The sequence below is a fragment of the Breznakiella homolactica genome, from assembly GCF_016616095.2.
Lineage (GTDB): Bacteria > Spirochaetota > Spirochaetia > Treponematales > Breznakiellaceae > Breznakiella > Breznakiella homolactica.
Window position 1 is genome coordinate 3,454,336 of record NZ_CP067089.2, and the last position, 57,671, is coordinate 3,512,006.

Consider the following 57,671-nt stretch of genomic DNA (forward strand, 5'->3'; position numbering starts at 1 on the left):
TCCATATCGGTCTGGCCCGAGGCATGGATAACCGCAATCCTCGCGGGCTCACCCCAGTACGGTTCGGGGGTTTCCCTCGCGTCGTATCTGTAGCTGGTATAACTATCCGCCATGAGGCTGGTCTTTGGGTTTCCATGAACCGCGTAGGAGTATATGGGCCGCCCTTCGAGTTCCCGGATGGTACTGCCCACTATTTCTTCCCGGCCGGTGCCGTCAACAAGCCCCCGTGCCCGGGCTGAACGGGAGGAATATAAATATTCCTCGTTGATGATGGCGTTGAATTCTTCTTCCGAAAGCGACCGGGCCCGCATGAGCACCGTTTTGGTATAGCCGAAAATATCGTCCAGGTACGCGTTGTACTGCTCCCGGTCCGCCCCGGACAGATCGGTCCGGGTGTAGGATTCCGCCGCGGATTTGTAGGTGAGGTACCGCAGTTCCGTCACGCCGATGCCCAGTTTATCCAGGGTATTCTTGAAGTACCCCCGGCCCACGGCGTATCCGAACATGGTGAGGGTGCCCCCGGAATCCATGATAATCCTGTCCGCCACGGAGGCGAAGTAATAGATGTCAAAATCCGCTTCGTCAATAAACGCAACAATATGTTTTCCCGTGGATTTGAAATTTTCCAATGCCCGCCGCAGTTCCCAGAGGGATTCCCGGTCGGCGGAAAAACCCGAGGTATTAAGCACAATACCCCGGATATCCGGGTCGTTCTCCGCTTTTTTTATGACCCTGAGGGTTTCTACCAGGAAAGTTCCGCCGGAAAAATACGAAGGTTTGGTCCGGAGAGTACCCTTGAGATTCAGCTCAAGGTACCGGCTGCCCGTCACGGGAATGGGGAGCGAGGGGGTGGCCACATAGTCGCCGAGTCCGATTCCGTAAACCATATTCGTGACGGATGAAAAATTTCTGGGAGTAACCGAGGATCCTGATATGGAAAGCCCCTCCCAGCTCACACTGAGCCCCAGGCTTATTCGTTCATCCTTTGAATACGCCCCTCTGACGGCAATACCGGGGATGGGTTTTACGTCCAGACCGACGGACCAGAAATCTTCGTGATCCGAATCATGGAAGGTCCGGGAGTAGGTCCCGAAAAGCGTCAGCAAATTGCTGCCCAGGGGCCGTACTCCCACTTCGCCGCCCATATCAAACCAGTCGCCGTTGTAGGTCCCTCCCATGCTGAATCCGAGTGAAAGGAACCGCATGGGTCTCGATAATGCGCCCAGCCGGTAATTGCCGAAAAACCTGCCGTCCGACGGGGTAATGACACTGCCGTTGGAAAGGCCGAAGGAAATAGCCCGGCTGCCGAAGGAAAGGCCAATGTTGAAATTCAGCTGATCCTCTGCGTCGGGAAGGGATGAATACAAAAGCCCCAGGGACAGCCTTCGGGTGTTGTAGAACATGCCCAGATGCTGCATCGCGTCGAGGGCGTATCCGTCGGTGGCGTAAAGCAGTTCCACATCTGAATATCCCGGAACCTGCAGGCCGTTATATGACGGATTCGCAAAAGCCGAGACAGCGCTTTCTCTGACCCCGGGAGTAGGTCCCCAGAGCTGGCTCATCTCCTGGGGTGAAAAATAGTGGAAATCATACGAAAACACGGAAAGGGCGGCAAAGAAAAACAGGACCGCCGCGTACCGGAATTTTGTTTTTTTCATGGGATATCCTTATCCCATAAGTATACATCAAATCGCTTCGCCCGGAAATGCATTGGCATTGCAGGTGCTGTCCGCTGAGTCTAGGAAATATCCCCGCTGAGGTAATTCAGCAATTCATCCAGGCGGTACCGGGAATTTTCTTCGGCTTCCTTGAAGCGTCCGGAAAGTTTCGCCAGGGAGGTTATCCGTGTGTTCCATTCCTGCTTGTCAAAGTCCCGGGAAACGGGCTTGTCCGCTTTTTCTGTTTTCTTCCGGGGAGCGCTTTTTTTCGTTTCCTTTTTTGCCGTACTCCGGACCGGAGGCATTTCCTCCAGGGCTTCGGGGGATTCCAGTATCAAGAACAGGGAAGCGAAGAACAGGGCGTCATCAAAAGCTTCGCGGTTGAACCACAGGACACCGTCAAAAAGATTTATCCCCAGGAGTTCCCGGAGATCGTCTTCTTCAAAAGCCTCCGCCAGCACCGCCAGTTCCGCGGGTTGATCCGTATCCTTCCAGTCCGCGGCAGGCCGGGTACGCCGCAGCAGGGCCTTGATCGCCTGCACCGCCCGGGAGGATTCATCCCCGTTTATGCCGAGGCCGCGGAAGATCTCCAGCAGTTTCCGGTCCAGGCACCAGTGGTCAAGCAGCGCGGCGGCATCAGCGCCCCCGGTATCCGGTCCGATAATGGGGCGCAGCAGGGCCAGCACTCCGTAGCCCATTACAAAGGCGGTGCGGTACGGTTTCGCGTTTACGGTTTCAGCAAGTTCACCGATAAATGATTTTCCCTTTTTACCCAAAGCCGCCGGCGCTTTGGCGGCATATTCCGAAATCAGAATAAAACGGCGGATAAAAGCGGACAGATCTTCCCAGATATGTTCCGGGTCAGGGGAACAGGTGTTCTCACCGCACGGGTACGGTTCGTACCGCCCCCCGGCGCCGCTGAGATATTTCCGGGCGGTGGTGATGAACGCCATAGCCTGCTGTTTGAGGTCCCGGATAAAGGTTTCGGTATCCGCCGTTCCCGTCCATTCGCTGTTCCAGGATGATTCTTTGCCGGTTTCCGGCCCTGAGCCGGTAAAGACCGGGACGATCCCCGACGGTCCTGACGCCTTCCCCGCGCCGGCGGAGGCGAAATTCATGTACAGAGTTTCCAGAATTCCCGGGGAGAAAAGCGCCGTAAAGGGGGCGTACAGTTCCCCGAGGAAAATATCCTGCATGGCGGAATTGAGATTTTCAACGCCCCGGCCGTTTAGTTCGTGGTGCAGCCGCGCCCAGCGGCCGTTCCCGGTATCGTCGATTTCATGGATGTCCAGGAAGACCTGGGCTTCGTATCCGTTCAGGGAAACAAAGAGGCCGTGTTCAGCCAGTTCCTTGCTGGACCTGATATACCACAGCCCTGATCGCTGTTCCCATAAAACAACGAAACATTGTTCCCCGCCGCTGAATCCCAGGGCTTCCGAAAGTGTCGGGCGGCGGCTTCCGCCGTCCCGCTGGGGCACGGCTACGGCGCTGGTCTGTATCCAGCCGGTAGCCTGATAGAAACAATTGTTGAACAGCACCAGGGCTTTATCATCCCCGGACCGGTTGGTATACGCGAAAATGTTTTCATTCACCGATCCGTCGGCGCTGAAGAGATCGAACAGGAAGAAGTGAATACTTTCGGCGAAAAGTCCCCGGCGCTTCATCAGGGGGAATATTTCCTTTTCGTGCCGGCTTATCATGTACTGGTCCGGTTCTTCATCCCGGTAGGACCGCTGATATTCCATGCCGTATTTTTCCTCAAAGCCCTCAATCTGGCCGTGGCCGAACATGGGGAGCCCCGGCATGGTGACCAGGAGCGTGCAGATGCCGAAGTACTTGTCATCCCTGCCGAACTGGGCCACCGCGGTTTCCTCGTCGGGGTTGTTCATAAAGTTGACGAACCGTTTGAGAATTTCCGGATCGAATTCCAGGGTGTTTTTAATGGTCGCCCGGTATTTGGCGTTTTCTTCATTTTTAAGCATATTCATAAATGCTGAATTGTAGACCCGGTGCATCCCCAGGGTGCGGACGAAGTATCCCTCCAGCATCCAGAAGGCTTCCGCCAGGAGCAGTGTGTCCGGGGCTTCCGCGGCGCAGCGGTCCACCACTTCCCGCCAGAATTCTTCGGGCATCCTCCGGTTGAATTCTTCCGTAGAAATGGCGTGTTCCGCCCGGCTGGCTATGTCGCCGCCGTGGCCGGGCTCGGGATACCACAGCCGCTGGATATGGCGTTTCGCCAGGGTCATGGCCGCGTCAAACCGGACAATGGAAAACTGTTTGCATACCCCGATAATGGTCCGGATCACCGCTTCCCGGGCTTCGGGATTGAGAAAGTCTATCTGGGCGGTATCGTTCCAGGGCATGGAGGTGCCGTCATTGCCGTGGTAGATGTACCGGGTATCCCCGGTATTAAAGTCAACCCGCTTAAAGACCACCGCCGCGTCGGTTCTGTTGTAGTAATGGTCTTCTATATATACGCCAACTCCGTCGCGGTTCGAAAGGTTTCCGCCGTTATAGGTATACGTCGGGAAGGGCGGGTAGGGGAGCTGGAGGAACCGGTCCGGGTGTTCCATGACCCACCGGGAATCGATCCCCGTATGGTTCGGAACCATATCCGACGCCAGCCGGATACCCCGCCAGGCGCACCGTTCCCTGAGGTTCGTCAGGGCGCCCCAGCCGCCGAGTTCCGCGGCAATATCGTAATCAAACAGGCTGTACGCGCTGGCCGCCGCCTCGGGATTGCCGGTCCACTGTTTGATGGTTTTCGACGCGCTGCTCCGTTCCCAAAGCCCGATGAGCCACAGGCCGGTAAAGCCCCGCCGGGCCAGTTCGTCCAGTTCCTCATCGGGGATCTGGTCGAGCCGGGTTATTTCTTTTTTATACTTCCGTGAAAGCTGAAAAAGCCACACCAGGGTACTCTTTGCCATGAGCACGGTCCTGGGCATCCAGTCGCGGTCCTGGCTGAACCGTTCGTATTCATGTTCCAGCCCTTCGTAGGCGTAGGCCTGAGTCGGTCCGGGCCCGAAGAACACGGGTTTTTCCTCTTCCTTGATTACATCCATGCCCGTCAGCAGCCGGGCGAGGTACCGCTGGATAATCAATCCCCATTTCTTCCGGATAAAATCGAGCTGTCCGCTTAAGGAGTCCGGGGATGCCAGGGCGGGAGCCCGGAGCAGATCCCAGAGACTCTGGCTGTCGGGCCCGAAGGGCGGGAGCTCCGCGAAATGGGCCTGGAGTTCGCCGATGGCTTTGGTATACGCGGTCTTTTCCGCTAAATCCGTATCGTCAAAAAGGAATTTGAAGGGATCGAAGGCGGTATTGAGATTGGCCAGGGCCAGGAGCATGAGCTCCTCCAGGGCCAGAGCGCGGTTGGTTTCGTCACCGCTTTTGACCGCCAGATACTCATCCACGGAGAGCTTCCCGGTGTACACCTCCCGGGGAGGGAATTGGGTACAGAATGCCCGGAAGAGTTTCGCGGTCTTTTCTTTGCCGAGATTTTTTTCGAACCGGGCAAGGGCTGTCTCAAAGGCATCGGGCTGGACCTGCTCCCGGTACAGGGCCGCCACGTAATGGAGTATTTCGTCAATGAGCCCCATGGCGTTAAGCTGGCCCGCTTTGATGATCCGTTCAGGATGAATCTCGGGGTTTATTTTTTCATTCAGTTTTTGCGCCAGTTCCCGGACCTGCCGGAAATCAGCGAGGACTACGTTACCCTGGAGGGAAAAAAGCGCCGACTCAAGGCCGTATGTATCCCGGATATCCCGGGCAATATGGAATTCCATTATACCCTGCCTGCGGTCCGCTGACGGACCGGGAACAGAGGATTTCTGACGGTTCCGGAGTTTTGTCAAATTCAGGGTTATGTGCGTCATAGGTCTTTCCTTTGTTCAGGTTCCGCGGAACTGAGTTCCCTGAGGGCCGCCATGAGGTCCGTATCTCCGCGTATTTCCGACATGGCCGCCGGCAGGCGGTAGGTCCAGTTGAAGTCGTTGGTGGTGCCGGGAACATTGATCCGTTCCGCGGCGGGATTCGGGGCGTACCACCGGGAGGAGAGGTGAAGCAGGTCCTGGATCTGGAAGACCCTGAACCGTGACCGCGCTCCGGCCACCTTCCCGAGAATTACTGCCGCGGCCCCGGGGTCGTATGTATCGGGCAGGGAAGGGGCGTTGATGAAGGTCCGGAGCACATCCCGGTCGGCTTCCCGTTCCCACCATTCCCGGACGGTGGAACTGTCATGGACCGCCGGGGTCGCCACCGAAAGTTCCGGGTAGCCGTAAAACGGAATATAGGGCTGCCCTTCCAGATCCCAGTCCCGGTACCACCGGAGTACCCTGAGCCCGAGAATTTTGAGCTGGGTAAGGACCTTGGGCACACAGGCCGGGACGGCGCCGAGATCCTCGGCGCAGGGCAGCATCTCCGAAGACGCCGAAAGCACCGACAGGAGCCGCCGGCCCTGTTCTTCCCAGATGGACTCGGAATTGACCCGCCGTTTTTCCAGCAGTTCCTCCAGCCGCTGCCGTTCCTCCCCGGAAAGGCTTTGGTAGGCCCGGCTTTCCCGGAAATACCACACCGGAAAATAACTGTCCTTCTCGTATTCCAGGAACAGGCGGTTTGCCCAGGCTTTGTACAGATACGCTTCGGCGGCGGGATGCAGTTCCAGGGCGGTTATATCCTTTTCGCCCCGGATAGAAGGGTTAAAAAGCCACAGATCCTCATCGCCGATTCTGGTGAGAGCTTTGGTAAAAACACTCTCCGCCTCAGCGGCGATGCGGAATTCGTCCTTTTGCCCGCCGCTGTCCGTAATCCCCGAAAGGGCTTCGTACACTTCGGCGGTGGGAACGTGAGGTTCGGAAAGCCACCGCACCCGTTCGGCGGTAAATCCCAGGTCGTCAAAATCATTGGGGTTGATGGGTATATAGGGAATATACCGCCCCAGGGCGGCGGATTTATCTTTGTCGCTGCTTGCCCAGATCCGGAAAAATCCGAGCACATGGTCGATCCGGTAGGCCCCGTAATATTTCCCGGCCTGTTTGAGGCGGCGCTTCCACCAGCCGTAGTTGTCCTTGGATTGGGCGTACCAGTCGTAGATCGGAAAACCCCAGTTCTGGCCTTCCGGGCTGTACATATCCGGCGGCGCCCCGGCGGAAAGACCTTTCTGGAAAAATTTCCCCTGGGCCCAGACATCGGCGGAGTCGTCGTTCATCAGAATCGGGAGGTCCCCCTTGAGCAGTATCCCCATCTCCGAAAGCTCTCCGGCGGCTTTCCGGAACTGGCTGTCCGCCGCTTCCTGGATCCATATCCAGAAGAGATGATCCTCCCGGAGTTTGGGATTATTCCACAGAGTCTGGACGGTATCCGCCGTGACTTCCGAATATTCATCCCATTCCTTCCAGCTTTTTTCCTGGTTATGCTCCTTGAGGCGCCGGTACACGGCGTATTCAGTGACCCAGGGATTTGCGTCAATCCACGCATCCAGGGCGCCGCCTTTTTTTGACTGGGCTTTTATTTCTTCTATATTGAGGGAATAAATTTTCCGGAGCAGAGCCAGTTTGTCCCGGAGAATTTCCCGGTAGGGGAACCGGGCTTCTTGTTCATATTTTTTCCCCAGCGCAGCAAGTTCCTTGCGGAATTCCTTTGCCCCGGGAATGTCACTGATCCTGATATACAGAGGGTGAAGCGCGAACGCGGTAAGAGCGCTGTAGGGAGAACTTTCGTACCCCGTATCATTGACAGGCAGCAGCTGTATCAGCCGGATTCCCGCGGAAACACACAGCGAACCCAGTTCCGCAAGATCCGGATATTCACCCACGCCGATACTGTCCTCGCTGCGCAGGGCACCGACCGGAACAGCCACACCGCATAACCGCTGCTGAGCCAGAGTAACCGACATGTTATCCTCCAAGGGAATGGGGTCTAATTAAGTATAGTACGTAGACCAACCGGGGTAAACTTAAAAATTGGAATTATTATATGACATTTTCAATTATCTTTCTGAAAAATGTACTTTTTTCATATATATTGGAGTTTACAGCGGACCAGGGAAATAAAGCAGTACAAACCGTACCGCCGCCCGTGATTTGACCGTTTTGCCGCGGTGCCCGAAAATATCGGTAAAATCTGGATAATAGACAATATCGGCAAAATCTTTAAACAGTGATTCTTGGCATAAAAATGTAATTAATTGAGATTCTCTATTTTCTGTGGTAAAATACTGTATTATTTTGCCTGGAAAAGAAATGACAGCAAACCGAAACGAATACAGCATAGCTGCCGCATGTACTCTTCTTTTCTTGTCATGTTTTTTATCCGGCTGCGATCTGTTCAACCTGTCGGCGCCGGATTATATAGATAAATATACCACATCGGTGGTCGCGGAAGACCCTTCCCTCCACTCAGACCATTTTACTGAAGCTCCGGCGGACCCAAAGAATATCAAGACCATCGAACCTATAAATCCCGGGGACGATCCCGCCGTGGTACGGGTGCGGCTGATGAACGCCGCCATGCATTCACTGAACCTTACCCTGTACCATACGGCGGGCGACGGTTCCCGGACCGCTATCGATCCCTCGGTGGCTGCTCCGGTCATAGCGGATTATAAAACCGTATATATTGAAATCCGGCAGGCGCAGCTGCGGGATTCATTCCGTTTTTACCTTGATGTGGAAGCGGCGGATGAAACCAAACGAAAATTCGACGCGGTTACCGCTTTTCCCCTCATCGTCTGCAATATCCCGCCGGAACCGGCGGCGGAGCTGCGGGTGGACACGGCTGTCCCGGCGGGCGGCCCCGCGGTGGCGAACTGGGAGATGTACGTTACCGGGGATCACGATGATGTGGAAGAGGTGGTGCTGCAGTTCCAGAAGGGGACTCCCCAGGGGCCAGAAAAAACCAAAGAGTATGTGTACCGGTACGATACGAATACCGGCCGGTGGCGGTGTTCCGACGGGAACCTGGAATTGTCCTCCTTCGGGGCCGGTACGTATCCCAATTATGTTGTCTATTCCCGGAACTTCCCCATGAACATGGGATCGGACCCGCTGGAGCTATTTGACTTCTGTATAACCCTGCGCAATACCTACGGATTTGAGAAGATCACCGCTACACCGGGATTCGATCTGGACCAGTCTCCGCCGGTAACGGTCTCCCGGCTGGCTGCCCAGAACGATGAATACCTCGACCGTATTCCCATTGTCCTTTCTGCGGAAAAGAACGGAGTTACCGCCGACCGGATCCGGTACCGGGTAAACGGCGGTTCCCCGCAGTATTACGCCGGTCAGTTCTGGGCGTATTCCGGTGACAGCCTCATCGCCTGGTCCGAAACCACGGGCCACATCGATTCCAGCTTCACCATGGAAACCATTACGCTTAACAATTACATATACGTATCCCCCTCCGAAGGCGCCGCGGGCAACGACGGCTGGTCCCGGAAATCCCCGGTGGCGAGTTTCAGCGACGCTAAAACGAAATGGGAGGGCGTCAACGGGACGGCCCGGTACCGGTATATGCTGCTGGAGAACATTACCCAGGCGAACGCCTCGGAAGTGACGGACGGTTCAAATTTATTCAACCTGAATAATCTGGGAATTGCCTCGGGAGAACTTGTCCTGGTGGGTGACCCCCTGGCCGTTTCGCCCATAACGATCAATGCCGGCAGCGGAACACGCCGGGTAATGGCCCTCAGCGGCGCCGGGCTTACGGTTTCCCTCCGGGACCTCGTTCTCACGGGCGGGAATACCACGGGCAACGGCGGCGGGATACTGGTAAGCGCCGGCGGCCTGGTATTGGGCAGCGGTACGGTGATCCGGGGCAATACCGCGGGGGACGGCGGCGGTGTCTATATAACCGGCGGTACTTTGGAACTGCGGGACGGCGCGGTTATTGAAAATAATACCGGCAACTTATCCGGCGGCGGTGTGCATGTCCGTGAAACGGGTGTTTTCGCCATGTCCGGCGGGATTATCCGGGGGAATGAAGCAAAAATATCGGGGGCCGGCGGCGGCGGTGTTGCCGTGGCTGACGGTACCGGTACGGGCACCAAATTCACCATGACCGGCGGTACCATCAGCGGGAATTACGCGAGCAACAGCAGCGGATACGGCGGCGGTGTGCTGCTGTTTGTAGGCGTCCTCGGTTCGGGACCCACGGAATTTACTATGCAGGGCGGCAGCATAGAGCAGAACTGGGCGGGCTACGGCGGCGGCATCCTTGTGACGTCGGAAAACAGCGGCCAAATGGCTGTGTTTACCATGAGCGGCACCGCAAAGGTTACCGATAACGGCCGGCGGAATGGGACCGTTGTAACGAAACGCGGCGGCGGCATTGCCCAGCTGGGATTAACCCGGTTCAACTTTAATAACGGGACCGTAACCGGGAATTATTCGTCCGAAGCCGGCGGCGGGATTTTCGTTACCGGTGTTACATCGGCCGCAACGAATCCGGCGGCGTTCTCCATGAGTAACGGTACGGTGAACGGCAACTCATCCGCCATTGGCGGCGGGATCGCCGTGTATCAAGCTGTCAGCGCGATAGTATCCGGAGGGTCCCTTTCCGGAAATACCGCTTCCGGCAGCGGCGGCGGGCTTTATGTAAAAGACGGCAGCAATTTTACTATGGAAGGCGGAACCATAGGCGGTACTCCCAATACCGCCGCCTCCGGGGGCGGGGTATTTATTGATACCAACGGAGCCGTATTTATGACCGGCGGCAGAATACAGGGCAATACCAGCGGCGGCGGCACCAATGAAGGTGTCCGGATCGAAACGAGTACCGGTATATTCCAAATGAGCGGATCCGCCCGGGTGGCTGAAGATAATGTTGTGTATGTTAACGGCACCGACACCGATTTGTTTGGCTTCCGAATCGGTTCAGCCGGCTTCAGTCCGTCGGGATCGACGGACACCATAGCCCGGATACAGCCGAAGTCGTATCTGACCACCGATCCGGTTATTATCCCCGGGGACGGCGCGGACGCCGGAATTATCGAAACGTACTGCCGGCGCTTTACGGTGGTTCCCTCCGGGGGTAACAACTGGTCGGTCAGCAAGACCGGATATCTCGTGGTGAGTACGGTCATACAGGCTACCCTGACCCGGGGGATTCCCTACCTTTCTTTCCCCTCGGATCCGGTGACGTATATTCCCGGAGGCCTGCCTCCGGAAATTTCCGTAACCGGCGCGGCGGTCCCGGGGAACGCCCAGTGGAGCGGCTGGCTTTTGAATGCGTCCAATACGCGGATAGGCCTGGCGGGGAGCACGGGCTCGTCATATACCCCGGACATCAGCGCTCCCGCCGGCCAGTACACCGCGGTCATCGTCCTGCGCATGGATGGCATAAGCTACACCGGGAGCTTTATCCTCACCGTTGGGACCGGCTCCATTACCTACAGCCGGGGAGTGACCAGCTGGTCCGAACTGCAGACAGCCGTTGCGGGCCTTCCGGCCAATACTTCGGCGTCCTTCACCATCCTCGATGATTTGACTTTCACTGGGACTATCTCTGTGGGTAACGGCAAAAAAGTAACCCTCCTGACCCCGGACGGGAGTACCAAGACGATAAAACGGGGAAGTACGGCGGATTCCGCGTTTGAGATTACAGCCTCCGGAGAGCTTTCCATAGGCAGCTCCTCCGGTATCCTGCGGATAGACGGTGATAAAACTTCTTCAGGAAACAGCATGCTCATTTCCGTCACTGCGGGCGGCATCTTTACTATGTACAGCAACGCGGAACTCGCGGATAACAAAAGAAGCAGCAACGGCGGCGCGGTCTCCGTAAACGGCGGTACCTTCAATATGCATGGCGGAACAATTACGGGATGTACCGCGAGCAGCATGTATGGCGGGGGCGGTGTCTATATGTCCGCCGGAACGTTCACCATGCATGGCGGGACTATTTCCGAAAACCAGGTCACCGCCACCGGTACCAACGCGGGCGGCGGCGGTGTCTATGCGGCCGGCGGGACTTTCACCATGTACGGCGGGACCGTCAGCGGCAACAGTGTATCCGTAGGGACCGGCGGCGGGGGCGGTGTCGCCGTGGCGGGGCAGGCTTTCGGGACCGCGCAGTTTATAATGCGCGGCGGCAATATTACCGGGAATACCGTGACCGGCACCGGTACTGTCAGCGGCGGGGGCGGTGTCTATGTTGTCTCAAGAACCGGCGACGGCAATAAAAATGCCGAGTTTATTATGCACAACGGGAGTATCAGCAATAATACGGTTACCAGCAGCAGTACATTTTCAGGCGGCGGTGGTGTCCTTGTTACCCAAAGCAACAACGCGGATACCGCTGAGTTCATTATGCACGGGGGAGAAATAACGGGAAATACTGCCACCATCACCAGCGGTGCCTTCACCGGCGGCGGCGGCGTCCATGCCAGGAACGCCCGGTTCATTCTTAACGGCGGAACCATCAGCGGCAATACCGCGGCTCTTGCTTCCGGTGTTACGTCATCCGGCGGCGGCGGTATTTTAGGCGGCGGCGGGGATACCGGACGGGTTGTATATATCGAAATGAACGGCGGGACCGTCAGCGGCAACAGAGTCACCGGCGGGAGCGGCGGGGGCGGCGGCATATATTTTCTCGACGGCAGTCCGCTCCTTGCCGGAGGATCGGTCGTGTCAAACCAGATAGATTCCGGAAATTCCGGTTCGGGACTGTATGTAAATAACGGGTTAACCATCAATGGTGACTTCTTCGTGGGACAGGATAATAATGTTTATCTGCGGGATTATAAATATATAACTATAGGCGGTACCCTCTCGCCGGCTGGCGGTATTACCGCTTATATAGTACTACAGACACCAAGCGCGGGAACCAAGGTTCTTGCCGGGGGGACGGGATTGCTTACCGCCAACCACGGCAGGTTCCGGTGGGTTGACGGCGATACCATTAAAACCATAAATCAGATTGGGGAAACTGAAGGATGAGTACGAATAGACGAGCCGGAATAATTCAGTACGCGGCGCCTCTTCTGCTGGTCCTGCTTTTGTGTTCCTCCTGCCGCAACTTGTTTACGGATAAACCCGCGGATTCTCCCGGAACGGGTTCCGGACAGCCGAGTGCTTCCGGCGAAGCGGTGCTCACCATCCGTATCGGGACGGATCTTTTTTCCGCGCCGGATCTCCGGGACGATATGTCCCGGACCGCTGTTCCCGGAAGCCTTCCGTCCCTGGCGGGACAGATAAAACGGTTCGACGTAATGGTGTATTCCGAATCCGGCGGGGGTTTATGCGGGAGCGGGAGCAGTACCGCAATTACCGGAACCGAAGTGCGGGTCCCCGTGTCGTTTGACTTCATACCGGCCTCCATGAAGATAGCCGTGTACGGCATGGACGCGTCGAATACGAAAATTGCCGAGGGATACAAAACCGGGGTGACCTTTGCCGATCTTTCCTCATCCCTGGTGGTCTACGCCGGAAATGTCCGTACAGGCACGGGATCCATTGATCTTACGGTTCAATTCCAGGACATGACCGGGGTCAGCCAAATCACCATGGTAACCGCGGAATTGTACAGCAGTGAGGAAGATGTCTTCGAGAATCCGCCTGTTTTTTCGCAGATCTTTTCTCTGACCGGGCCGGGGGCAGGTATAACCGCCGGAGATGCGGGGTTCAACAAAATCAATTTTTACGCCAATGACATAGAGTCCGGTGAACGCTGGCTGGTGCTGTGCTTTCTGCGGAGTGACGGCCGGGCCATACGGACTATGGTCGAGACGATCCATGTTTTCGGCGGGGTCACCACCGACCGGTGGATCGGCAGTACCCCGGATTCCCTGCTTTCTTCCCTTAAATATACCGAAAGTGATTTTATCTCATCCAATACAACCCTGGCGGACATAACCATGGAATCCGGCGGAATCGATACGGTCAATTTTTCCGGAGCGTCTTTTTATTCAGTAAGCAGAGCCGCTCCCCTTTCGGTTTCCCTTTCCCTGCAGCTGGCTGTTTCGGGACAGACCGTTGCCGTAACCTACAACAATGCTCCGGCGGGGCTCATGATCGGTTCTCCGGGCAGCGCCCTGCGGTACCAATGCTCTGAAAACTCTTCCGGCAATCCGTTGAAGGAATTTACCCTTGCCGCGGGCTCGCACCAGTTCCGCATTACCGTGACCGCCCCGGATGGCATTACGAAAAAGGATTACATTGTTGAATTCTGGATTGGGAGCGGCGTCCCGGAAACGGTGTACCATGTGGGAGCCGGGCAGGATTACCTCACCGTTCCCGCTGCCCTGGCTGACATAAAAACTGCCTATCTTAATAACTGGCCCGGCGGAACCGGGGCCAACGCCAGTCCCGCGTATATCATTATCCATGGAGAGGTTTCCCATAGCAGCAGTATTGCTATTACCGATTCCGCAATGTATTCATCATTCCCTCCATTAATATTCCGGGGGGCAACGGGCAGCCAGGAACATATAATTAATAACGGCACAAACTTCGGGTTGGATATTACCAGCGCTGATGTTTCCCTTAACGGTGATCTTATCCTCAAGGGCCGCCCCGGTGTCGTTATCAGGGGATCCGGAGTTTTTACCATGAACGCTGGAACCATACAGGGCGACGGAATAGCCAATTCCAATGGAACTGGGGTTCTTACTAACGGGGATTCGACCCGTTTTATTATGAACGGCGGAATTATCCAGGGATTCAGCATGACGTCGGACCGCAGCGGCGGTGTCCATTTGCCTTCCGGTATCTTTATTATGAACGGCGGTACGATCCGCAATAACACCACTGCCGGGAACGGCGGCGGGGTGAATGTCGGTCAGTACGGCAGATTCACCATGAACGGCGGAATCATCAGCAGCAATACCGCGGCTTCTTCCGGCGGCGGGATCGCGGTCTACGGTGATACCGCAAACCAGGCATTGTTCACCATGACCGGAGGTATGGTAACGGGTAACAGTGCCGACAGCGGCGGCGGTGTATACGTGTATAACAATGCGGATATGACCATGACCGGAGGGACCATCAGCCGTAACTGCGCCGAATCGGCTTCACCGTTCAGCGGCGGCGGCGGTGTGTATATGTATAACAACGCGGATCTGACCATGACCGGGGGAACCATCACCGGAAATTGGGCGGTTGGGGCCAGCCGTGAACAAGGCATCGGCGGCGGGATCTATGCTATTGCGGCTGCCGGCGGCCCTGTTTCGGTAACCATCAGCGGAAGCGCCCTGGTCGCGAATAACGGAAAAGACACTGCCGGAATCACAAAGACCCATTCCGGCGGAGGAATATTTTTGAGGGATTCCGCCACCGGTACGGCGCGGCTGACCATGACCGGCGGAGCAATTTCCGGAAACGCCGCCGCCGAAAACGGCGGCGGACTATACATCGATAACGAAAATACGCCAGACACCGTTTCGATAACCGGCGGCCGGATAGGCGGGGACAATACCGGCACGGGCAACAGCGCTGTCTGGGGCGCCGGAATCTATGTAAACAACGGAACTGTTGCCTTGGGAACAAGCGGCGGCAGCGGCACGGCTCCGTATATACAGTACAACCGCAGCGGCGGCGGCGGGGGCGGAATACAGATTCAGGATTACAACGCGAAACTGGTGATGAACCACGGCACTATCCGGAACAACAGCACCTCGGGTATGGGGGGAGGAGTTCTGGTGGTGGGTACCGCTTCTCTCAGCCTGAAGCTCTATATGTTAGGGGGAAGCATCATCGGCAACGACGCGTCCCGGGGCGGCGGCGTCGCGGTCCAGTCGGGTCAGTTTGATCTGGCCGGGGGCAGAATCGAAGGGAACTGGGCCTACGGAGACGGAGCAGCCGACAGCGCTGCCGGCAACGGCGGCGGTATATGGATAGGCAATACCGCGGAAGAAGATATAGGAAGTTCCACGCTTTCTATTTCCGGATCAGCAATGGTAACGAATAATGGCAAAAACGCATCCGGTACTGCTGTCACCGATCACGGCGGCGGTATATACATTACCAGCGATGTAGGGTCAAAGTCTGTGACGGTTACCATGTCCGGCGGTTCCATCAGCAATAACGCGTCCAATTTCGGCGGCGGCGGCGTATATATTCAGGGTGATGCGGCACCGGGAGCGGCCTGGTCCATGGTCGGGGGCACCATTACCGGCAACACCGCGTTATACGGCGGCGGTATGTATATCAATAAAGCCGGGGCCGCGGTAACCTTAAGCAACAGCAACGCCGTGATATCAAATAATAAAACCACCGGAGCCCACGGCGGCGGTATAGCTATCAGCAATGGTACCTTTACCCTCAACTACGGGAACATAAAAGACAATACCTCCGGAAGTACCGGCGGCGGTGTGGATGTCCGGGGGATTTCCGGAAAGTTCAGATTTTACAACGGATCTATACTCAATAATACCGCTAAAACTGACGGCGGCGGGGTCAGCCTTTACGGCGGCGGCAACTGCTATATTACCGGTACGGGGGTTATACGGGAAATAAGCGGAAACAAAGCGCAAAACGGCGGCGGAGTCCGGATTTACGTTGACAGCCGTATGACCGTGGAAGATGCCTTTTCAATAACCGGGAATCACGCGTTCGGAATTGGCGGCGGTCTGTATAATACCGGTCTAGTTACCGATACGTCTTCCCTGCTGTCGGTAACCGGCAATACCGCGGATCAATCACACCCGAATTTATTCCCGTAACTTTATTTACAGGATCTGCTTCTTGAGGATGTGTTTTTTGCTAAAAACGTGATATATTTTCAGTAATAACCATCAAAATTTCGTAAAGCAGACAGGTATGAATTCACATAAATCTAAAAACCTCCGTAATTTTCTTTATTTAAGTTTTATTCTGAGCTTCTTTTTCTCCGGCTGCAACCTGTTTAACCTCTCGGTGCCCGAGTATATTGATGAAAGTCTCAGCATCCGGGGTATGCGCTGGCAGTTTATAACCTCCGGGGAAAAGTTTCCTGCAAACGACGAGATCTATGCCATGAGCCCCGCCGAGCCGGGAAGCCCTGCGCGTATCAGGGTCTTCCTCAGTAATCCCCAGTGTCTGGACCCGGTTTTCCAGCTGCTCCGGGAAAACAGTGACGGATCATTCTCCCCCATCCCGCCGGGAGCCGCCGAGTTGCGGGTGGCCGATGATCTGAAATCGGTTGAAATCAGTATACTCCAGGCTGATCTTGGGGATGTGTTTAAACTGCAGCTCGAAATACAGGACAGCTTCGGGCGCAGCTACAAACCCTATGTCTTTCCCAAAATTGTCTGCCACATTCCCCCGGAGCCGCCGGTGAACCTCAACACCTATGATGCCTTCGGCGGCGCCGGGACGGTCACGGTTGCCTGGGAGATGAACTGCGGGTCCCTGTTCCCAAATCTCGACTTCGTCACCATTCAATTCCGCAAAGACGGAAACCCTGTCGGTTCAGGAAGTACCTACTACCGTTCGGGGAATTCCTGGACCGACCGCGACGGAATAGTCCTTACCCAATCCGGCGCCGGAGTGCTTGATGGCTATGAGCAGTATATTCTCGACTTCCCGGTAAGTCAGGTCCTGGGGGAGGATATTTCCAGGTTCAACTATTCCGTTACCCTCAGCGACACCTACGGTTTTACGGCAAACGGAAAAACCACCTGGTACGGACTGGACCAGTCCGCCCTGGTGGGGATTACCCTTAGCAGCGAAATCGACAACGACCGGGAACTCATCACCCTTCACTGTAAAGAATCCGTGGATGTTATTAAGTACCGGATTGACGGCGGAGGAGAACATATCTACGGATCTCCCTTCTATCTATATGCGGGGGAAACCCTGGAATGCTGGTCGGAGACGGCGGACCATTTCGCGTCCCCCCGTACGGTATGGAAAACCTCCATGCGGAATTACGTGTATGTGGACCCCGCCGGAGGCAGCGATACCAACGGCGGATGGAGCCGGAACACTCCGGTGAAGACCATCGATAGAGCCCTGGTTCTGTGGAGCGGGGAGTCGAGCTCTCTGACCGCGCGGATCATGCTGCTGGGGGATATTACCGGCTCCTATACTCCGGGAACCAATGGATTGGTGGAATTTGATCAGTTTTCCAACATGAGCAGTTTCGTGCAGAATGGGCTTATTGTTTCCGGGGATAAACGGGTCGGGAGGCCCGTCAGAATTGACGCCTCGGGAACGTCCCACCGGGCTGTATATCTTAATTCTTCCTTGGTATCGCCGCCGCCGCCGCTGCCGCGCGTCACCCTGCGGAATCTGGAGATCACCGGGGGAACCGCCGTGGGTAACTACGCCACGCCCCGCGGAGGTGGTATATTCAACCTCGGAGGAACCCTCTACCTCGAAGACTGTGATATCCATGGCAACAGAGGCGAAAAGGGCGGCGGCCTGTATATCGATACTGCCGGTAATATAATGATTGAAACAGGCACGACCCGTATCCGCAACAACAGGGCTACCGATGGGATCAGTGATACCAACGGCGGCGGGGTCTTTATCAGTTCGATGGGCGCTTTTGAAGTAAAAGAAGACGCCCAGGCTTTTATTACCGGGAACACCGCTGGTGATGGCGGCGGCTTTTATTTGGACGGCGGAAGGCTCACGCTGCGGAACGGCTCGGTATACAATAACACCGCGAGTTCCGGTTTTGGGTCCGGAGTATACCTTGATAAGTATAGTTCCTTCCAAATAGGCAAAGGGGCGGTGGTAGCATCCGCGGACCGGACTTACCTGGACAGCGGCGCCTCCGTCAGCAGATTGGGGAAGGCCCTGTCCCCGGAAACAGCCAAGGACATGGACGGCAATACGGGAAGGTTTACCTATTCCCTGCTGCTGCAGCCGGCTGATGAAACCTCCGGAACCGTGGTCCTGACCGGAGGATCTTTTACAGCCCAGGATCTCAATAAAATAAAAATTATCCTGTCGGGACTAGAGAAAAATGGATCGGACGCAATCGAACTAGTCGGTACAGAGGGTAAAATCAAGCCGTGATTTATTGTACGAATCCGTCTTTCCAGTGCCATACCGGCAGGGACAAATCCGATGAAAAGGGGTTCCGCCGGTTAAAATCCGGGAGCCAGTCCGAGCCGGGGACGAGTTCCTGGTAAAAACCTTCTTCAATGCCGAACTCATCCAGCCAGCCGAGGACGGTTTCGTATTCCTGTTCCTCCACATAACGGCCTGGGGCCTGGCTGTTATCGCCCTCCCGCTGAACCGGGGTGTACTGCATCATCAGGGAGAGCAGGGCCTTTCCCATGGCCCGTTCGGCGTACCATCGGAGTACTTCCCGGGTGGAATCCAGATGATCCGGAAGGACCAGGTGGCGGATCATGGTTCCGGAAACCAGCACCTCGGTACTGTCTCCGCCGGAAGCGGAACCCCGGGCCGGAGCCCAGCGCAGTTCCCGCAGATCCATCATTTTCTCAACAGCGGCCTTGGCCGCTTCCGGGTAATCCGGGGCTTTAAAAAAACGCCCAGCTATACCGCTGTCCAGGGTTTTGAGGTCCGGCAGGAACACGTCCGCGGTATCCCTCAGCAGATCCAGGGCAGAAACACCCTCATAGGCCGATGAATTCCAGAGAACCGGCAGGCCAAGACCTTTCTCCCTTGCGGCTTTTATCCCTTCGGCAATCGCCGGGACAGCGTGGCTCCCCGTAACAATGTTGACATTTTCCGCCCCGGCTGCCTGCAGTTTCAGGCAGATCCCCGCGAATTCATCCGAATCCGTAACCCGGCCCATGCCGCACTGGGATATCTGCCAGTTCTGGCAGAATGTGCAGCCCAGGGTGCAGCCGGTTATAAAAACCGTTCCCGAGCCACCGTTTCCGGTAACCGGCGGCTCTTCCCCCCGGTGGATGGATGCCGAAGCGATTCTGAGATCCGCGGTTTCGCCGCAGTAACCCAGAGCTCCGGCAGTCCGGTCGGTACCGCAGCCCCGGGGACAGAGGCGGCAGGATCTGTAGGCAGCAAAACTGTCCGGGAATTCCTGTTTCATGGCCCCATCATAGGGGGAAAGGGGATTTTTCACAAGATTTACCGCCGGAGGCGGCTATGTTAGGGAGAATTTCCGATAAATTTACTTCATCAAAAAAAGAAAATAGTTGAAGGTGCCGAAAACTTCTCTTGACTTTTTCCCTGATATCCAGTTACAATACATCCAACGAGTAGGAGAACCTAAGACGTCAAAGCTATCTTTTCAACATGCTATTGTCCCTTCTGAAATTTTTGGATCCTGTCTTCCCATGGCTTTTGTTCAAAATACACAGATTACATCCAACTGCACATATGAAAGGTCCGCTCTGTCCACATCTCTGCTCAGCCCCGTTGGTTAAAGCCTTTGCTTTTCGATAACGGGTACGCGCTTATCCTGGATAGGCGGAACATGAAAGCCCCGGAAAACCGGGCAAAGGAAGCCATAATGGCAAAAAAACTCTATGTAGGCAATCTCTCATACCAGACTTATGAAGATGCCCTCCGCAATCTCTTTTCCTCTTTCGGAAATGTGGAATCAGTAAAAATCATCACCGACCGGGACACCGGCTATTCCAAGGGCTTCGGCTTTGTGGAAATGAGCACCGATGAAGAAGCCCAGGCTGCCATCAGCGGCACCAACGGCCAGGAATTCGAAGGCCGCACCCTCAAAGTAAACGAAGCCATGGACAAGCCTCAGCGCAGTGACCGCGGCAACGGCGGCGGCGGTTACGGCAACCGCTGGTAATACGAAAAAAAGCAGCCTTTTAGGCTGCTTTTTTTATCGCTTGTTTCCCTTTTCGAGCATAATCTCCAGGACCGTTTTATCCAGGGGTACCATACCGTCGTGGGAGATTCTCTCTATAATACCGAGGGTGCTTTCCATGGATTCACCGATGATACCTTCGGAAGAAGGAACCGATCGGCCGGTCAGAGCCAGCTGCACGCCCATGGCGGCGGCCTCAACACAGGAATAAATCTTAAGGGCGCAGCTGCTTTTAGCGCCGTCACAGAGAATTCCCGTCAGGTTGCCGACCATATTGTCGATGGCCCGGGTAATATCGTCCGTATTGCCGCCGAGCAGCCGGATAAATCCGGCGGCGGTTCCCATGGCCGCGGTAAAGGCCCCGCAGAGAGCCGAAAGCCGGTCCTTGCGGTAGGTCACCATCAGGGCGGTAAGGTTCGCCAGGCAGAGAGCCCTGGCCAGATCCTCATCGCTTTTTTTAAGACCCCGGGCCAGCACTATTACGGGAACCGCGATGGTGATGCCCTGGTTGCCGCTTCCCGAGTTTATGACCACCGGCATGGAGCAGCCAGCCATCCGGGCGTCCGAAGCCGCCGCGGCCAGAGCCGCTCCCCGGCGGAACAGTTCTCCCGGAGCGGCGCCTGCCTGCTCCCGCAGCATGGCTTTTCCGACGCCGATGCCGTAGCCTTTTTCCGCGGAATGTTGCGCAATCGACAGATTTGTTTTTGCCGCGTCTATAAGAAAGGCGATATCTTCCAGCGGAACACTTCCGGCGTATTCCCATATCAGGGGAAGTTTGAGCAGCTCCAGGGCTTTCGTTTTTTCCGGATCAACCGATTTATCTCCGGCGGAATCGGCGCCCCGGGATACGATGCTTACCTTATGGTGTTCGTCCCGGACCCGGGCGCACGCGGACTGTCCTCCGGCTTCCAATTCAACTTCAATAAAAATCGGAGGAACTCCCTCGGCCAGTTCCAGACGGACCGATCCGCTGTTCAGGTAGGCCGCCGCTTCGGCTTCCTGTTCCGGGGACACATGGGACAGAAGGCTGAGGCTTTCTGTCGGGTCAGCCCCGGAAATACCCAGGGCTGCGGCCGCGGCGATTCCCTTTAACCCGGTATTGGGAATACCCACATGCATGGCGTTTTTGATGATATCCCGGCTTGCCCTGATGGTGATTTTTTCCGGCCTGGCCCCGAGTTCTTTCCGGGCCGCGGCTCCGGCTAGGGCCGCCGCTGCCGGTTCGGTGCAGCCCATGGCGGTGATGAGTTCCTTTTTAAGAAGGCCGGTAAAAAATGTTTTGGCGGTCGTATCCATGTCTATTTCCTTGGGGTGAATTTCCGTTATCCCTTTGTGCTGCCCAGGGTCAGCCCCTCAATCTGGAAGCGCTGGAGGAAGAAATACGCCAGAATAAGGGGTACCACGGCGATGGTGGTGCCGGCCATAATAACCGGCCAGGGCGTCGAAAGGCCTTCGCTTACGGGCAGCATGGCAATGGCCGGCATGAGGGTGAATTTTTCCCGGCTCCGCATAAAAATGAGGGGCCAGAAAAAATCGTTCCACCGGGCGATCAGCGAAAGGGCGCCCCAGGACGACAGTGCCGGAACGATGACCGGACTCACGATCCGGGTGAAGATAGCGAATTCCCGGCAGCCGTCGATCCGGGCGGATTCTATTATTTCATCAGGGAACGAACTGATGTACTGGCGCATGTAGAAAATGCCGATCGCCGTAGCGGCCCGGGGAATGATGAGGGACCACAGGCTGTTGATAAGTCCCAGCTTCCGCATGATGATGAAGGTGGGCACCACTCCGGTTTCCGGCGGAATAAGCATGGTGAAAAGCAGCAGCATAAAAAGGAAGTTTCTTCCGGGGAATTTGTATTTTGCAAACCCGAAGCCGCCTAAGGCGCAGAAAAAAACCGTGAGTATGGTACCGATTACCGCGGTAAACATACTGTTCAGGAAATTCTGAACCAGGGGAATCAGCTGCGCGACCCGGGCGTAATTGGCGAACCCGCTGGTCCGGGTATACCCCGGGGGAACACTCAACGATGTAGCGATCATCCACACCAGCGGAAAGATCGAGACGGCGCATAGCAGAAACGCGAGGGAATAAATGAGAACCGCGGTGCCCCGGGGTCTGTGTTTTATGGTGCTCATGCTGACCCCCAGATACCGCCGGACTGATTTTTCATTAGCCGGGCCTGAACCACCGACACCAGCAGCAGCACCGCCGTGAGGGCGTATCCTATGGTCGACGCGTATCCCATTTTGAATATCCTGAATCCGTTTTCATACATATACTGTACCAGCGACAGGGAAGAACTGCCCGGGCCGCCTTTGGTGAGCACGTAGGGTTCGTTGAATACCCGCCAGGATTCTATTGAAAGGGTAATGGCGCTGAAGAACAGGATGGGCGCGACGCAGGGAATGGTGATGTAGATAAAGCGTTTCGCCGCCGACGCTCCGTCAATATACGCGGCTTCGTACAGTTCCGGATTTATGCCGATCAACCCGGAATAAATGATCATCATGTACCATGGGGCATTGCGCCATACAATGAGCAGCAGCACCGGCAGTTTTGACAGCCCCGTGCTTGTGAGCCAGGGCAGGGGATTGATACCGAAAAAACCGAGGATCTGGTTAATAAAACCCCGGTCGTCAAATAATATTGAAAATACCAGAGCCGCGGCAACGCTGGCGGTAATGTGGGGGATGAACAGTGCGGTCTGGAAATAATTTTTCTTTTTTAATCCTCCGTATGCCAGGAGCGACGCAAGCATAAACGCGATGGGAAGCACCAGGATGAGGGAAAAGAACCAGTAGTACAGAGTATTAAAGAAAGCGTCCCTGAACATGGCATCCCGGAACAGCATGGTGTAGTTTTCCAGGCCGATAAACTTTGTCGGGCCGAGGCCGTTCCACTGGCGGAAGCTGAGCCAGAAGGACCACACCATGGGAACAAACTGGAATACTATAAACAGTATGAAGAAGGGCGCTATAAACATATAGGGAGCGGCGTATTTCCGCAGTTTCATATACGGCACCTCGCAGGAAAGTAAGCCCGCGGCGGCGGAAAACAATCCGGCCGCCGCGGGTAACCGTACCGGATGGTACGGCGCTGTTTTTTTATTTTGCTGAAGTTTTGCCGATCCTGTCCCGCAGGACCTTGCCCATATTCTGGATGGCCTGGTTCATGGTCTGGTCGCCGGCTACGTATTTTTCCAGCTCCGAGGAAATGATGCTGTCCGCTTCGGCGTCATCCACGGTCACCCGCATGTTTACCGCCGCGTCCTGGAGGCCGAACCCTTCGGCTTCCCGGAAGGACTGTCCGCCGTAATACGGGGACGGTTCTTTCCAGTAGGGATCATCCAGCATGGCGGTGGTAATGGGATTGGTGTAGGGCGCGTTCTGGGCTTCCATTTCATCGGTCCATTTTTTCCGGGAATCCGGATTGGTATGGAAGTCGAGCCACATGGCTTTGTACAGGTCCGCGTATTTTCCGTTGGGTTTGTTTACGATCGCTTCAATGGCGATAACCGGGGCGCCCCGCCTGCCGATATCCTGATACATCGGCGCCGGCCGCACCCGCCATTTTCCCGCCATGTCGGGAAGGTTCATTCTGAGGAATTCATCCCAGAACGCGCCGATATAGAAGGTGGCCACTTCGCCGTTTCTGCAGGATTCGTAGAGAGGCGGCTCCATGATCCGGGATTTGAGGAGCAGGTTTTCTTCAAAGAGGGTCGCGAATGTGGTGAAGGCCCGTTTCGCTCCGGGATCGGTGTCGATTACCACATTGCCCTGGTCGTCCCAGATTTTCGCTCCCGCCTGGGGCATCAGTCCCCGGCGGCCCCAGTAGCGCCAGGTCTGTGACCGGGGATCAACGTAAGAAAGGTACGTCTTGCCGCCGCTCAGACGTTTCAGTTTGCGGCCCACTTCAATATACCCGTCGAACGTGTCCATCTCGGCGGGATCAATGCCGTACTGCTCGAACAGTTCCGCGTTGTAGAAGATAAGCTGGGGTCTGAGGGATGTGGGCAGGGCAAAATATTTGCCCTTGTATTCAATTTCGTCGAAAGTGCCGGGAATAAAGAGGTTTTTGTTCTGATTGACGAAATCCGTCACATCCATGAGAACGCCGCCTTCAGCCAGTGCCTGCATGCTTACCGGCTGGGTCATGGTCACGTCGGGAAGATCATTATACGCCCCGGCGGTAAAGGACATCTGTATTTTCTGCCTGGCGTCGGCTTCACCTTCGGTCTGGATCATCTCAAAGGTGACGCCCTTGGTTGTATCCTGATGGTCCGCCAGGTAGTTGGTGAAAAACTTGGCCCAGTACTGGGGCTGTCCGTATCCGTACATAACCATTTTCCCTGCGGTGGATTCTTTCTTGGAGCAGGAAACCGCGGCCAGGGAAACCAGCATGGCTGCCAGTATGGCCAAACCGAAATACCTTTTTTTCATAACGAACTCCTTTCTATTTATTATAGTTTTATTTGCTATGGGCTGCTTCCACGGCCCACCGGATACGCTCCGGGGATATTTCCGTTGGAAGGGTACAGTCGGCGCCGAGGATAAAGGGAACATCCTTCATCCTGCCCCGGATATCCTGTACGGCTTTCTGAATGTCTCCGCAGGAACCATCCACGAGAATCCCTGAGCGGTCATCCAGGCCGCCGAGGATAATTTTACCTTTAAATATTTTTGCCCCTTCCTCCAGGTCCGGATTGGACTCATGGATCGCCCAGTTGATGATTGACGCGGGATAGTCCGCGTACAGGGGAAGGCGGACCTGGTCCTTGCAGATATGCAGTATGGAAATATCGGTCTTATCCTTAATAGCGTTCAGAACCAGCAGATCCAGTGGCTTTATCCATTCCTCGAACTGTTCCGCGCTGAACCGGTAATCCTCACCGCCCAGGGCCGCGTAGTAGATTCCCGCGGCTCCCGCGTCGAGGCAGGCCAGGGAAAAATCCGCCAGCCCTTCGGCGATGGCCCGCAGTCCTCCCAGGGTTGTCCTGGGATCGGTGAAGAGGCTTTCACTCACCGGATTTCCCCGGGAAAAACGGTCCTCCGCTACCCGGCAGGCGTGGAACGCCGACGCGAATACCCCGTGTATGGTGGCCACCAGGGGAACTTTGCCGCCGAGCCGGTCCGCCAGGGCCTTGATCACATCGATCTGCTGCTGCACGAACCCGGTCTGGGCGCTGAAAGGTTTTACGTACCGCCAGTCCGATGCCGCGGTGATATACGCCGGAACCGTAACCCGGTATTCATTCATGACCTTCAGGAAATCAACCCCGGTCCGGCCGAGAAAGGTGAGGTGGGCTTCGATAGCCTTTTTCCCGAAAAACGCCTCTTCGGGGAAGTGCAGCCAGAAGCCGGCGGGGATTCCGGTTCCGCCGGATCCCAGTTTTGAAAGTACGGCATGTGTATCCATATTTCCTGTTCCTTGTTTTAGAATATCTCTAATCATATTACAGATATAATTATTGATATGTCAAGAAAAATGTGATATACTTGCCCGCAAGGAATGGATATGCGGCCGGAAACACTAAAGAAACAGGTCTATGAGCGGATCCTCGATGGGATTATCCGGAAGGAATACCCCGTGGACAGCATTCTCAAGGAAAAGGAATTGTCCGACCAATTCGGGGTCAGCAAGGCGCCGGTCCGGGAAGCCCTGATTGAGCTCAGTAAAGAGGATATTGTCAGAAGCATCCCCCGGGCGGGGTACCGGATTGTCCAATTTACGGAAAAGGATATCCGGGAAGCCACGGAGCTGCGGCTCATGCTGGAGGTGCCTTCCGTGAGCCGTATTATCGGACAGATCAGGAAGGATGAAATCGAAAGACTCTATGCCATGGTGGATGAATTCAACTATACGAAACACGGCGTAACCGTTCCCCTGGATACCTGGTGGCACAACAACACCCGGTTTCACCTGGCCCTGAATGCCGCCGCCCGGAATACTCTGGTGACCGCCACCCTGGAGAATACCCTTCACCGGCTGTGGCGGGCCATTGCCCAGTTGTTCTGGACCGGCAACCCCGATGAATACCTCAGTTTTGAATCCGACACCCACCAGAGTCTGATCGCGGCAATAGAAGAGAAGAACCAGGCCGCGGCGGAGGATGTCCTGACCAGGGACGTTATTTCTATAGAAGAAAAGTTCAGTTTTAGGGGGCGTTAGGGCGGAGTGAACTATAGGAAATAAAATAGGCCCGGAAGGTTTCTTTCACCTCCGGGCCCAGATGACAGCTATCCAATCGGTATTATTGTATAAACAGGTTCCATATCAAAGCGCAGTCACCGGTTTGATTCCTGATGTGATAGAGCTGGCATCGGTTTGTTCTGCATTTTCCCATACTGAATAACGAAAAGGGACACCGGTTCCTGATGAAGACTGCTCCGTGCTGCAGGTATGAGAGGATATTTTTTCTGCCAAACGTCCAGGCGGTCAATGTTCCTTCATCGGTTTTTACCATAATACAGGATTCCGACAGTGAAGAATCCCGGGTTACCGTGATGTCTTCTTTTTGCTGCAGGGAACACTTTCTGAACGCTTTGCTGATTACCGGGTAATCCCGCTCTGTGGTACGGATATCCATACTTATCCCAACTCCACAACTTCGCAGGTTTCGGGATCGGTCTTAATCTCCCGGAACAGATCCAGCAGGGACGTGTCGGTACTGAACAAGGTTGCTGCCAGCCGTTCCTCTATATCATCTGCGGGGTTTGCTTTCATTATTTCCACCGGTTCCTGAGCTTCACCCTGGACCACCGTTTCATATTCGGGATTTTCTTCAAAGGATTTAAATCTGGAGTAATCGGCGAAATATTCCGTGATGGCCCTATAGGTATGTTCAATTAACTCTTTATTGTTCATATCCTTTAGACTGGCCCACAATACCGGATTCAGTTCTTTTGAAACACTGAAGCCGTAACTTTTCCGCAGTTCAGCGTTTTCCCCGGACCATTGTGAACCGTACGCCACATCAAAAAGCAGGGTGAAGAACAGCTGGTTCTGTTCCCGGTTGATCTGCCGGGAGATTTCCCGGATGATAAAATCCTTAACTTTGATTCCATAAATCATGATTTCCTCCTATGAGCATTTGCGGATAAAAATAACCGAATAGTACGGGTTTCGGATGCTGATGGCCGCACCGCTTCCGGTATTACCGGAGTTACCGGTGTGCTGAGTTATTGTTATTGCGTGATTATGGGATGCTGATTCGGTTCCAGAACTTCCAGTATGAATGTGAGATGCATCCAGATCTGCACCATTCATAGTAAATCCACCAGATCCAGTTGGTGTTGCTAAATTACCGTTGTCTTTCATTATATCTCCACTAACACCTCTCATCAAAAACTGTTTGCCGGTTAATGTTGTTTTGTTGATAGTAATACTGTGTGAATGATTTGCAGATTGATTCCCTGAAGATGCACTATGGGTATGATTAATACTATGATTGTGTACCGGCATCTGAGCTGCGGATAAAGTAATTGAAGCACTGCCCCCTGCCGCACCTGCATTGGCTAGCACCTTCCCCATGGGGAACCGGTCCACCATATTGGGACATCCCTTTGCGGCGTTTTCCGGAATACAGGCGTACCATCCGGGAATAGTGACATTATCCGTCCATGTACCGCTGGCTCCGACCCCGGTTTTGTTCGCGTCATACATGATGATTGTTCCAACAGGCAGGTAGTTCCGGACTGACGCTAATGTTGCAATATCATCGGCCGCAGCCGGAGCTGTGACCTTTGCTCTTCCTGATGCGTCTCTCTTGATAATGGTATTCGCCGTATTGGCATTGGTTGCGCCTTTTACAGACTCAGCCTCTTTTTGATTTATCCACCCAGTCCACTCTCCCAATGAAGGAGCTATTAAATAACACTTCCATTCTCCTGAGCCGTCATAATTTTTCCAGGTTAGAATCCTGCCGCTTCCGTTTGTAAAATTTATTTCAACGATTAACTTCCCAGCTTTAATCCCGGGAAACGCATTAACAAATGTTTGCGCAACGCCATTCATCGAGCAACGATAATGGCCTGGGGCTAATGATAAGTCATGCAGGTCTGTTCCGTTAGTTTCCAGGATAAACGGATTTCCAATAGTCCCGGGCTGCCAGGAGTTTACTATCGGGATAGTAAACGCTCTAGAGGCCATTGAAGGTGTGGCCGTAACTGTTGATACTGCCGTTATCCGGTTCTGCCGGATACCGTTTGGTGCCTGTCCCATTGTGCTTGGTTCGCCGGCAGTTAAACATTCCAGGAAATATGTTTCGAAATTTCCACGTTTGGGTAAGTAAAACCGGACATACCCATCCGTATGTACGTAAATCTGTATAGCTCGAAGTTGGGCGCCAAGGTTTATTTGAGCAGGATTAAGCCACTGCGGACCGGACTGATAGTTATATACTTGGATCTTGGTATCTATCGGGACTTTTGTGCTATAACCATTCCCCGTGATAAATAAATTAATCATCCCCTGGGCGGTCCCTGGGATATCCGTTTCGATGACAATCCCTGAAGACAACTCATTCCAATTATAAATTGCGGCCTTCTGGTCTTCGATTTTTGCACCTATTGCGGCGCGAATAAAATCAAATACCTGTTTAGTCTGAGGCTGGACAGTAATCCCCTGTTCAGTGTACGGTACCGTTTTTATATCCCAACTACTCCCCCAGTCGTTTCGTATTTCGTAGACCGCCCCTCCGCGGAGCCAGACAACAGCCCGGGAGGCATTTGTCATTTGGCTGTACCCAATTGGGTTAGTTGAACCGGAAACATAGTGCATAGATCTTGTGAGGCAGATTGATTCAGCCTTTGATATTCCCCATCCACTGCTATTAATAAGCATCTCCATAATTGCTGAGGGATGTTTTGCTGGATGTGTCGACCACGGTACCTGCGTGCGGAGCCAATCAATATTTACTGATAGCCGAAACAGACTTTTTGCACTATCATTATCGTCGCTGCCACCGATCTTTGAGGTGCTCACCACCGGATAATAGGTATCCCGGTTATACGTGGCTGCGGAAAGATCGATAATTTTCGGTTTAAGCTGAAATCCGTCCGACCGCGCGGTCCCTTTATATACGGGATCCTTTACAAGCTTTATAAGCTGGTCGATGCTCTCTGTATTGGGAGTTCCGCCCATTTCCGTTATGAGGCTGGAAATATTGTCCAGCACTAAGTTCATTGTTTCCGCCGGAATAAAGCTTGGTTTTTTTGAGGGATCCGTAAAACTGCCGTTGGTGAATTTTCCTGTTTCAGTATCGAGTCCCGGCCAAGTGATTTCTTCTCCGAATATCTCGATGGTTTGTTCATCCGGGTACATGCCTGCCATTATTTACCTCCACTGTAAAAAAAGAATGCTATCTGGTTTGCCAGCAGCCTGTTTCTTATCTGCTGTTCAAACAGTTCCTTGTTGGTTTCCGGGGATTCCGTAGCTTCAATGTAAAGCACGGAGAATGCCGCTGGTCCCGCAATTCGTTCAATGCCAAATCTTGAAAAACCGGTAAATCCCGGTTTGTAGGGGAAGTATACCCGGTGTAAAGCCACCCCATGGAATTTCGCGATGCTGCTCAGGATTTCGAAATTCACCTTTGGGGTTTTATGGGCTAGCAGCAGTTCCCGGCGGACCTCCAGATCCAGTTGGCGATTATCTTCTGTGCCGTATAAGTCCTCCCAATGGTCAAATGTTTCCGACGCAGTATGGATAATACTTTCCCTTTGAAGATCAGCCATACGCTGCCGGAACCGGTATAATTCCTCAATCCTTGTTTTTATAATATTGAAGAGATCACCTTCAGTATCTTCTATCCGCTTTTCCCAGTATGGCCCCCGGGGAAAGAGCTGCTTTATCGCTTCAATATACTTTTCTCTATCTTTGTCTATTAGTCCAAGGTTCCCCATGTTACTTCCTCCAGCTTCGGAAACTCTTCCACTGTGTAACTGATATCATTCCTGTCAATACCGTTAAGTAAAACCGAAGCTCTGCTGATAGTGCGGCCGTCAATAATCACATCTTCAAGGTCAACAGCTTTCATAATCCATCCCGGTGCCGCCCGTTTGTCAAGAAAAAACTTAATCCGCTCAATAATTTCCTCCTGGCTTTGCTGAGATATTTCATCCTGACGAAGAAGAACCTTTGGAGAAAAAGAAAGAAGTTTTGGGGTCCTCACGGTGATCATAATTGGGGGCGCTGCTTTATTGATAAATGAAGTGATCTCTTCAAGGTTTCCTACAGGAACAATAGTTCCGGCGCTGTTTTTTCCTACACACTGAATCAGGAGGGCTCCAAAGACACTGAAGTTCTTGAATTCCCATGCTTTATAAACCTGTGAATTTGCCCGTTTAGCCCATATAGCGAAGTCACCGGGTTTGCCGTACAGGCCTGTTTCTTTAAGAGTTTCCTTAATTCTTGTAAGATACTGCTCATCGGTTTCACCATCATGCCCTCCGATTATACCTTTGGCATCTATCTGCGCAGTTGAATCGATGCCTCTCCGTAACGATGATACAATTGAAAGTTTCGTACCACCTTGGAGGTTTGAGTCTTCTCCGGACTTTTCGGCTTTTACTCTTACTGTAACAGTTCTGTCTTCCTGTATGGTATATGCTGATTCGGTAAAGTAACGCTTGCCCGATGGAGATGAAAAGACTATACCTGCCGGCACCGGTGTCCCCGGTTCTCCGGTTACAATTACGTTTCCTACCGCGGTTACCGCATAGAGGGGCGGTACTTGGTCAGACCAGTGGAGCCTAAGATAGTCACCGGTGGCGGTATCAGGAAAAATTTGTTCCGAAAGGAATTCCAGATCCCCCAGGAGCTGGTGGTACATGCCTGCTTCCGCGCTTGCGAGAACTTTAAGTAGATTGTACCGGGGTGTTTTTTCCAATGGCTTGAACCGGCTCATGTAGTTTTTGTATACCCGGTCCTGCAATGTAGCTAATGAATCACGTTTAAATGCCATTCCACACATCCTTTATTGTTAAGCTCGTACCGTCAGGCCGTGAAACCTGAAGGCTGTATGCAATTGTATCCTTACCCGCCTGGAATGCTTCACAGCTGATCTCTGCGGCAAGCCCATCTTCCTTCAGCCACCAAAGGCAATCCAGGATCATCTGCTGCACCATCCCGGTAGTTTTCCCATCTACCTTTCCGGTCTGTCGTAGTTTCCATAACTCGCTGCCAAATGTGGGATCACCCCACCAGGTTCCTTTATCTGTTCCAATACACATAAGAACTAGTTCCCGTATATCTGTCCATTGTTCAAGTTTTACCGTGCTTGTTTCTGTCATAGATTATCCTGTTTTTATGTTTTCAGTTTTTGATGAAGAAAGATCCAATCGTACATTTGCTAAATTTGTTGAAGCAAAGACTTCAGCGGTTCCCGCTCCTAAACTTCCGGCACAAGCCCCGGTGTGGCCGTGTGTTTGTATCGCCGTCCATAATTGCTGCAGCGAGTTGTTTAATTCATCCCAGGTAACAAATCTTTTTGAATTGCCATTAATCTCTACAGTTCCGTCAGCCCGGCAGATAATCGAACTGCCGCCTTCACTGTATACGGCCGTATCTCCGTCATTCAATTCAGGGGCTGACTCGACCGATGTGACCGGCAGTATTTCTATGGAATCAAAATTCCCTCCACCGCAAAGGATACTTATTTTCCCTTTTGTTGCCTTTGTAATAAAACCGTATGGAAAAGCTTCTTTTCCTTCAAGTATTCTGCCGTAACATGTCCGTACCCGGATGGTTCCGTTATCATTTCGTTTTTCAAGTTCTCCCGGTGTAAAAAGATTCCGTATTCTGGCGGTAAGCTGTTTCAATACTCCGTCAAAACTCATGTATACACCTCCGGTTTAAGCAATGTTATGGTGCTTTCCACCAATGCGGTCTCTGCGTAATAATCAACCTGGGAAATCAGAAAATTTCCTGACAGCCCGGCATTAGGAATATCAAGAGGGACAATTGAACAGGGGTTCCAGAGAACTTCTTCCATATGTGTGTTGCCATAGGGTAATGTATGATCGTTGTTTGGACCCCAGCCGGTGACCATGACCTGGACTTTGTTTTGGCGGCGTCTTTGCATTTCCGTCTTCGCCCTGCGCCGGAGTTTTGCTTCGTCAATACTGCGGTCTGTCAAATTAATTGTCATTACCCTTCCTGCCGGACATTGTTCATCAACCGCAATGGTTTCATAATCGGCGCCCTTAATGATGTATTCATGGAACTGCTCAAAACCACTTTCTATTGTCTGAATGTGTTTCAATGATTTACCCTCGGCAAGAAGAAATTTGTTATTTACTTTCCACCCGACGGGATTAATCAACTGGATATTTCCCTGCTCATTCGATGTGATTATAAATCCCTGGTTATCAGCCTCTGTAAGCAGTCTGGTCCAGGGGGATTCATTTTCCCAGGAGAAAGAAGGGACCGGCTGGCTCGTGTTTCCTCCGGCGGGGATGTGTTCGACTGTGATACCGAATTTTGATCCAATGGTTTTTACTATTGTAAGCAAATCTGCTTTGCCCTGAACGGTATCCGACCAGGTTGAGTCCACCAGATCGCGGGCAGGAGATCGCCCTATGACGGTTAAACTCCGATGATTTGCTTCACTTTTTTCGCATACTTCATCGACACATATAGTGGTAACGAGGTTTCGTGAAGCTGTTGCCGATACTGCTCCGTTGAAATAATGGACTGTTAATCTGTCGTGTTTATGTATTTTATCACGTTCACTTACCGGAATGTACATTTCAAGGTAGTGGCACAATTCATCAAGAGTTTTTCTAATCCTGATCCGTTCCCAGGTTATTTCTTTGGATAGGTTGGTGTTACTTGAAACTGACTGAACTACAATCCTAGACATAGATTACTTCACCTTCAACCAGAAAAGAATCTGAGAAATTATTGAGTCGCCGGAGTTTTTTCTCATCACAGGAGAGCATCTGCGCAAGGAAGGGAAGTGGTATGGGGGTTTTTATAAATGTTGTAAGTTCCGCCGCAATATTTTTTGATGATAATTCTTCGGCAACGGTCATAAAAATTTCCTGAACCGCGGTATAAATATTTGTATCATCCATATTTATGCTGCCCTCCAGGTCCTGGAGGAGTTTCCAATATGAATTAATTTGGCTGAATGTAGGATCCTCCAGTTTAGTCATAAGCTGGCTCGCCGCACTGAAAGCTGTTATCTTAAACAGCCTTTCAGCTTCTTCTTTGATTACCTGTTGTTTTATAGTTACTGTGTCCACATCAAGAAAAAAGTTTTTTACTCCCAGTAATTGCTGAAGCATATTCTTGACATTGTCTTTTATTGTGAAAAATAATTCCGGATCATCAAAGGTATCACGAATTTTTATTATTCCATCGACAATCTGTTTGCCTGAATCAAATAAAGCGGAGGCCAGTTTTCTGGGATTCCGTTCACCTTGGGCAAGGAGATTAGTAATTGAAGAAAGGCCGCCGGTAATTTCATTAAGACTGCTTCTTGACCCTTGAATCCGTCCTGCAATATCCAGAAGGCTGGTTTTGATTTGTGTAAATGAATCTGCTATTGTGTCAGGGGCGTTTATTCCGTCTACTGCACTTTCAAATGCCAAAACTGCCGCATCTTTTAAGGAATCCGCTGTGTTCTCAAGTTTGTTGAATAAACCCATGACGCCGGTTGTGTCCCTGCGCTGAAGTTCAGGCATTCCTGTCCTGGTGAGGCCGATCGAGACTTCACATTGACCGTTCTTTCCTCCGGACTCCGAGACATCCCAGTTGGTGACAATTACCGGGAAGCGGCCCCAGAGCGGTAGTTCCAGGTACCCCGGATCTTCATCACTGGTAAGAATCCGCAGCGACTCAATCAGGGTATTGCGCTCTTTTATATAATTGTCGCCACGGAGATATCCGGTTACTAAAAGGGTCTGTGGTTTTTCATTCCGCGGGACGTTGCTCCAATAACCCATGGTTGGATATTCAGAGGTATCTACCGAGAAGCCTCCAGTCAGTTTAGTCGTACCAAGAATGAAAGGAACCGGGGTTTTACCGGGTGCCTGGTAGGAAGATTTCCGTGGACTGTCTTTCTCATTATATCGGTATGCTTCTCTCCAGATTTCCGTAAAAGGCTTAGGTAAGGCGGGGGTGAAATTCATAATGCTAACCTCCGTGCTTCTGCGGTTGACCCTGTATTAAAACGGGCTGTCATTGTATTTTCTGCAATCGACTGTGACGCCGTAATTCGTTCGTCGCTGATTATTATCTTTGTCAGTATTTCTGCTTTTCCCTCAGATTCCGGTATAAAATTGCCGGAGGGAATTGAAGGAAGTACTGAAATTTCTTCTGCCAATGCGGGGGGAACCACTGTATCTGATAAAATATCCTCACTTATTACCGCCGAGCCGGTTGTATTGCTTATGCTGATTTCATCCTGAGCGATTGGTATTTCATCTGTTTTGAAATTACTTGTTCCATGGAAAGATGATTCAGTTTCATCTCTGGTAATTACCGAAGAACCGTGAAAATCAGACAAGCCCGTTCTTTTCTTTGTCTGGATTCCGAATAATCCTGCAGCTTTGTCTTTCAGAGAATTGAACACTCCGTTTAAAAATCCGCCGATTTTTTTGTTTCCCGTGGTATTGCCGTGTCCGGCAACGGAACCAGTCAATGAAGCTATTACACTTCCCGCAGAACCGGAAAAACCGCTCAGGATATTTTTTATAGTTTCAAAATGATCTTCGCCGGTAAACGCTTTCTTTGCTTCATCAATTACCCGGGAAAAATCGAATGGTTTGATTGAACTGCTATCAGTTTCAGTAATGCCAAAGACAGAACTAAACATACCGGAAGCTTTAGTTTTTCTTAAATCAAAGGCTCCGCTGAAAAATCCTCCAATTTTTGTTTTTCCGATAGCACTGTCAGGACCGAGAATTGAATCAGCAAATGAACCGATGATGCCTCCGGCGGATCCGGAAAAACCACTCAAGGCGTTTTTTGCCATTTCTAACAGATTGCCGCCGGTTATCGTTTCTTTTATCCCGTTGAATAAATCAGGAAGAGAAGAAAGGCTGCTGAAAAAAGCTCCTGTTCCTTCTGCTCCTGTAGCGTGGTTGAATAAATCTTTGCCGAGATCGATAATAGAACCACCATTCTTTACCTTATTGAAAATTCCAGATAATGCATCTCCATCAAAAATCTGTTTCACAAAGTCCCAGCTGTTTTGTCCAATATCAAAAATGCCTGTTAGTTGTTCTTTTAAAGGATCGAAGTGCTGTAACTGTTCTCCAAAAGTGTTCTGTAGTTTTTCCCGGAGTTCCGATACTGAACTGTCAATGGAAAAGTCAGCAAATGTACTTCTGATTGCTTCCCCAAAATTTTTTACATCACCAATTTTTGTTTTTACCGAATCCGTAAAATCTAATATTTGGCTGATTTGGTTCGCTCCTGCATAACCACTGGCAGCATATTCTGTTAAGATATTTTCTATTTTATCAAAATTTATTTTTGAAAGGTCCATGTTTGACAGATCAAATTCTTCAACACCGGACCAAAGTGCCTTACCCAACACTGAAAGCTGCGATGCCTTGTTCAGGAACTCATCCTTAACTGCCAGAGCTTCTGCAATATATTCGGATCCGGGGTTTCCGCTTTCACTATAGTTCTGCAGTTTACTGAGAACCATACCAAGCTTATCCGGAGACTTGCTGAATTCAGCGGCAAATGACGCAATTTCTTCAGTAATGCCAATGGCGCCGGTTAGAAGATTCTCAGCCTCAGGAATATGAAGGGTTTCGAAAATATTGTTTTTAAATTCGAGAATTTTTTCATCCGTTGTTTCGGCATTTATCCCGATATTTGTTAATATCGAATCCAGGAAAGGAATATTTTTTGACAAAGCACCGAAACCGAATTCGCCTCCAACTTTATCTGCGAGGGACATAAACTGGGAAAAGTAATCACCAGCCAGGGTTAATCCACCGGCAGCACCGGATGAAAATTCCGATACTGTATTTCCCATTTCGTCAACAGCCCTGATGAATTGATCGCGGAGCGATTCCATGGCTGATTGTATTTCGTATTGTATCTCCGCCATTATGTAAGTCCTTTGATGGTTTTATAGACTGTGATTGATTTGCTGTGCCACATTTTTAATTCCGCCCAGGAGAAATTAACCACAGTTTCATATTGCATGCCCGGCAGCAGGGTCAGCAGCTCAGTGACCATCCTGACAAGGTGTTCACTGAGCTCGGTGAATGTTAGACCTCTGCTGCCCTCGGAGGGTTTTGTACGGGTTCCCTTTTCTCTGGTTCTGATTGCTTTCCGCTTTTCTTTGAGACTTTATCAGGATCTAACCCATAGAACGCCGCATAAACCCGGGCAAGTACAACCCTTATTTTTGCCCAGTCTTCTAAGGATATTTCCTGAAGAAGAATTTCCGGTTCCCCCGAAAGCGCTGAAAGTAGGGCAATGTCTGCGCCGATGGTGGTTATTTCATGGCCATCGGTCCTGATCATATGCCGCACTTTGGGGTCCTGCAGGGTTAACTCGCAAATTGTCCGTTCTCCCTTTGTAATCGGATGGATTAGTTCTATGCTTTTCATTTCTTGTCCTTGGTTGAATAGTGTTTTTATTTCAATGCTATGGCTGCATTCCGGAGAAAGGGATTTGGCAGAATTTTTCAATCCGGCCAAATCCCGAATATTTTAGACCAGTTTCTCCGACTTGGCGCTCTGGTATGTGACCTTAAGTTCGCCGGTGCCGAGTTCTACCGCATCGGTGACCCACGCATTGGGCATGGTATGTTCCGACCCACCAGAAAGAATGATAGTAAGGGTATCGTTGGAAATATCCCGGAAGTCCTGCGGATCCAGGGAGGCGTTCAGAGTAAGGCTCAGTTCCGCCGCGGTGGGGGATTCGGTATATCCCGTATTTTCAGCTACTTCACCCAACTGGGTCTCCCGTTTGTAGGCTCCGGGCTTAAAAGTTCCGCCTCCTTCCTTGAGGGGAAGTTCTCCCAGGACGGAAGATATTACCCGTTTTACTTTATTAAGAATCATGTAAATCTCCTTTTATTTGAACTGGTTGAGACCGGCAGCCTGCAGGAATTGCCCAATCAGCACAGGCTGATGCAGGTATTCAAGCCGGGTTTTGCTGCCGTTTTTAACAGCAACCTGGATTGACGACTTGTAGGAATCAAAGTCCTGGCACCACTGTTTGTCCTGAATGAATACTGTCTGATACAGATCCGCCAGGAAAGATCGCCACACTGCGGGTGTCATGACTTTTGCTCCGCGGCCGAAACTTTCTCCGGTGGATGCAAGCTTCCAGGTTTTGAAGCGTTTCTTTGCTTCACTGTTGATATAGGTTCTGATGGCATCCACGGTTTCCACCACCTGGATATCCAGGTAACTCGTATCCCGGCCGCCATCACTGTTCTGGTTGTAGCTGGTTACGAGCCGTTCAATAAGTACATTGCCGGTTGTGTCGATACGCCATGTGGCTATACCGCTTTCCAGAAGTTTCTGGCGCATTTCAAAAGAAACCGACTCTTTGGCAGAAAGCCCGGTTACTTCGATATCATATGTATTCGCCGCCGGATCATCAGCTAAAATACGGCACGCTTTTGCAGCAAAGCGGGCGGCCCACTCACAGGGAAGTCCGGAATAGTTCATCCGCGGGATCAGGCAGATATGAGGGCTGTTGATTTCCTTTGCCTGTGCAAGGATAGATCCAGGTTCACTGACACTTCCGATTTCCCCGGATAGGGCAACGAAACATCGACCACCAATCTGGCGAGTCGCAGAATACCGGTCTTCCAGTTCCGCGGCGATGGCTTCGAGATTATCCTTATCACTGAAATCATAAATAATGTAGTTGTACCGGGTTTCCCCAAGGTTATTGAAAAGAGGAGAAATATCGGACACACCCTGGCCGTCGATAGCTGTCTTGGTTTTTACACTGATTCCTGCAGCGGTACTTGCCATGGAAATCTGATTTCCGTTCATCGCTGTTCCATTGACTACGCTGGTAAGGATAACCTGGTGTGATTCACTTTCATCGACCTTAGCATCCACAGGGACATTTTCCATTCCGTTTACCGTGGCAACAATGGCAGCAGCGATTTCAGACGGGACTGCCCCGGCACTGACTGAGGCGGCGGTTTTTTTTCCGTTGATCAGTATGTTCACTGCGCCGGAACCAGAGCTTGTACCTTCAACCGAGAAAGTCTGGGTCCATTTTGTTCCGGCATCCGGTTCCGCCACGGGCAGTACCCACAGTTCCTCAACTTTGTTGAGTTCCAGGAAGGCCGCCGCCATGATAGACGCGGGACTTCCGTAGCCGAAAAGTTCCCCGGCTTTGGCTTTGGTCAGCACCTGGACCGGAATACCGGGCTCCGCGGTCCCGCCGACCGCTTTGTATCCCACTATCAGGGCTTTTTTCACCTCACTGGTGGTTCCCGCCAGGGAGTTGTCGATTTCCTGGTACTGCCCCGGAACGAGCAGGTTTTCAGGAATCTGGACAAATGATATTGACATCTGCAATCCTCCTATTGATTGACATTGTTATTTTTCTGAAAACTGAAGTTTTCAGAGATTCACTTCATCTGCTGCCGGCATCTCATCAATGGCATGCTCGGCGTTATATCCTTCAAAGTTTTCCTGATCTTCAGAAATAGGAATCCCGCCTTTGGTCCCGTTGAACACACTGCCCCGGAGTTTCCACTGCCACCGGATTTCCCACATGGTCATGCCGTTTTCTCCGAGCAACGGTGAATACAGACTTTCGGCGCAGATATTCGTTCCGCCGTCATACGCCCAATCGGCGCGGATATTTCTGATAACCGGGATTAACGCTGAAACGGTTTCGATGGCGCCGTCATACATAAAGCTTTCATTCTCCGTCCGGCTGAGAACCCATGTGGCAAATTCGGCGCTGGATTCATCCTGGCTGTCCGAGTCAAATATTTTCAGGAGGGAGGTAATAACAGCCGGGCTTTGCTGGGCAAAACCACCGGCTTCCGTTTCAGCGAGAATTCCCGGGTGGGTACCGACATAGATGTCATCCAGAGACAGGATCGCCTGCCGGATCTGGTCCACTGCGTTGTTTCGTATCTCAAGGTAGCTGATAATGTTCATTCGATCCTTAAACCCCTTTACGACGTTGTACGCGGTGCCGACAAAAAAGCTGCCGGTAACCACACCGACAGCTTATGACAGATTTTTCCTTCACATTACTAAACGGCAGTTATTAAATGCCCGCCGCTTTCTGTTTCTTAACCTGGGTCGTCTGGCCGCTCGACCAAAGCCGGTAGACCTGTGAGAAACTGATACCGTATTCCCGGCAGAGCCGGCGCATGGATTCCTGGGTTCCGTCATACCGGTCATAGATTTCCTGGGCGATCTCCTTTTTGAATGCCCGCTGTTCAATAGGAATGTACAGCTGTACACCCCCGAAATAGGCCATTATTTTTTTCAGCATCACCGCGCCGTCTTTTTCACCGAGAGCGCCGAAAAGTATATCCTTAAGCTTTTCGGAATTTTTTGCCCCTTCCGTTTTTGAACGGGGGATGTAAATAAGCTGCCCGCCGAACCATTTACAGATAGCCCGCACACCGCGGACAGCGGTATCTTTATTCCCCAGCGCTTCTTCACATGCCAGTATCATCTCCTGAACCAAATTAATTTCTTCACGCATGGTGTTTTTTCTCCTCAATTTTTTTTCTTTCTCCGTAACTGCGTCCCTCAAGCAGATCAACCGCCGCGGGAATTCCGTTTTCGTAGTCGTCCATTATTTCATGAAGGAACGGGACCGAAACTCCTCCGGGGTAGGATCCTTCCAGGAGTTCAAGAAACTCCCGGGGACTGAAACCGAGCCGTTCAATTATCTGGGTTTCCGCTTCTCCGCAGGAAACAAGCAGCGGTTCATCGCGCATGATCAGCCTGATGGTAAACGGCAGTTCCTCGGGGCCGCAGTCCTTTTCGGGGGATAGCGATTTAGTTTGCATAGATTTCTCCAAATAGCTGTTTTTTCAAATACGGCTGCGCCAATCCCGCGGAGACATCTGTCCCGGATTTCCGGGGATGTTCCCTTATTCTGCGGAATTGATTATGCAGTCCAGAAGCGGTCTGTTCAGATTTTTCCGGCGAAAGCCTTTTCCCGCAGGAGAAGTCCAAGTCTGATAAGCGGCCGCAGCCTCAGGCGGACTCCGGTATTTTTTATTGATATGGCAATGCGGTACAGTATTCCGTTCATGGGTTTCTCCTTTTTTATAATGCCGCGACATCCAGGGGAATCTGCCGGTAGGCACCTTCTCCGGTTTGTTCGTAAACCCGGAGGTATTCCTTGCTTCCCGCTATCTGTATGGAGTCGCTGATAAGTTTCATGGCCTGCTGCCAGTCGAGGTCTTCAATCTTCAGGCGCCGCAGTCCGAGAATCCGGGCGGAATTTATTTTACCCGCCTTGTCCACGTAGAACGCGTCCTGAACCAGGGCGCGTATTTCGTCCCGGGATCCAACGGACCATTTGGTGATGCAGTCGTCGATAATTTGTTTTGCCAGCTGAAGCCGTTCATCAAATACAATGGTTTCATTTATTGCGATGGTAATTTTGTACATACCGTCATAGCTCAGCAGCGTCACATTCCCTTTTTTTCCGCCGTACTTCTTTCCGTATTTTTCCGCCGAAAGATTAAGGTACGTCAGAACCTCTTCGCGGAGGGATGTTTTTACCGCCGCCAGACGGTCCCGTTCTTCCAGGGCTTTGCCCGCGATGCTCCGTACGGTCTGGTCCCGGAGTTTATCCAGGTCCGTAACCAGATCGGCGGGAACATGCCGGCCCCGGCTGTCGGTCATAAAGTTTCGTGTCTCTGTCCCGTTTGTCCTCATGTCGTGGTCTCCTCGTCACTATTCTCAATGCAATAAATGATCATGATTCACCAATGAACAATTCTGTGTGTTTCCATTGCGTGATATCCGGCTCTGGTTTATTATGTAACTACCTCCTGGCAAAAGAATTGCTGAACACCGATGGCTGAAAACCCGATGATAAATCGGATTTCACGGACGGAATTACTTGACAGCCCGCCCGTGTATAGAATATTATCTTAAATATCGGATAAGTCAAGAGGAAAATACGAAAAATCGGAAAGAATATTATGAAATACGATTGGTCGGATATAATTGCTTCCATACGGGATTCTACCGGTTTATCGTCGGCGGAATTAGCCAAAAAACTCGATGTCAGACCCCAGATGCTGAACGATATCGAAAAGGGGCGTTCGAAAAATCCCTCTTCGGATTTTCTGCTTCGTCTGATACATCGGATAGGATTTAATCCCGGATTTTTAAACGGAGACGGGCCGCTTTTTGCTTCCGGAATGGAAGAAAACAGCGGCGCGGCGGCATTGCCGGAAAACCAGGAGAGACACGGGGAACCGGCGGTTATGTATGAACTGCCGAAGGATGGGGATATTCTGGTTTCGGAGGCAAAGGTACGGCTTCTGCCCGCCCACTCACCGGAATTTACCTTATTCCGTTTCAGTAACGGAAAAGCCGAACCCTACGCTACAAACGAAGGAGACCCCAACGCCATGACACTTCTTCCTCTTTTCGGACAGCCCGCGGCGGCAGGCCCGGGCCAGGAACCGAACCAGCTTTCCAATATAGAATCCTATATCCCGGTGGTTTTTGAAATGCTCGGCGGTGTCGCCCCGCGGAACTGCGGAATCGTCCGGGTCGTGGGTGACTCCATGACCGACATGGGCCTGTTCAACGGCGACCTGGTTGTTTTTGACCGGAGCCAGCTGGAAGGGGACGGGATCTATGTTATCAGCATCGGAGAGGATGTCCGGGTTAAACGGATCGAGTACCGGCCTTTCGAGAAGAAGATCATCATCAGCAGCGAGAATTTAAAACGTTATCCGAATCCGGAAATCATTTCCTACGAGCAGGCTGAAAACATGCTCAGGATTCACGGGAAGGTTATCTGCTGGATGCACCGCCATCCCTATTGATTTTGATATCCCATACGGATGATGGGATGGCGAGCCATCCGGACTGATTAATCATTTCCTCGGGGTGTTTTCGATAAACCAGTTCTGGATCGACTGCAGGATGGGGCGGAGCCCTTTGAGTTCGCCTTCGATGTCGCTGAGTCTCCGCTGCATCTCATGCATAAGTTTGTCCTCAAGAATGATCATCCGCCTTTCCAGCCGTTCAAGTTCCCTGGTCCGCATTTTCTCTTCAGCCATGACACTGTTTGCCATGGTTTTTTTTAGAGCATTGAATTTTTCATCCTGCCGTTTCCTCCAATATGAGAAAACGGTAAACGAAAGCCCCAGCACCGACAGAAAAGTTCCCACCGCGGTTAATATAAACTTTGCGATCTCCATACATCAGTTACCCGGAAAATTCGCCATGAGTTCAAAGTGCGGATTGTCCCAGCCTTTGCCCCAGGTCTGCCCGTACCCTCCGGCGCACCAGTCGAGGCCGAAGGTCTCGGCCAATATCCCGATTTCTTCCCAGACTTCATCTGGTGCGTTCCACCAGGGTTTTCCGTTTTTCATCGGGCATATATCCACGGCATTGCCTTCCATGTGGCGGGACTTCATGGTATTGGTTACGGTCCTGGAATTTTCGGATTCTGTAATGGCCCACAGGCCGGCTTTTTTCCGCAGCTCATTGACGGTTTCCAGAGGTTTCCGTCCCTGGGCGTAATAGGCTTCCTGGACTTCCAGGCGCCTCAGTGTTTCTATTATGCAGACGTCAATAGCGTGTTCCCTGCAGTATTCGAGAAAAATCCGCGTCCGCCGGGCTAGTTCCGGCTGAAGCCTGTCTACGCTTTTAATGATTCCCATAGCGCACCCCCGCAGAGAGGATGCACCATCCGCTGATGAATTGGCAGATAACCGCGGTTATTTACGGAAATTATTATCCGGGGCAGAACAGAAATATTGTGGAAATATCCTTGATCAGGTCTTATCCGGTTTGAGCCCCGGGAGATCCCATTCCGGCGGGATTTTGATGGGCATTCCCCTGGAATCGACGAAAGCCCAGGTAACCTTTGCTTCGGCGATGATATCGTCCCCCCGGAGTATCCGCTGCTGGATCACCCCGCTGACGGCGCCTTTCTTTATAGGCCATGACCGGATAAGAAGTTCATCGTCGGTTACCGCGGCTTTTTTATAATCGATTTCGATCCGGGCAACGTACACCCCGTAGCCGGATGCGATCATTTCCGGGTACTTGAACCCCACCGCCCGGAGCAGTTCATACCTGCCGTATTCCAGGTAATTCAAATAATTGGCGTTATTAACGTGGCCGTAGCTGTCGCATTCATAGGTCCGTACGGTCAGTCTGCATTCACATACCATAGGAATAAGTATATACTTGCGGAACATTGAGTTCAATCCGGAGAAGGTATGTTTACATTCTGCCCATCCTGCGCGTCCAGAAATATCCGTTTCGAAAATAACAAGGTCTTTTCCTGCCCGGACTGCGGGTTCCTGCTGTACCACAATACCGCCGCGGCCACAGGCTGTGTGATTTCCAGCGGCGGCCGTATCCTGGTGCTGGTCCGGAACCGGGAACCTTCCAAAGGGAAGTACGATTTTCCCGGTGGCTTTGTCGATCCCGGAGAAGGAGCCCTGGATGGCCTCCGGCGGGAATGCCGGGAGGAAATCGGCTGGGACCCGGGGTCCGGTGTAACGCTCTTCGCCTCGTTTCCGAATACATACCCGTACAAGGGTTTTACGTATAATACCTGCGATCTTTTTTTTACCATCGATGTTCCGGGGCTTTCCGAGTCGGACCTCCGGCTGGACGATGAGAACGCGGCGGTACAATTTGTCCGGCCCGAAACTATCAGCCCCGATGACATGGCCTTTGACTCGACCCGCCGGGCTCTGGCGGCATACCTGGAACTCGGGCAGAACGGCCTCTCCGGAAATATGTAAAAAATATCTATTATATAGAATAAAAATGATCAAAATGCGGCGGCACGGGTATGTATTATCCAAGAACGCCGCAGAACCAGAAGTGGGGGTGGCGTAAGACTTGCCGCCAGAAGCGGCAAGTCTTTTAGGAGTTTTGCCCTGCAAAACTCCACACATAATGCGGCAAGGCTGGAGCCAGGGGGAGCAGCCCTCCCGCACAGGGCAGCACAGAGCCGGTCAGGCCGTAACGCACCCGGGCAATAATGGTAGCACCGGGTGTCACAGAGAAACGGTGATGAGCGACTTTCGAGGCCGCAGGCCGACGCGGAGCCATCACCGTTTCTCTGTGGCAGGCCCCGCGGCATCGGTTCTTCCCCGGGTGCGTTACGGCTTGTCAGACCCTGTGCTCCCCCTATATTGACACTTTCGAGATTTCCAAGCATGGTAATACTATGTTTAAGTGTTCTCCCCGGGTTACCGAGGCCATACCGATGGAATACCGGGACATTGCAGAAAAATTATTCCCCCTGAACGGATACGCTTCAGGAGAAGGTCCTGCCGTGGAGTCCTCCGTAAATTTTGCGGAAATTCTCGGAATAGGCGCCGATTACAACCGTCTTCTGAATTCCGGAAAACGGCCCGCTGACATGAGCAATTTTATGGAGCATTTCCAGAATAACCTTGACCTGCTGATCCAGAAAACCTGGGTGGAAAAGGCCGATGAGGAAAAGAAGGAGCGCCTCCAGGACAGGATCCCCGAATTTATCGGGGAAATAACCAGGGAAGAATACCGGGAGGCCCTGGCGGATTTTGGTATCATCCTGGAAGAACTGGCTTATCTGCTTTTCGGAGCCCAGAGCCACAAAGAGGACTTTACCGAATACACCCTCCGTATCGATACCCAGATGGGATTATTCTGGTGGTACGGCGGCAAGCTCGGCACGCTGTCGGACTTTTCCGACCGGGAAAGCCTCCGGGCTCTCCTGCTGATCGGTATTTGTTACCTGACGAATTTCTGATCCGTTCTCTCCATTCATCAGTAACAGTAAGATAACGCTCTTTTGTACTGTGTGTCGCCCGATTTCTGTTCACTAATAACCATGCCTCTGAAGCATGGGAGGAGTATATATGGCAGAGATACCAAACAGCGGAGCCGAAGTATCCGGTTCCGGTTCGTCGGATTTCATCAGTGAATTTATCAAAGAAGATTTGCAGAGCGGAAAGTACACCTATGTGCATACCCGGTTCCCGCCCGAGCCCAACGGCTGGCTGCATATCGGCCACTGTAAGGCGATTACGGTGGATTTTTCCATGGCCCAGAAATTCGGGGGAAAATGCAATCTCCGTTTCGACGACACCAATCCGGAAAAGGAAAACTACTCCTATGTCGAAGCCATCAAGCGGGATATCAAGTGGCTGGGGTTTGACTGGGAAGACCGGGAATACTTTGCGTCGGATTATTACGAGTACCTTTATGATATTGCGGTGAAGCTTATCAAAAAGGGAAAGGCCTATGTGGACGACCTTTCCGAGGAAGAGATCCGGGAATACCGGGGTACCGCGGTGGCGGATAAAAATAATATCACCCACACCCCTCCGGGGCGGAACAGTCCGTACCGGGACCGAACGGCGGAGGAGAACCTGGACCTCTTTGCCCGCATGCGGGCAGGCGAATTCGCCGATGGAACCAAGACGCTCCGGGCGAAGATCGATATGACCCATCCCAATCTGGTTATGCGGGACCCGGTGATGTACCGCATCCGCCGGGCTACCCACTACCGTACCGGCGACTCCTGGTGCATTTACCCCATGTACGATTACCAGCATCCCCTGTCGGACGCAAAGGAAGGGATTACCCATTCCCTGTGTTCATTGGAATTCGAAATCCACCGGCCCCTGTACGAATGGTTTATCAATGAAGCTGAAGTTTTCCCGAGCCGCCAGATTGAATTTGCCCGGCTCAACATAACCCATACGGTGCTGTCCAAACGGTGGCTCTTCCGGCTCGTCAGCGAGAATCTCGTAAACGGCTGGGACGATCCCCGGATGCCAACCCTGGCGGGGCTGCGCCGGCGGGGATATACCGCCGAAGCTATCCGCGACTTTATGTCCCGCATCGGTGTCGCGAAAACCGACAGCATGGTGGATATCGCTTTCCTGGAGTACTGCCTCCGGGAGGATCTCAATAAACGTTCCAGCCGGATTATGGCGGTGCTTAAGCCCCTGAAACTCATTATCGAAAACTGGGAAGCGGGAGAAACCGAGGAACTTGAGGCTATTAATAATCCCGAAGATGAAAGTGCCGGAAAACGGAAGATTTACTTTTCCCGGGAGCTCTGGATTGAACGGGATGACTTCCAGGAGATTCCTCCGCCTAAGTACTTCAGATTGTATCCGGGAAATTCCGTCCGGCTCCGGTACGGATATATCGTAACCTGCACCGGCTTTGACAAAGATCCCGCCACCGGTGAAATCACCGCGGTGCGCTGTACCTATGACCCGGAGACAAAGGGCGGCAACGCGCCGGACAACCGCAAGGTAAAGGGGACCATCCACTGGCTTTCCGCGGCCCACGCGGTGCCCATCGAAGTGAGGGTTTACGATTACCTTTTTTCCGCGGAACGGCCCATGGAAGTGGCCCCCGGCGGTTCATTCCTGGACAACCTCAACCCCGATTCCCTGGAAGTTATTACCGGCGCCTACGGCGAACCGGGGCTCGCGGCCGCCGCCGAAGGGGACCGGTTCCAGTTTGAACGGCTGGGGTACTTTGCCCGTGATCCCGAAACTTCCGGCGGTATTCCGGTCTTTAATAAAACCGTGGGACTGAGGGATACCTGGGCAAAAATAGAAAAAAAATCCGGACAGTAAAAACTTGCCATACGGCGCTGTCCCGGTCATCCATACCGGAGGCAGCGCCGTTAAACCAGGGCGGGACCGGCGGCGGTAAACTTGCTGAGCCGGCTTACTGCTTCTCTACGGAAATATACAAATAGCAATGGGCCTTTCCGTCTTTTGTATATTCAGCGGGAACGGTACTTTCGTAGTCTTCCGAAAATGCCCGTTTTACGGTTCCGTTCTTCTGATCTTCCCAGACTTTTCCCCATGCTTTTTTCGCGCTCATGCTTAAAGTATCATCCGATTCTTCATACTTTTTGTAGTTCCCCGCGCTGACAGCTTTTTCCATACGCTTAAAAAAATCGGATGTTACACCCATGATGCTGAGATCGTAATCGCCGTTCTCATCACTTGCGTAATTGAAGTATTTTGAGACAGGGGATATTCCCTGCTGAAACCGTTTCCCGCTGTCGAAAAGTATCGGAAGTGTACCGTTTGTGATATCCCGCCAGATTTCATCTATTTTTCCCATACCTTCTTTTGAGTTGTTTGTTCTTATGGTAACTTCCTTTAAGCAATACGCCATAATATTATTCTCCGTAATTAAATAATAATTTCTTTAGCATAGTTTATTATAACAAATACTTTTTTAGTAGCTGTCAGTCTTCAGCTGCGCGGCATATTTATCGGCCCTTGTCAGGTATCGTATCACGGAGGTACAATAGTTTCTGCGTTTATGGAGGGCCGCAATGACAGGCCGCAGATTATTCTATGTAAAATTTTCCCTGATTATTTTTCTTTTCTTCAATATAATAATGTTCTTTTACGGAACTTTCATGTGTGTCGCCACTGGGCGTACGGTAAAGCGTCAGATGGAAAACCAATGCAGGGGTATTGCTGTTTCGGCCGCTGAACTCATCCGGCAGGATATCGGCGGATACCGGCAGTTCATTACCGATATGGATACTTCGGATCCGTATTACAGAAAAATGAAGTCCAGCCTGGAATCCATACGAAGGGGTAACCAGGACAATATTGCCTTTCTGTACACTGAAGTCCGGGTTTCCGAAACAGAGATGATGTATATTTTCGATGCTGAACCTGAGGACGCCCCGACCTTTGCCCCTCCGGGGCTTACCGAACCTTTGACGGCCCCCAGAAAGGCGGCCTACGATTCCGGAGAATTGGTGATCGGCGATTTTGTGACTACCCCGTGGGGGACGCTTTTGTCGGTGTACGCTCCGATTACCGATCCGGCAACCGGTGAGTTTTTGGGTATCGTCGGCGCGGACATATCGAAAAAGCAGTATGACGCGGTGATGAACTATCAGCTGGCTATCATCGCCGGGTGTGGAGTTATCCTGGCTCTGATGACTGTGGTTATGCTGTTTTCTGTGTCCGGCAGGATTGAAAAACTGGTAATCCGTGACGGACTGACCGGACTTTTTACCCGAAGCTTTTTTACCAAGTGGCTCAAGTACCAAATGAAACAATCGGTAAAGAAAAACAAACCCTTGGTGGTGTGTATGGCCGACCTTGATCATTTTAAACTGATAAACGATACCTACGGCCATCCCTTCGGCGATGTGGTGCTGAAAGCGGTATCCGCCTCAATGCTGTCGGCGCTGCGCAGGTTCGATTGTATCGCACGGTACGGCGGCGAGGAATTTGCCGTGTTTCTTCCGGGCCTGACCTTGGCAGACTCCGAATCCATAATAAAGCGCCTCCACGAGTCGGTGGGAGCCGCGGTAATTTTCAATAAAGAATCGAAAAAAAACGTGGCGGTCAGTATCAGTATCGGCGTTACCCAATTCGTGCCGGGGCAGGCGTATTCCGATGTGCTGGAAAACGCGGACAAGGCATTATACGATGCGAAAAAAACCAGAAACACCGTGGTTTTTCAATAAAAAATGCGGCACCCGCGTGCCGCGAAAAGTTAAAACTTTGATCCGAAGCCGATTCGAACGGCTGACCTACTGCTTAGGAGGCAGTTGCTCTATCCCCTGAGCTACCGGACCTTCTACATATATATACCTTCTCTTGATAGCGGTTGTCAACGTTACTATAATAATGCTTTACTTGGCGGAGCGCTGGTACGCGCCCCTTGTATTTCCGCTTTATTATAAAGTAGAATGCCAGTCATGCTAATAGTGTGATATAAAGACCCCGGGTCTTATTCCAAGCGTAAGGAGAGCCTATGCCGGACGTAATAAGCAATGGCATACAGCGGGTATTTGTGGAGAAAAAGCCCGGTTTTGATACCGAAGCCCGCCATCTCCAGTCGGAACTTACCGGTTTTCTGGGAACCCAGTATCCTGAGCTGATTGCCTTGGAGGAATTCCGGCTGCTTCACCGCTACGATGTAGCCCATCTGGATGAAGTTCAATTCAAACAATCCGTGGAACTTGTTTTCTCCGAGCCCCAGTGTGACCGGGTTTTTTACAGCGATTCCTTTCCGGTTCAGAAAGGGAGCTATGTTTTTGCTGTTGAATATCTTCCGGGGCAGTATGACCAGCGTGCGGATTCCGCGGAGCAGTGCATCGAACTTACGGTAGGTGTTAAGCCCCTGGTCCGAACAGCCCGTATTTTTATGCTCCGGGGTAAGGGGGGGACGCTTTCCGATGCGGCCCTGGGAGCAATAAAGAACTATCTCATCAACCCGGTGGATTCCCGGGAGGCTTCGCTGGAAATGCCTGAAACCCTGGATGAGATTGTATCCGACATTCCCGATGTGCCGGTTCTCGCGGGTTTTACCGCCGCGGATGACCGGGCTCTGGGGGATATTGCCCGGGATTACGGCCTGGCCATGTCCGGGGAGGACCTTCGTTTCTGCAGGGAATATTTTTTCGGCCAGAACCGGGATCCGAGTCTCGCGGAGCTCCGGGTTCTGGATACCTACTGGTCCGATCACTGCCGCCATACGACTTTTACCACATCCCTGGAGACGATAGATATTGAAGAAGGGCCCCTGGCGGAAGCCATCGGCGGTTCCCTTGATCTTTACAGGGCCGCCAGAAATGAAGTCTACGGAAACGCCGCTCAAGAGCGGCCCGTAACGCTCATGGATCTGGCTACCCTGGGAACCAAGGTGCTCAAGAAAAGAGGGCTCCTGCCGGATCTGGATGAATCAAAAGAAATAAACGCCTGTTCCGTCAAAGTCCAGGCCCGTTTTGAAGACGGTTCATCCGAACCCTGGCTGCTGCTTTTTAAAAATGAAACCCACAACCATCCCACCGAAATCGAACCCTTCGGCGGCGCGGCGACCTGTCTCGGCGGCGCGATCCGTGATCCTCTTTCGGGGCGGGCATACGTTCACCAGTGCATGCGGGTAACCGGCGGCGGTGATCCCCGCCAGGCTCTTTCGGAAACCCTGCCGGGAAAACTGCCCCAGCTCAAGATCGCCCGGGAAGCCGCCGCCGGTTATGCTTCCTACGGAAACCAGATAGGCATCGCCACCGGGCAGGTGGCAGAGGTATACCATCCCGGTTTTACCGCGAAACGCATGGAACTGGGGGCGGTGGTCGGCGCGGTCCCTGAACAGTATGTCCGGCGGGAAGATCCGAAACCGGGGGATCTGGTGCTGCTCATCGGCGGGAAAACCGGCCGGGATGGTATCGGCGGCGCCACGGGTTCATCAAAGGTCCATACCGGAGAATCCGTGGAAAGCGCCGGAGCCGAGGTTCAGAAGGGAAATCCCGTGGAGGAACGGAAGCTCCAGCGCCTGTTTCGGGACTGCGGATTCACCAGGCTGATCAAGCGCTGCAACGATTTCGGCGCCGGAGGCGTTTCGGTTGCCGTCGGTGAGCTGGCTCCGGGGCTGGATATATCCCTCGACGCGGTTCCAAAAAAATACCAGGGACTGGACGGTACCGAACTCGCGATATCGGAGTCCCAGGAACGCATGGCCGTGGTGGTTGCCGCGGATGACGCGGAGACCGTGATACGGTATGCCGCGGATGAGAACCTTCAGGCGGTGGTGATCGCGGAAGTTACCGCCGGCGATGAATCGGAAAATGCCCGGCTGAGAATGTTCTGGCGGGGCAGAACCATTGTGGATCTCTTCCGGAAATTCCTTGACTCCAACGGAGCCCCCCGGTCGGCAAAAGCCTTTGTCGCCGCCGCTGACAACCGGCCGGACTCCGCAGCCGCGGGGAAACAGCGGCACGTCTTTGCGGGAGATATTCCGGAGGGAGAAATAATTCCCGCGGGACTCATCCTCGACAATCTTGAACGGGAACTGGCGTCCCTCAGAAGCGGAAGCCGCCGGGGGCTGCAGGAACGGTTTGACGGTTCCATCGGCGCGGGCTCAGTGCTTTTCCCCTGGGGCGGCGAATTCCAGGGGACCCCGGAGTGCGGCATGGCCGCCCTGCTTCCGGCTCTGGACAAATCCTGCGTCACCGCCAGTATTATGACCTTCGGTTATGATCCCGATCTCGCGGTCATAAGTCCCTACCGGCAGGCAAAGGCTGCGGTCAGGGACGCTCTGGCGAAATTCACCTGCCTTGGCGGGGATCCCTCCTCGGCGCGTCTGTCCCTGCAGGAATATTTTGAACGGGCCGAAACACCCGCTTCCTGGGGCAAACCCCTGGCGGCGCTGCTGGGCGCGTTTGAAGCTCAGATCCGGCTGGGGATTCCCGCTATCGGCGGAAAGGATTCCATGTCCGGAAGCTACAAGGACCCCGCCCGGGACATTGATATTTCGGTTCCCCCGACTTTGGCGGCGTTTGCAGCCGGGTCCGCCCCCGCGGAGCGGATTTGTTCCGGGGCGCTCAGCACTACGCCGGGCAATCTTATCCTGCTTTTTTATACCCCTCCGCTTACGGACTCCCGTGAGAACCCTGAGAACCTGAATGAATGGGATGTTTTCAAAGCGAATATGCAAGCTCTGGGAGAACTCCAGAAAGGGGGCTTCGTATCTTCATGCTATCCCGTTGGCCCGGGAGGCGTCGCGGTGACCCTGGCGGTAATGGCCTTCGGCAACATGGCCGGGGTGGAAGCGGATTCGGCGGCTTTTTCCGCGGCGGGATCAGAATACCAGGGCTGTGTTCTTGCCGAGATAAACGGTGAGCACTGCAAAAAAAACAACCATGAGTTTGACCGTATCCTCGCGGAGTCCGCGGCCTGGATTATTGCCGCGAGAACAATCCCGGAACCGGTCTTCCGCATTGTCGCGGATGACGGGGATGTATCAACAATGAAACAGGATGAATCCCCTGAACAGCGGGTCGCGGAAGTTCCCCTGCAGGTTCTGCGCCGGGCTTATGAATATCCCCTCTCCGGGGTCTACCCACAAACCGCGGCGGGTTTAACCGCGGCGGATAAACCGGCGGCTGGCGGCGTTCTGGATCTGCCGGTAACCAAAGTGCCGTCGAAAATATACACCGGCCCTGTACTCCTCAAGGGCACCGCCCCGCTGGTGATTCTGCCGGTGTTCCCGGGGACCAACTGTGAATGGGACATGGCGCGGGCTTTCGGCAATGCCGGCGGAAGAACCAGGCAGATAATTTTCAGAAACCGCGACCGCCAGGATATCCTGGAATCGACCCGGGAACTGGCCAAAGCTATCCGGGACGGCCAGATACTGGCCCTTTCCGGAGGGTTCAGCGCCGGGGATGAACCGGACGGATCCGGAAAATTCATGGCAAACGCCTTCCGGGCGGAGCTTGTGGCCGCGGCGGTAACCGAACTGCTGGAGAAGCGGGACGGGCTCATCCTCGGTATCTGCAACGGATTCCAGGCGCTGATCAAGCTCGGGCTGGTCCCTTACGGTACCTACCGGCCGGCGGACAGTACCATGCCTACCCTGACATTCAATTCCATCGGCCGCCACGTATCCAGGATGGTCCGCACCAAGGTTATGTCCACCGCTTCACCCTGGCTCGCCGGGGAAGCGGCCGGCGATATCCATGTTATACCCGTGAGTCATGGGGAAGGGCGGGTCGCCGTCGATGACGGTTACGCCCGGGCTTTGTTTGCCCAGGGACAGGTTCCGTTCTGCTACGCCGACGGCTCCGGCCTGCCAACCATGGCCGAACCGGATAACCCCAACGGATCCGCCTATGCCATTGAAGGCCTCATGAGCCCCGACGGCCGGATTCTCGGAAAGATGGGTCATTCGGAGCGCTGCGGGAAGTATGTGCACAGGAATATTCCGGGAAACAAACGGCAGAATATCTTTGATTCGGGGATCGGTTATTTTAAATAACTCCCGGAATTATCCGGCGCCGGGTGTCAGCGTCCGAAAAGGCTGAGTTTGCCGTATTTGTACCATTTGCCGGAGTCCCGTTTGCCGCCTTCATCGATAAGCTTGAAAATATACGCGGCGAAATCCTCGTCGTTTCCGCCGTCGGCGCTGGAGAAGGCGATGGTCCGGTACGGCTCGCCGGATGATGACGCGAGAATTCCCTGGGCAAAGGCGCGGAACGCCGCGGCCGCGGAAGGTCCGACTATATCCACGGTATCGTCTTTTCCTCCGGGGCTGATGTCGTTCATGACGAGACTCAGGGTCCCGTTCTCCCGGGCCCGGAATTTGAGGGTTAATTCCCGGACCAGAAAAAACCAGCCCTTTATATTGTCATTAACAATGCTTTCAATTTCACCATGGCTCAATTCATTGGGCCTTTTCCGGATCGCCGGGGGACTGCACACGAGAACCGCGTCATCAATTTGACCGAGACGGTTTTCCGCCGCCAGAATCACCGACCGCGCGGAGATGGGGCTGCCGGGATTCCAGTTAAGGGGAATATGGGTCGAACCTTCTCCCATGGTTTCACTGTGGATCGCGACCGAAGGATCCAGCCGGTTCTGGATGAAGGCGGTGGCCAGGCTTTCTACCCGTTTCGCCGCCTCCCGGGCAATGGCAAGTGATAAGGACGATTCATTTCCCGCGACCAAAATTCCACGTGTCATAATATCAGTGTACCCGGGGAACACAGAGACTTTCAAGCCGGGAAGCGCCTGTGTTTATCAGGTCTGCGGGTCCTGCCGTATAACCATTACGCCCGGTGCTCCCCCGCATATCGACTTAACTGCGGATTACGTGGTACGATTTGTATGTTATGCGGATAGCAATTGCCCAGATCGATTCTACCATCGGTGATTTTTCCGGGAATATGGAAAAAATTGTTTCTTATTCAAAAAAAGCCCAATCCGGGGGCCAGGCAGACCTGGTGCTGTTTCCCGAACTGTCCGTCTGCGGTTATCCGCCGATGGACCTCCTGGACCAGGAGATCTTTACGGACCTGAATGCCAGAACTGTTCACCTTCTGCAGCGGGAACTTCCCCGGAATATTGCGGTGGGAATCGGCTATGTGGGCAGAAATCCGGAATCATCGGGAAAATCCCTGGTCAATGTTTACGGTATTATCCTGAACGGATCCCTCGTTTTTGAGCAGATCAAAACCCTGCTGCCGAGCTACGATGTTTTTGATGAAGCCCGGTATTTTGAAAGCGCCCGGCAAAGGTCTGTTTTTGAGTGGAAGGGTGAACGGATCGGGTTTGCAATCTGTGAGGATGTGTGGCGGGAAACGGGGATCCCCGGGACAACGTACGCTTCCGATCCTGTGGGGGATCTTTTGGACCAGGGGATTACCCTTCTCTGCGTGCCTTCGGCTTCGCCGTTTTACGCGGGGAAACTCCGGGTTCGGATGGATCTGGCGGAACGGATTTCTCTTAAAGGGAACGTTCCCCTTGTGTATGTCAACGCGGTGGGGGCCAACGATTCTATTATATTTGACGGAAGGTCATTCGCGGTTGCGCCGCTGCAGAGTCCTCCCCGGGAAGGAAGCGCCGTTCCCCTGAGGATTTCGGCAAAGGCTTTTGAAGAGGATCTCGTTGTCTGGGATTCCGGCTCATCCGCGGTGATACCCGCGCCGCCCCAGTCGGACGCCGCTGCTGCGGATGCGGGGTTTGCCCCCGAAGAGCTCGACACCCTGGAGGCCGCATTGGTTATGGGTATCCGGGGCTATATGGCCAAATGCGGATTCACCGATGTGCATCTGGGGCTTTCGGGGGGCATCGATTCCGCCCTCGTGGCGTATCTCGCGGTAAAAGCCGCTGGTCCGGAACACGTTGCCTGTTTCGGCATGCCGTCGCAGTTTTCTTCCCAGGGATCAAAGGACGACGCCGCGGAACTCGCAGAAAACCTCGGCTGCCGTTTTGAGATGATCCCGATTGAGGGCATTTACGGAAGTTTTACGGAAAGCCTCGGCGGTGTTTTCCAGGGCCGTCCTTTTGACGTCACGGAGGAAAATCTCCAGGCCCGGATACGGGGAACCCTGCTCATGGCATATTCTAACAAATTCGGGTCCATGCTTCTTACCACCGGGAACAAGAGTGAACTTGCCATGGGGTACTGTACCCTGTACGGGGATATGAACGGCGCGCTGGGTGTAATCGGTGATCTTTTCAAAACCGAAGTGTTTGCTCTCTGCCGCCGTATAAACCGGCGCTCCGTTTTGGAGACCGGGAAACCGATTATTCCCGAGGCGACCCTGACAAAGCCCCCTTCAGCGGAGCTCCGGCCCGACCAGAAAGATCAGGACAGCCTGCCGCCGTACGAAGTGCTGGACGCGATTCTTAAACTGTACCTGTTCGAAAATCTTTCGGGCGCGGAAATCGCCGCCCGGGGCTTTGATCCGGAATTGGCGGCGAGAATTATCCGCGCGGTTGCCCGCGCCGAATTCAAACGCCGCCAGGCTCCGCCGGTTTTAAAAATCAGCCCCCGGGCTTTCGGGATGGGGCGGCGCATGCCCATCGCTAGGCATATTTATGAGAAGTAGCGGGCACTTTACCGGTTCCTGCCATGGATCGTATACTGGGTTAATAGGTAATTGATTATGAAAAAAAACGCAGCGGAAAGAAAAGAACGGCCCTTTATTCCCGAACCGGGAATAGTCCTGATCACCGGCGCTTCATCCGGAATCGGCGAAGCCTTTGCCCGGTATCTGACGGGCTGTATTTCCGGAAAGGAAACCAATCCGGGGCTTCCCGGTTTTGACGAACTGTGGCTCGTCGCGCGGCGGGGAGAGCGGCTTCTGGAACTTGCTGATGAACTCCTGAAAAGTGTCAGCGCCGGAAAGGGCTCCGCTGAATTCAGTATCCGGACGTTTACCCAGGATCTGGTGGAGCCGGGCGCCGGGGAGCGGCTTGAGGCTGAAGTTGAAGAAGCGGGCAAGCCCCTGCGGATCCTCATCAACAACGCGGGGTACGGTAGCTACGGTCCCTTTTCCGAAGTTGACCTTGATACACAGCTTGGACAGATCGACCTTAACTGCCGGTCCCTGACGGAACTGTGCGGACGGCTGGATCCGTATCTCCTGAAGAATTCCATGGTCATCAATACGGCGAGCCTTGCCGCGTTTGCTCCTTTAGGCGGTTTCGCGGTATACGCCGCCACCAAAGCCTTTGTGCTTTCCTTTTCCGTTGCCCTCGCCGCCGAGTGGCGCAGCCGGGGTATCCGGGTATGTGCGCTGTGTCCCGGTCCCGTTCAGAGTGAATTTGCCCTGGTCGCTTCCGGCGGCGTCCGGAAGGAGGTCCGCCATGGATATCCCGCGGCCGTGCTGGTCCGGGACTGTCTCCGTCAGGCGGCCCGGAGAAAGATAATAAGCCTCCCACGGTTTTTGTGGCAGATTCAGCGGTACGCCGGAAAATTCGCCGGCCCGGTGGCCAGCGCCTTTTTTTCCTGGCGTTTTATGCGCCGGCCCCATGCGCCGAAGGCATGACCACGGAGTTAGGATATGATTATTCGACATAGAAAAAAAATAATCGCGGCGGTTCTGTTTCTGCTGGCGCCAGTGTTTGTTTTTGCCCATCCCCACATGTTTCTTGAGTCAAAGGTTGAATTCGAGTATTCCGGCGAAGAGTGCACCGGGTTCTGGCTGGAGTGGACCTTTGATCCGTATTTTTCAGCTTCCATTATCCAGGAATGCGATAAAGACAGGAATAAGCGCTTCAGCGCCGAGGAAGCGGAATATGTGTATTCCTACGGGTTTATCAACCTCAGAAAATACGGTTACTTTATTTATCTCCGCAGCGGCGATAACCGGGTAAACCCGGAAGGAGTGGAACAGTTCACTCCTTCAATCCGGAATGACCGCCTGGTGTACCGCTTTTTCGTTAACCTGAAAGGGAAGGGCTACGGAAAGGATTTCAGTGTGGCTATCTTTGACAGTACATACTTCTGCGCTGTCCGGTATCCCGAGTCCGGAGTTGTAACTGTCCGCCAGAACGGCCCTGGGGCCGCTCCGCGCTGGGAACGGGGGGAAAATAAAAAGTATCCCGTATATTATAATCCCTTCGGCGCGTCCAATGACATGACTATCTATACGGCCTGGCGCCCCGGGCTCGAAACGGCATACCCCGATGAAATACGGGTCTTTTTCTGATCACCGCTTTTTTATGCGTATCCTGCGGACAATCCTGTTTTTTGTTTTTTTCCTTTTCACCTGTTTGACTGTCTCTGCAAATCCGTTTCTTGGAGGCGGTGATGATGAAGCGCCGGCTCCCGCGCCGGTGCTGAGCCGGGGCGCGAATCAGCGGCTGATAGACGCCCAGTTTATCTTCCGTGAAAAAATAGCCGAAGCGCT

The 57,671-nt window shown here is 53.0% G+C and carries 47 protein-coding genes and 1 tRNA gene (2 of these 48 only partly in view); 15 read left to right on the plus strand and 33 right to left on the minus strand.

The genetic code is table 11. The annotated features are described in order from the left end of the window. From sppA to JFL75_RS15600, 3 genes are all read right to left on the minus strand, one after another. Positions 1-1,658, minus strand: partial view of a signal peptide peptidase SppA gene (gene sppA, locus JFL75_RS15590; protein ID WP_215627602.1) — the 5' portion only. 799 nt of this gene lie to the left of the window's left edge; the window shows 1,658 of its 2,457 coding nt (coding positions 1-1,658); the start codon lies at positions 1,656-1,658; the stop codon falls past the left edge of the window. 80 nt (positions 1,659-1,738) lie between these two features. Next, positions 1,739-5,530 carry an alpha-amylase family protein gene (locus tag JFL75_RS15595; protein WP_223292669.1) on the minus strand — a complete coding sequence of 1,264 codons (3,792 nt, stop codon included), beginning with the start codon at positions 5,528-5,530 and terminating at the stop codon, positions 1,739-1,741. After that, positions 5,527-7,548 (minus strand): 4-alpha-glucanotransferase, encoded by a 2,022-nt coding sequence (locus JFL75_RS15600; RefSeq protein ID WP_215627603.1) that lies wholly within the window; start codon positions 7,546-7,548, stop codon positions 5,527-5,529. The genes JFL75_RS15595 and JFL75_RS15600 overlap by 4 nt, the downstream gene beginning before the upstream one ends. A 346-nt stretch (positions 7,549-7,894) precedes the next feature. Here JFL75_RS15600 and JFL75_RS15605 point away from each other — a divergent pair, with 346 nt between their 5' ends. The 3 genes from JFL75_RS15605 (at position 7,895) to JFL75_RS15615 (ending at position 18,592) form a co-directional block, all read left to right on the plus strand. Next, positions 7,895-12,586, plus strand: a complete 4,692-nt coding sequence (locus JFL75_RS15605) for a beta strand repeat-containing protein (protein WP_215627604.1) — start codon at positions 7,895-7,897, stop codon at positions 12,584-12,586. Further along, on the plus strand, positions 12,583-16,308 hold the full coding sequence (locus JFL75_RS15610; RefSeq protein ID WP_215627605.1) for a beta strand repeat-containing protein: 3,726 nt from the start codon (positions 12,583-12,585) through the stop codon (positions 16,306-16,308). Before JFL75_RS15605 ends, JFL75_RS15610 begins: the two co-directional genes overlap by 4 nt. Positions 16,309-16,405: 97 nt before the next feature. Then, positions 16,406-18,592 carry a right-handed parallel beta-helix repeat-containing protein gene (locus JFL75_RS15615; protein ID WP_215627606.1) on the plus strand — a complete coding sequence of 729 codons (2,187 nt, stop codon included), beginning with the start codon at positions 16,406-16,408 and terminating at the stop codon, positions 18,590-18,592. A 1-nt stretch (position 18,593) separates the two neighbouring features. On the opposite strand, the gene JFL75_RS15620 is transcribed toward JFL75_RS15615, so the two are convergent. Further along, complete coding sequence (locus JFL75_RS15620; RefSeq protein ID WP_215627607.1) at positions 18,594-19,595, minus strand: radical SAM protein; 1,002 nt, start codon at positions 19,593-19,595, stop codon at positions 18,594-18,596. Between the two features lie 423 nt (positions 19,596-20,018). On the opposite strand from JFL75_RS15620, the gene rbp reads away from it, so the two are divergent. Next, the gene (gene rbp, locus JFL75_RS15625; RefSeq protein ID WP_215628628.1) at positions 20,019-20,318 is read left to right on the plus strand and encodes an RNA-binding regulator; all 300 of its coding nucleotides are present in this window, start codon (positions 20,019-20,021) and stop codon (positions 20,316-20,318) included. 33 nt (positions 20,319-20,351) lie between these two features. On the opposite strand, the gene JFL75_RS15630 is transcribed toward rbp, so the two are convergent. The 5 genes from JFL75_RS15630 to JFL75_RS15650 form a co-directional block, all read right to left on the minus strand. Further along, a complete protein-coding gene (locus JFL75_RS15630; protein ID WP_215627608.1) occupies positions 20,352-21,632 on the minus strand; it encodes an L-cysteine desulfidase family protein in 1,281 nt (426 codons plus the stop codon). Positions 21,633-21,658: 26 nt separating this feature from the next. After that, complete coding sequence (locus JFL75_RS15635; RefSeq protein WP_215627609.1) at positions 21,659-22,477, minus strand: carbohydrate ABC transporter permease; 819 nt, start codon at positions 22,475-22,477, stop codon at positions 21,659-21,661. Beyond that, entirely contained in the window at positions 22,474-23,355 is an 882-nt protein-coding gene (locus JFL75_RS15640; RefSeq protein ID WP_215627610.1) for a carbohydrate ABC transporter permease, read from the minus strand. The genes JFL75_RS15635 and JFL75_RS15640 overlap by 4 nt, the downstream gene beginning before the upstream one ends. Positions 23,356-23,446: 91 nt before the next feature. After that, positions 23,447-24,781, minus strand: coding sequence for an ABC transporter substrate-binding protein (locus tag JFL75_RS15645; RefSeq protein WP_215627611.1), 1,335 nt, complete (start codon positions 24,779-24,781; stop codon positions 23,447-23,449). Between the two features lie 28 nt (positions 24,782-24,809). Then, positions 24,810-25,757: a uroporphyrinogen decarboxylase family protein gene (locus JFL75_RS15650; RefSeq protein ID WP_215627612.1), complete on the minus strand. Its 948-nt coding sequence runs from the start codon at positions 25,755-25,757 to the stop codon at positions 24,810-24,812. A 99-nt stretch (positions 25,758-25,856) separates the two neighbouring features. Between JFL75_RS15650 and JFL75_RS15655 the strand changes: the two genes are divergently transcribed. After that, the gene (locus tag JFL75_RS15655) at positions 25,857-26,510 is read left to right on the plus strand and encodes a GntR family transcriptional regulator (RefSeq protein ID WP_215627613.1); all 654 of its coding nucleotides are present in this window, start codon (positions 25,857-25,859) and stop codon (positions 26,508-26,510) included. A gap of 82 nt (positions 26,511-26,592) precedes the next feature. Here JFL75_RS15655 and JFL75_RS15660 read toward each other — a convergent pair whose 3' ends face one another. The 18 genes from JFL75_RS15660 to JFL75_RS15740 form a co-directional block, all read right to left on the minus strand. After that, the gene (locus JFL75_RS15660; RefSeq protein WP_215627614.1) at positions 26,593-26,928 is read right to left on the minus strand and encodes a hypothetical protein; all 336 of its coding nucleotides are present in this window, start codon (positions 26,926-26,928) and stop codon (positions 26,593-26,595) included. Between the two features lie 2 nt (positions 26,929-26,930). Next, the gene (locus JFL75_RS15665; RefSeq protein ID WP_215627615.1) at positions 26,931-27,413 is read right to left on the minus strand and encodes a hypothetical protein; all 483 of its coding nucleotides are present in this window, start codon (positions 27,411-27,413) and stop codon (positions 26,931-26,933) included. Positions 27,414-27,422: 9 nt separating this feature from the next. Further along, on the minus strand, positions 27,423-29,672 hold the full coding sequence (locus JFL75_RS15670) for a DUF5060 domain-containing protein (RefSeq protein WP_215627616.1): 2,250 nt from the start codon (positions 29,670-29,672) through the stop codon (positions 27,423-27,425). Further along, the gene (locus JFL75_RS15675; RefSeq protein WP_215627617.1) at positions 29,672-30,241 is read right to left on the minus strand and encodes a DUF2313 domain-containing protein; all 570 of its coding nucleotides are present in this window, start codon (positions 30,239-30,241) and stop codon (positions 29,672-29,674) included. Before JFL75_RS15675 ends, JFL75_RS15670 begins: the two co-directional genes overlap by 1 nt. Continuing rightward, positions 30,223-31,302, minus strand: a complete 1,080-nt coding sequence (locus JFL75_RS15680) for a baseplate J/gp47 family protein (protein ID WP_215627618.1) — start codon at positions 31,300-31,302, stop codon at positions 30,223-30,225. The genes JFL75_RS15675 and JFL75_RS15680 overlap by 19 nt, the downstream gene beginning before the upstream one ends. Next, on the minus strand, positions 31,292-31,630 hold the full coding sequence (locus JFL75_RS15685; protein ID WP_215627619.1) for a phage GP46 family protein: 339 nt from the start codon (positions 31,628-31,630) through the stop codon (positions 31,292-31,294). Before JFL75_RS15685 ends, JFL75_RS15680 begins: the two co-directional genes overlap by 11 nt. A gap of 3 nt (positions 31,631-31,633) precedes the next feature. Further along, on the minus strand, positions 31,634-32,176 hold the full coding sequence (locus JFL75_RS15690) for a hypothetical protein (protein ID WP_215627620.1): 543 nt from the start codon (positions 32,174-32,176) through the stop codon (positions 31,634-31,636). Next, positions 32,173-33,201, minus strand: a complete 1,029-nt coding sequence (locus JFL75_RS15695; protein WP_215627621.1) for a hypothetical protein — start codon at positions 33,199-33,201, stop codon at positions 32,173-32,175. The genes JFL75_RS15690 and JFL75_RS15695 overlap by 4 nt, the downstream gene beginning before the upstream one ends. Next, positions 33,194-34,474: a DNA circularization N-terminal domain-containing protein gene (locus JFL75_RS15700; protein ID WP_215627622.1), complete on the minus strand. Its 1,281-nt coding sequence runs from the start codon at positions 34,472-34,474 to the stop codon at positions 33,194-33,196. The genes JFL75_RS15695 and JFL75_RS15700 overlap by 8 nt, the downstream gene beginning before the upstream one ends. Next, a complete protein-coding gene (locus JFL75_RS15705) occupies positions 34,471-36,411 on the minus strand; it encodes a hypothetical protein (protein ID WP_215627623.1) in 1,941 nt (646 codons plus the stop codon). Before JFL75_RS15705 ends, JFL75_RS15700 begins: the two co-directional genes overlap by 4 nt. A gap of 163 nt (positions 36,412-36,574) precedes the next feature. Continuing rightward, positions 36,575-36,919: a phage tail assembly protein gene (locus JFL75_RS15710; protein WP_215627624.1), complete on the minus strand. Its 345-nt coding sequence runs from the start codon at positions 36,917-36,919 to the stop codon at positions 36,575-36,577. Between the two features lie 102 nt (positions 36,920-37,021). Beyond that, a complete protein-coding gene (locus tag JFL75_RS15715; RefSeq protein ID WP_215627625.1) occupies positions 37,022-37,375 on the minus strand; it encodes a phage tail tube protein in 354 nt (117 codons plus the stop codon). A gap of 12 nt (positions 37,376-37,387) precedes the next feature. After that, positions 37,388-38,854 (minus strand): phage tail sheath protein, encoded by a 1,467-nt coding sequence (locus JFL75_RS15720; protein WP_215627626.1) that lies wholly within the window; start codon positions 38,852-38,854, stop codon positions 37,388-37,390. 51 nt (positions 38,855-38,905) lie between these two features. After that, complete coding sequence (locus tag JFL75_RS15725; protein WP_215627627.1) at positions 38,906-39,454, minus strand: hypothetical protein; 549 nt, start codon at positions 39,452-39,454, stop codon at positions 38,906-38,908. Between the two features lie 112 nt (positions 39,455-39,566). Next, positions 39,567-40,013 (minus strand): Mor transcription activator family protein, encoded by a 447-nt coding sequence (locus JFL75_RS15730; RefSeq protein WP_215627628.1) that lies wholly within the window; start codon positions 40,011-40,013, stop codon positions 39,567-39,569. After that, a complete protein-coding gene (locus tag JFL75_RS15735; RefSeq protein ID WP_215627629.1) occupies positions 40,006-40,323 on the minus strand; it encodes a hypothetical protein in 318 nt (105 codons plus the stop codon). The genes JFL75_RS15730 and JFL75_RS15735 overlap by 8 nt, the downstream gene beginning before the upstream one ends. A 125-nt stretch (positions 40,324-40,448) precedes the next feature. After that, the gene (locus tag JFL75_RS20890; protein WP_285291952.1) at positions 40,449-40,571 is read right to left on the minus strand and encodes a hypothetical protein; all 123 of its coding nucleotides are present in this window, start codon (positions 40,569-40,571) and stop codon (positions 40,449-40,451) included. A gap of 14 nt (positions 40,572-40,585) precedes the next feature. After that, positions 40,586-41,203: a DUF3164 family protein gene (locus JFL75_RS15740; protein ID WP_215627630.1), complete on the minus strand. Its 618-nt coding sequence runs from the start codon at positions 41,201-41,203 to the stop codon at positions 40,586-40,588. 269 nt (positions 41,204-41,472) lie between these two features. Here JFL75_RS15740 and JFL75_RS15745 point away from each other — a divergent pair, with 269 nt between their 5' ends. Beyond that, the gene (locus JFL75_RS15745; protein WP_215627631.1) at positions 41,473-42,330 is read left to right on the plus strand and encodes a LexA family transcriptional regulator; all 858 of its coding nucleotides are present in this window, start codon (positions 41,473-41,475) and stop codon (positions 42,328-42,330) included. Between the two features lie 51 nt (positions 42,331-42,381). On the opposite strand, the gene JFL75_RS15750 is transcribed toward JFL75_RS15745, so the two are convergent. The 3 genes from JFL75_RS15750 to JFL75_RS15760 form a co-directional block, all read right to left on the minus strand. After that, the gene (locus JFL75_RS15750; RefSeq protein WP_215627632.1) at positions 42,382-42,708 is read right to left on the minus strand and encodes a hypothetical protein; all 327 of its coding nucleotides are present in this window, start codon (positions 42,706-42,708) and stop codon (positions 42,382-42,384) included. 3 nt (positions 42,709-42,711) lie between these two features. Further along, positions 42,712-43,173 carry a M15 family metallopeptidase gene (locus tag JFL75_RS15755; RefSeq protein ID WP_215627633.1) on the minus strand — a complete coding sequence of 154 codons (462 nt, stop codon included), beginning with the start codon at positions 43,171-43,173 and terminating at the stop codon, positions 42,712-42,714. 114 nt (positions 43,174-43,287) lie between these two features. Continuing rightward, positions 43,288-43,716 carry an acyl-CoA thioesterase gene (locus tag JFL75_RS15760; protein ID WP_223292670.1) on the minus strand — a complete coding sequence of 143 codons (429 nt, stop codon included), beginning with the start codon at positions 43,714-43,716 and terminating at the stop codon, positions 43,288-43,290. 21 nt (positions 43,717-43,737) lie between these two features. On the opposite strand from JFL75_RS15760, the gene JFL75_RS15765 reads away from it, so the two are divergent. The 3 genes from JFL75_RS15765 to JFL75_RS15775 all read left to right on the plus strand — a co-directional run bounded on the left by JFL75_RS15765 (position 43,738) and on the right by JFL75_RS15775 (position 47,118). Further along, positions 43,738-44,271 carry an NUDIX hydrolase gene (locus JFL75_RS15765; RefSeq protein ID WP_215627634.1) on the plus strand — a complete coding sequence of 178 codons (534 nt, stop codon included), beginning with the start codon at positions 43,738-43,740 and terminating at the stop codon, positions 44,269-44,271. 431 nt (positions 44,272-44,702) lie between these two features. After that, positions 44,703-45,269 carry a hypothetical protein gene (locus tag JFL75_RS15770; RefSeq protein ID WP_215627635.1) on the plus strand — a complete coding sequence of 189 codons (567 nt, stop codon included), beginning with the start codon at positions 44,703-44,705 and terminating at the stop codon, positions 45,267-45,269. 109 nt (positions 45,270-45,378) lie between these two features. After that, on the plus strand, positions 45,379-47,118 hold the full coding sequence (locus tag JFL75_RS15775; protein WP_215627636.1) for a glutamine--tRNA ligase/YqeY domain fusion protein: 1,740 nt from the start codon (positions 45,379-45,381) through the stop codon (positions 47,116-47,118). Positions 47,119-47,212: 94 nt separating this feature from the next. Here JFL75_RS15775 and JFL75_RS15780 read toward each other — a convergent pair whose 3' ends face one another. Continuing rightward, a complete protein-coding gene (locus JFL75_RS15780; protein ID WP_215627637.1) occupies positions 47,213-47,671 on the minus strand; it encodes a hypothetical protein in 459 nt (152 codons plus the stop codon). A gap of 163 nt (positions 47,672-47,834) precedes the next feature. Here JFL75_RS15780 and JFL75_RS15785 point away from each other — a divergent pair, with 163 nt between their 5' ends. Then, a complete protein-coding gene (locus JFL75_RS15785) occupies positions 47,835-48,992 on the plus strand; it encodes a GGDEF domain-containing protein (protein WP_215627638.1) in 1,158 nt (385 codons plus the stop codon). A 38-nt stretch (positions 48,993-49,030) separates the two neighbouring features. Here JFL75_RS15785 and JFL75_RS15790 read toward each other — a convergent pair. Further along, positions 49,031-49,103, minus strand: a tRNA-Arg gene (locus JFL75_RS15790). A gap of 179 nt (positions 49,104-49,282) precedes the next feature. Here JFL75_RS15790 and JFL75_RS15795 point away from each other — a divergent pair. Next, the gene (locus tag JFL75_RS15795; RefSeq protein ID WP_215627639.1) at positions 49,283-53,290 is read left to right on the plus strand and encodes a phosphoribosylformylglycinamidine synthase; all 4,008 of its coding nucleotides are present in this window, start codon (positions 49,283-49,285) and stop codon (positions 53,288-53,290) included. Between the two features lie 26 nt (positions 53,291-53,316). Here the strand turns inward: JFL75_RS15795 and JFL75_RS15800 are convergent, their stop codons facing one another. Then, on the minus strand, positions 53,317-53,994 hold the full coding sequence (locus tag JFL75_RS15800; protein ID WP_215627640.1) for a hypothetical protein: 678 nt from the start codon (positions 53,992-53,994) through the stop codon (positions 53,317-53,319). 149 nt (positions 53,995-54,143) lie between these two features. On the opposite strand from JFL75_RS15800, the gene JFL75_RS15805 reads away from it, so the two are divergent. The 4 genes in view from JFL75_RS15805 to JFL75_RS15820 are tightly spaced (at most 57 nt apart) and all read left to right on the plus strand, a layout consistent with a single transcriptional unit that may run on beyond the window. Further along, on the plus strand, positions 54,144-55,865 hold the full coding sequence (locus JFL75_RS15805; protein ID WP_215627641.1) for an NAD+ synthase: 1,722 nt from the start codon (positions 54,144-54,146) through the stop codon (positions 55,863-55,865). Positions 55,866-55,922: 57 nt separating this feature from the next. Beyond that, positions 55,923-56,807 (plus strand): SDR family NAD(P)-dependent oxidoreductase, encoded by an 885-nt coding sequence (locus tag JFL75_RS15810; protein WP_215627642.1) that lies wholly within the window; start codon positions 55,923-55,925, stop codon positions 56,805-56,807. A 15-nt stretch (positions 56,808-56,822) separates the two neighbouring features. Further along, complete coding sequence (locus JFL75_RS15815) at positions 56,823-57,470, plus strand: DUF1007 family protein (protein WP_215627643.1); 648 nt, start codon at positions 56,823-56,825, stop codon at positions 57,468-57,470. 13 nt (positions 57,471-57,483) lie between these two features. Beyond that, positions 57,484-57,671, plus strand: the beginning of a protein-coding gene (locus JFL75_RS15820; protein WP_215627644.1) for a nickel/cobalt transporter. The gene runs 754 nt beyond the window's last position; only the first 188 of its 942 coding nucleotides appear in the window; the start codon lies at positions 57,484-57,486; its stop codon lies off the right edge, out of view.

Bases quoted from the DNA above. Each gene is read 5' to 3' on its own strand.
- JFL75_RS15760 (WP_223292670.1), bottom strand. From the start codon at position 43,716: ATGTTCCGCAAGTATATACTTATTCCTATGGTATGTGAATGCAGACTG.
- JFL75_RS15680 (WP_215627618.1), bottom strand. From the start codon at position 31,302: ATGGCATTTAAACGTGATTCATTAGCTACATTGCAGGACCGGGTATAC.
- JFL75_RS15765 (WP_215627634.1), top strand. From the start codon at position 43,738: ATGTTTACATTCTGCCCATCCTGCGCGTCCAGAAATATCCGTTTCGAA.
- JFL75_RS15805 (WP_215627641.1), top strand. From the start codon at position 54,144: ATGCGGATAGCAATTGCCCAGATCGATTCTACCATCGGTGATTTTTCC.
- rbp (WP_215628628.1), top strand. From the start codon at position 20,019: ATGGCAAAAAAACTCTATGTAGGCAATCTCTCATACCAGACTTATGAA.
- JFL75_RS15655 (WP_215627613.1), top strand. From the start codon at position 25,857: ATGCGGCCGGAAACACTAAAGAAACAGGTCTATGAGCGGATCCTCGAT.
- JFL75_RS15635 (WP_215627609.1), bottom strand. From the start codon at position 22,477: ATGAGCACCATAAAACACAGACCCCGGGGCACCGCGGTTCTCATTTAT.
- JFL75_RS15690 (WP_215627620.1), bottom strand. From the start codon at position 32,176: ATGAGTTTTGACGGAGTATTGAAACAGCTTACCGCCAGAATACGGAAT.
- JFL75_RS15705 (WP_215627623.1), bottom strand. From the start codon at position 36,411: ATGGCGGAGATACAATACGAAATACAATCAGCCATGGAATCGCTCCGC.
- JFL75_RS20890 (WP_285291952.1), bottom strand. From the start codon at position 40,571: ATGAACGGAATACTGTACCGCATTGCCATATCAATAAAAAATACCGGA.
- JFL75_RS15755 (WP_215627633.1), bottom strand. From the start codon at position 43,173: ATGGGAATCATTAAAAGCGTAGACAGGCTTCAGCCGGAACTAGCCCGG.
- JFL75_RS15815 (WP_215627643.1), top strand. From the start codon at position 56,823: ATGATTATTCGACATAGAAAAAAAATAATCGCGGCGGTTCTGTTTCTG.
- JFL75_RS15795 (WP_215627639.1), top strand. From the start codon at position 49,283: ATGCCGGACGTAATAAGCAATGGCATACAGCGGGTATTTGTGGAGAAA.
- JFL75_RS15660 (WP_215627614.1), bottom strand. From the start codon at position 26,928: ATGGATATCCGTACCACAGAGCGGGATTACCCGGTAATCAGCAAAGCG.
- JFL75_RS15615 (WP_215627606.1), top strand. From the start codon at position 16,406: ATGAATTCACATAAATCTAAAAACCTCCGTAATTTTCTTTATTTAAGT.
- JFL75_RS15670 (WP_215627616.1), bottom strand. From the start codon at position 29,672: ATGGCAGGCATGTACCCGGATGAACAAACCATCGAGATATTCGGAGAA.
- JFL75_RS15725 (WP_215627627.1), bottom strand. From the start codon at position 39,454: ATGAACATTATCAGCTACCTTGAGATACGAAACAACGCAGTGGACCAG.
- JFL75_RS15610 (WP_215627605.1), top strand. From the start codon at position 12,583: ATGAGTACGAATAGACGAGCCGGAATAATTCAGTACGCGGCGCCTCTT.
- JFL75_RS15595 (WP_223292669.1), bottom strand. From the start codon at position 5,530: ATGACGCACATAACCCTGAATTTGACAAAACTCCGGAACCGTCAGAAA.
- JFL75_RS15715 (WP_215627625.1), bottom strand. From the start codon at position 37,375: ATGATTCTTAATAAAGTAAAACGGGTAATATCTTCCGTCCTGGGAGAA.
- JFL75_RS15665 (WP_215627615.1), bottom strand. From the start codon at position 27,413: ATGATTTATGGAATCAAAGTTAAGGATTTTATCATCCGGGAAATCTCC.
- JFL75_RS15685 (WP_215627619.1), bottom strand. From the start codon at position 31,630: ATGACAGAAACAAGCACGGTAAAACTTGAACAATGGACAGATATACGG.
- JFL75_RS15780 (WP_215627637.1), bottom strand. From the start codon at position 47,671: ATGGCGTATTGCTTAAAGGAAGTTACCATAAGAACAAACAACTCAAAA.
- JFL75_RS15700 (WP_215627622.1), bottom strand. From the start codon at position 34,474: ATGAATTTCACCCCCGCCTTACCTAAGCCTTTTACGGAAATCTGGAGA.
- JFL75_RS15620 (WP_215627607.1), bottom strand. From the start codon at position 19,595: ATGAAACAGGAATTCCCGGACAGTTTTGCTGCCTACAGATCCTGCCGC.
- JFL75_RS15600 (WP_215627603.1), bottom strand. From the start codon at position 7,548: ATGTCGGTTACTCTGGCTCAGCAGCGGTTATGCGGTGTGGCTGTTCCG.
- JFL75_RS15750 (WP_215627632.1), bottom strand. From the start codon at position 42,708: ATGGAGATCGCAAAGTTTATATTAACCGCGGTGGGAACTTTTCTGTCG.
- JFL75_RS15770 (WP_215627635.1), top strand. From the start codon at position 44,703: ATGTTTAAGTGTTCTCCCCGGGTTACCGAGGCCATACCGATGGAATAC.
- JFL75_RS15810 (WP_215627642.1), top strand. From the start codon at position 55,923: ATGAAAAAAAACGCAGCGGAAAGAAAAGAACGGCCCTTTATTCCCGAA.
- JFL75_RS15710 (WP_215627624.1), bottom strand. From the start codon at position 36,919: ATGAAAAGCATAGAACTAATCCATCCGATTACAAAGGGAGAACGGACA.
- JFL75_RS15630 (WP_215627608.1), bottom strand. From the start codon at position 21,632: ATGGATACGACCGCCAAAACATTTTTTACCGGCCTTCTTAAAAAGGAA.
- JFL75_RS15645 (WP_215627611.1), bottom strand. From the start codon at position 24,781: ATGAAAAAAAGGTATTTCGGTTTGGCCATACTGGCAGCCATGCTGGTT.
- JFL75_RS15605 (WP_215627604.1), top strand. From the start codon at position 7,895: ATGACAGCAAACCGAAACGAATACAGCATAGCTGCCGCATGTACTCTT.
- JFL75_RS15650 (WP_215627612.1), bottom strand. From the start codon at position 25,757: ATGGATACACATGCCGTACTTTCAAAACTGGGATCCGGCGGAACCGGA.
- JFL75_RS15800 (WP_215627640.1), bottom strand. From the start codon at position 53,994: ATGACACGTGGAATTTTGGTCGCGGGAAATGAATCGTCCTTATCACTT.
- JFL75_RS15745 (WP_215627631.1), top strand. From the start codon at position 41,473: ATGAAATACGATTGGTCGGATATAATTGCTTCCATACGGGATTCTACC.
- JFL75_RS15775 (WP_215627636.1), top strand. From the start codon at position 45,379: ATGGCAGAGATACCAAACAGCGGAGCCGAAGTATCCGGTTCCGGTTCG.
- JFL75_RS15730 (WP_215627628.1), bottom strand. From the start codon at position 40,013: ATGCGTGAAGAAATTAATTTGGTTCAGGAGATGATACTGGCATGTGAA.
- JFL75_RS15735 (WP_215627629.1), bottom strand. From the start codon at position 40,323: ATGCAAACTAAATCGCTATCCCCCGAAAAGGACTGCGGCCCCGAGGAA.
- JFL75_RS15640 (WP_215627610.1), bottom strand. From the start codon at position 23,355: ATGAAACTGCGGAAATACGCCGCTCCCTATATGTTTATAGCGCCCTTC.
- JFL75_RS15675 (WP_215627617.1), bottom strand. From the start codon at position 30,241: ATGGGGAACCTTGGACTAATAGACAAAGATAGAGAAAAGTATATTGAA.
- JFL75_RS15695 (WP_215627621.1), bottom strand. From the start codon at position 33,201: ATGTCTAGGATTGTAGTTCAGTCAGTTTCAAGTAACACCAACCTATCC.
- JFL75_RS15785 (WP_215627638.1), top strand. From the start codon at position 47,835: ATGACAGGCCGCAGATTATTCTATGTAAAATTTTCCCTGATTATTTTT.
- JFL75_RS15720 (WP_215627626.1), bottom strand. From the start codon at position 38,854: ATGTCAATATCATTTGTCCAGATTCCTGAAAACCTGCTCGTTCCGGGG.
- JFL75_RS15740 (WP_215627630.1), bottom strand. From the start codon at position 41,203: ATGAGGACAAACGGGACAGAGACACGAAACTTTATGACCGACAGCCGG.